Source organism: Poseidonocella sp. HB161398 (assembly GCF_005870025.1).
Taxonomy (GTDB): Bacteria; Pseudomonadota; Alphaproteobacteria; order Rhodobacterales; family Rhodobacteraceae; genus Mangrovicoccus.
Genome location: NZ_VATA01000038.1, coordinates 1 through 54,318 on the forward strand (window position 1 = coordinate 1; position 54,318 = coordinate 54,318).

The window sequence follows — 54,318 nt, forward strand, 5'->3', positions numbered from 1 at the left end:
CTTGTACTTCGTAGGGGCCCAACTGCTCATGCCTACCGGCTATCATGCTGGATTCATGCAGTGAATCCCTCGCACGATTTGTGCAACAAGGCCGCTCCGGGGGCGTCCGGACGGTTCGTCAGGCCCTGAATTTCGTCAACGAAATCAAAGGTGCTGTTGTGGGGGTTCGCCAGCGTAACCCCTTGATTTGCAACAACGCGCAGACTCCTGTACGGCTCACCACTGTATCCCAGACGCGATCGTCTCCGGACGAGACCACGGATTGCCGCGGCGCAGCGCCGCGGCCGGTCCGCGTCTGCCCGCCGCCGGAGCGCTCCGGCGGCCGCGTCTTCCCCGTCCTGATGCCCGCGCAGCCAGCTGCCGGGGCCGCGCCTCTAGCCGGGCGCGCCGAAGGCCCGGTTCCAGAGCTGCGACTGTGCCGCTTCGCGAGCCTGCCAGGCCGCGGCGGCCGCCTGCACCTCGTCTGCGCCGAATCCGCCGCCCGCCCCGGCGATCTCCGCCAGCCGCATCGCGTACCAGGCGGTCACGCCCCCCGGGGGCGGATCGCGGAAGCGGGGGAAATCGGGATCGGCGGCGCTGCCTTCGGCCTGCCAATGCGCGGGCAGGGCGGGGTCGAGCGCCAGCGCGCGGGCCAGCCCGGCCATGTCGATGCTGCCCTCGGCCACTGCCGCGCGCGCCTGGCAATAGGTCTTGAACCCGCCCGTCGCCATGAGCGGCATCTCCGCCACCTCCCGCGCAAGCCGGGCGAAGCCGAGGAAATAGGGGCCCTTGCCCGCGCTGTCCGAGGCCGCCGCCGCGCCGGGGAAATAGGTGCCGCCGCTGATGTCCAGAAGGTCGATCTTCGCCGCTCCCAGCGCTGCGATCACCCGGAGCGCCTCGGCCTCGGCGAAGCCGCCCTCCAGCTGGTCGCTGGAATTGAGCTTCACCGCCACCGGGAAGTCAGGCCCGACCGCCGCGCGCACGGCCCCGGCCACTTCGAGGAGGAGCCGCATGCGCTTCTCCGCCGTGCCGCCATAGCCGTCGCTGCGGCGGTTGAAGAGCGGCGAGAGGAACTGGCCCAGCAGGAAGCCGTGGGCGGCATGGATCTGCACCCCGCCGAAGCCGGTATCGCGCGCCATCCGCGCGGCGCGGGCCTGCTCGCCCGGCAGGGCGGCGATCTCCGCGGCCGGGATCTCGGCGCAGCGCAGCCCGGGCAGGTCGAGCGCGCTCGGCCCCCGCGGCAGGCCGGTCGCGCCATGGGACAGCGCCCCGGCATGGCCGAGCTGCAGCCAGAGCTGTCCGCCCTCCGCGGTGCCCGCCTCGGCCAGCGCGCGCAGCGGCGCGGGATCGGCCCCGGGGTGGAGCACCAGATTGCCCGGCGCCTCGGCCTGGCGGGGCCCCGACTGCACCTCGCCGATGATCGACACCGCTGCGCCGCCCGCGGCCCAGCGGCGGTAGAGCCGCATCTGCGCCGCGCTCGGCCGGCCGGTGCCGTCGCCCAGCCCGTCGGACATCGCCGATTTCGCGATCCGGTTCTTCAGCACCTGCCCGCAGGGCAGGGCGAGCGGCCGGAACAGCGGGTCGCTGCCGGTGCTGCCTGTCATGAGGGGTCCTTTCCTCTCCGGTCCCGGGTCACAGCCGGTCGAGCAGCGCCCGCGTCGGCCAGGCATCGGCGGGCAGGCCGAGCCGGATCTGCTCCTTCTGCACGGCCGAGCGGGTCATCGCGCCCAGAATGCCGTCGATGCCGCCGACATTATGGCCGCGGGCCGTCAGCTTCTGCTGCAGCGATTTCATCTCGGCGGCCGAAAGCTGCGGCGGCGGGTTGCCCGCGGCGAAAACCGGCGCGCCTTCCAGCCGGGTGGCGAAATAGGCGGCGGTGGTGACATAGACGAAGCTCTTGTTCCATTCGAAGAGCACGCGGTAATTCGGATAGGCGAGGAAGGCCGGGCCGCTGCGCCCCTCGGGCAGGAGCAGCGAGGCGGGCAGGTTGGCGAACTGCCCCTGGCGCGGCCTGACGCCCAGGCGCGCCCAGTCGCGGGTCGAAAGCTGGGTGTCGAGCCCGGATTTCGACCAGTCGAGCCCGGCGGGCACGGTGACCTCCTGCAGCCAGGGCTCGTTCGGCCGCCAGCCGATCGAACGCAGCATGCTGGCGCCGGAGAAGAGCGCGTCGGTGGCCGAGCCCTTCAGGTCGACATGGCCGTTGCCGTCGCCGTCGACGCCGTTCTCGATGATGTCGGCGGGCAGCATCTGCACCTGGCCGATCTCGCCCGCCCAGGCGCCGGTGGTGCGGCGCGGATCGAAATCGCCGCGCTCGTAGAGCGTCAGCGCGGCGAAGACCTGCGGCCGGAAGAGCTCGGGGCGGCGGCAGTCATGCGCCAGCGTCAGCAGCGAATTCAGCGTGTTGAAGTCGCCCTGGACCTGGCCGTAATCGGTCTCCAGCGCCCAGAAGGCCAGCAGCACCCCGCGCGAGACGCCGTATTTGCGCTCGATCGCGTCGAAGGTGGCGTCATAGCGCTGCGCGTTGCGCGCGCCGTTCTGGATGCGGTTGGCGCTGATCACCCGGCGGGCGAAATCGGTGAAGGGCATGCGGAAGATGCCCTGCGAGCGGTCGGCCTTCAGCACCCGCGGATCCTGGGCGGCATTGGCGAGGAAGCGGTCGGCATTGGCGGCGGAATGGCCGCGCTGCACCGCCTCCTGGCGGATGCCCTGCAGGAAGGAGGAGAAGCTGCCGCCGCATTGCGCCGCGGCGGTTCCGGCGCTGAGGACGAGGCAGAGGGGGATGAGGGCGTGGCGCATGGGACCTCCGTGTTCCGGTGCTGGCCCCGGTCTAGCACGGCCGTCCCGCCTGCGTCACCGCAGAGCTGGGCCGAGAAGCGCGATCAGCAGCGACAGGCCGAAGAGCAGCCCCCAGACCCGCCACAGCAGCCGCACCGAGGCCTCGATCTCCGCGGCGCCGATCTCGCGCCGGCCCGCGGGGTTCACGAAGGGATAGTCGCGCATCCGGCCGTCATAGCTGCGCGGTCCGGAAAGCGCGATGCCGAGCGCGCGGGAGGCGGCCGCCTCGGGCCAGCCTGCATTGGGCGAGCGGTGGCGCCCGGCCTCCGCCACGATGTCCCGTCCCGCGCCCCAGAGCGACCAGAGCGCGGTGATCGCCAGCGCCGTCAGCCGCGCCGGGACCAGGTTCAGCAGGTCGTCGAACCGCGCCGCCGCCCAGCCGAAGGCCTCGTGCCGGGGGGTGCGGTAGCCGATCATGCTGTCGGCCGTGTTCACGATTTTGTAAGCGAGAATGCCGGGCAGTCCGAGCAGCAGATACCAGAAGGCGGGGGCGACGATGCCGTCCGAAAGGTTCTCTGCCGCGCTCTCGATCGCGCCGCGGGCGATGGCCGGGGCGTCCATGGCGCTGGTGTCGCGGCCGACGATCATCGCCACCGCCCGGCGCCCCTCGGGCAGCCCTTGGCGCAAAGCCGCGGCGACCGCGGCGACATGCTCGCAGAGGCTCTTCTGCGCCAGCAGGACCGCGGCGCCGAGGGTCGACCAGAGCCAGCCGAGGGGCAGGGCCTCGATCGCCGCGCCGAGCGCCAGCGCCCCGGCGACCAGGAGGACGAGCGCGGCCACCCCCTTGATCCGGTGCGCTTTTCCCTGGTTCCAGCTGCGGTCGAGCCAGCCCACGGCGCGGCCCATCAGAACCGCGGGATGCGGCAGCCGCCGCCAGAGGAGGTCGGGCTCGCCGAGCCGGGCGTCGAGAAGCAGCGCTGCGGCGAGGCAGGCGGCCTGGGTCGTGATCATGCATCCGGCTCCGGCGCGGTTTCGGGTGCCCGGGTGATCCCCGCTGGGGCCCGGCCTGTCCAGCCGATTCGTCGCCGCGGGCCGCGCCGGCCAGCGCCGGACTTCCTGTGTCGGACGCTGCCGCGGCGGGGATGCTGCAATGCGGAAAAATCCATGCTGCAGCGCAGATGACGTTAAGGAAGACGGATGGACTTTAACAATTTGGTAAGTGTTGGAGGCGCATTTGAGGTTAAGCGCGGGGGCTCCTGCCGGGGCCGGGCGCGGCCGGTACCGATCATCTGGAGAAATCGATGCACGTCCTCATCGTCGAAAGCGACGCGGAGCTGGGACAGCTCTGGCAGCGCCATCTCGAGCGCTCGGGAAAGCAGGTGACGCTCGTTGGCAGCCAGGATGCCGCGCTGGCGGCGCTGAGCTGCCGCAGCTTCTCCATCCTGGTGCTCGACGCGGTCCTCGAGGAGGGCAGCGCCTTTGCCGTGGCGGATGTCGCGGGCTACCGCTGGCCGGGCATGAAGATCGTCTTCGTCACCCGGCAGAGCTTCTTCTCGGATGGCTCGATCTTCCGCCATGCCGCCAATGCCTGCGCGATGCTGCGCCATGACACCGCGCCGGACGATCTCGACGCGGTGCTCGACCATTACGGGGCGGCCTGACTAGGGCAGGGTCCGGCCCTTCTCAGCCATGCGCCTTCTGCGCGGCGTCGAAGGCGGCCTTCTGCTCCGGCGTCGCCTCCGCCTGGTGGCGCGCGCGCCACTCGTCATAGGGCATGCCGTAGAAGGCCTCGCGCCCCTGGGCCTTGTCCATCTCGATGCCGCGTTCGTTGGCGGCCTCCTGGTACCACTGGCTCAGGCAGTTCCGGCAGAACCCGGCCAGCGTCATCATGTCGATATTCTGCACGTCGGTGCGGCTGGCGAGATGGTCGCGCAGGCGGCGGAAGGCGGCGGCCTCGAGCTCGGTCTGCGTGGCGGGGTCGATCTCGGGAAGGCTCATGGTCCTGTCTCCTCTTCTGGTCGCGGGCAGTGTGGCGCGGCGGATGCGCGGGGTCCAGAGGCGGCGCTCAGGACATCGGCTGCCGGTCCTCGCCCGCGTCATGCAGCGCGCGGCGCAGGAGCGGCGCCAGCCGCGCGCCCCAGGCGGCCTGCTGCGCGGGCGTCGCGATCAGGTCGTTGCGGATCTCGATCAGCGTGTTCAGATGCCCCTGCGCCAGCGCATGGCGGTCGACGGCATCGCCCGGCAGATGGCCCGAATAGGGCTGGTTGTCGCCGATCCGCAGCGGCGCGCCCGAGATATCTTCGACCCAGGCGGCGAAATCCGGCGCGTTCAGCGCGGCGATCAGCCCCTCGCTCAGCCGCCGGTCCGCGGCCGAGAGCACGCCGATCTGCCAGGGCCGCATCGCCCGGCCGGCCAGCTGCGGCGTGAAGGAATGCACCGAGACCAGCACCGGGGCGGCCCGCGCCGCCATCAGCTCGGCCAGCGCGCCGTGATAGGGGCGGTGGAAGGCGTCGAGCCGCCGCGCCACCTCGGCGGCATCGGCATGGCGGTTCGCCGGGATGATCGAGCCGTCGTAGATCCGCATCAGCAGCGTCGGGTCGTCCTCGCCGCGGTTCGGGTCGATCACCAGCCGCGAGAATCGCGAGGCCACCACCGGCGCGCCGAGCGCCTCGCCGAGCGCCAGCGCCACGCCCTCGGCGCCGACGTCATAGGCGATGTGGCGCGCCATGTCGCAGGGCGGCAGGCCCAGGTCGCCGCCATTGACCGACCCCGGAACGATATTGGTGGCATGGTCGCAGCTGACCACCCAGTCGCCCGTCCGTTCCGCCCCGGTCACTTCGTAAGCCCTGCCCATTCCGCCGTCTCCTGCCTGCGCGACTCTGCACTGTTGCCGCTAACATCGTTTTGCGCCATTAGCGTCCATGTAGCGAATGGGAGGCTGCAAGTGAAACGCCAACGCAACACCAAGATCGTGGCCACGCTCGGCCCCTCGTCCTCGACCTACGAGCGCATCCGCGCCCTGCACGAGGCCGGCGCCGACGTGTTCCGCCTGAACATGAGCCATGGCAGCCACGAGGAAATCGCGGAACGCCACCGCATCATCCGCCAGGTCGAGGCCGACCTGAATTCCCCGATCACCATCCTCGCCGACCTGCAGGGGCCGAAGCTGCGCGTCGGCACCTTCGCCAACAAGTCGGAGATGCTCGAAGAGGGCGCGCCGTTCCGGCTCGATCTCGACGAGGCCGATGGCGATGCCACCCGCGTGCGGCTGCCGCATCCGGAGATCTTCGCGGCGCTGAAGCCGGGCTCGATGCTTCTGGTCAATGACGGCAAGATCCGCCTGAAGGTGGAGAAATGCGGTCCCGACTTCGCCGACTGCACCGTGGTGATCGGCGGCGAGATCTCGAACCGCAAGGGCGTCAACGTGCCCGACGTGGTGCTGCCGCTGGCGGCGCTCTCCGAGAAGGACCGCGCGGATCTGGACTTCGTCTGCGGGCTGGGCGTCGACTGGCTGGCGCTGAGCTTCGTGCAGCGCGCCGAGGACGTGGCAGAGGCGCGGCTGCGCGCCAAGGGCCGGGCGGCCATCATCGCCAAGATCGAGAAGCCGGCCGCTCTGAAGAGCTTCGACGACATCCTCGCCGCCTCGGACGGCATCATGGTCGCCCGCGGCGACCTGGGCGTGGAGCTGCCGGTGCATTCGGTGCCGCCGGTGCAGAAGCGGCTGATCCGCAACTGCCGCGCCGCCGCCAAGCCGGTGATCGTCGCGACGCAGATGCTCGAATCGATGATCGAGAGCCCGATGCCGACCCGCGCCGAGGTCTCGGACGTGGCGACGGCGATCTACGAGGGCGCCGACGCGGTGATGCTCTCGGCCGAATCCGCCGCCGGGAAATACCCGGTGGAGGCGGTCACCACGATGAACAACGTGGCGATCTCGGTCGAAAGCGACACGAACTACCACCAGATCCTCGACGCCTCGCGCCATATCGAGCGGCGCACCGTTGCCGACGGCATCGTGCTGGCGGCGCGGAACCTGGCCGAGACCGCGGACGTCAAGGCGATCTGCTGCTTCACCCATTCCGGCACCACCGCCGCGCTGGTCTCGCGCGAGCGGCCGCGCGTGCCGGTCGTGGCGCTGACGCCGCTGATCTCCACCGCGCGCCGTCTGTGCCTCTACTGGGGCGTGACCTGCGCCACCACGGGCGAGGTCGACCGTTTCAAGATGGCGGTGGTCAATGCGGCCCGCGCCGCGCGGCAGCTCGGCATCGCCGAGTCGAAGGACAGCATCATCGTCACCGCGGGCGTGCCCTTCAACCAGTCGGGCACCACGAACATCCTGCGCGTCGCCCCCTGCGAGGAGCGGCTGATCTTCTCGATCGAGCCCGGTTGACCCGATCGTGACTTGACCCGTCCCTCCGGGATGCCGACCTCAGGAGAACGCCGTCCAGACCGGGCGGCGTTCTTGCATGAGGAGGGTCGTCATGGCCGATCTGATCGTCGTGTCCTTTCCGGACGAAGCCACCGGCTTCGAGCTGCGGGCCGAGCTTATCAAGCTGCAGAAGGAGTACCTTCTGGAGATCGAGGATGCCGTCGTCGTCACGCGGACCGCGGATGGCGAGGTGAAGCTGCACCAGGAGGTGAACCTGACCGCCGCGGGCGCCGTGGGCGGCGCGTTCTGGGGGCTCCTGATCGGGGTGGTCTTCCTCAATCCGCTGCTTGGCGTCGCGGCCGGGGCAGGGGCCGGGGCGCTGTCGGGGGCGCTGACGGATCTGGGCGTCAACGACAAGTTCATGAAGGAGATGGGCGGCAGCCTCGCCCCGGGCGGCAGCCAGGTCTTCATCCTCCTGCGCAAGGTCACCGGCGACAAGGTGCTGGAGCGGCTCGAGGCGTTCCGCGCCAAGGGCAAGGTGCTGCAGACCTCGCTGACCAGGGATGACGAGGCCTCGCTGCGCGCGCTGCTCGAGGACAACGCCCTGCCGCTGGCCGGCGGTGCCGAAGAGGGCGCGCCAGTCTGACGGTCGCCAGTCTGGCGGGACCCGGGGCCGGGGGCGCGCGCCCCCGGCGCATCAGTACTGAAGGATCGTCTGGAAGCCGCCGAAGATCATCCGCCGCGCGTCGAAGGGCATGCCGGCGGCGAGGATCTCCGCCCAGTCGGGATCGCTCTCCATCTCGCGCCAGCAGGCATCGGCAGTCTTCTTGTCGGGCCAGGTGATCCAGGAGAAGACCACCGCCTCGCCCGGCTCCTTCTTCACTGCGGAGGAGAAGGAGGTCAGCTCGCCCTCGGGGATGTCGACGCCCCAGTTCTCTGCCATGCCAAGCGCCCCGGCCCGCCGGAAGAGCGGCCAGCAGCGCTCGGCGCTGGCGATGTAGTCTGCCTTCCGCGAGGCGGGCACTGCCGCCACCATTCCTGACACGAAGGTCATCGAATCGTCTCCTCCCGTTGCGTGCAGCGCCAGCATGGCAGCCCGGGATGCTTGCCGCGACCGGAACCTTGGCCTAGGGGATTGCCCGGCGGACGGGCGCGCCCGGCGCCGCGCAGGGCCGTCATGCCGGAGCGCGCGAGTTTGCCCTTGCCAAATCCCCCCACCGGCAGTAGAGACCGCGGCTCTACCCGTCCGGCCGGTGAACTGGCATGCCGAGTCGGGCGATCACCTCCAGACAGGAGCCTGAAAATGCCGAAGATGAAGACCAAGTCGGGCGCTAAGAAGCGCTTCAAGGTGACGGCCACTGGCCGCGTCAAGGTTGCCCAGGCGGGCAAGCGTCACGGGATGATCAAGCGGACGACCAAGTTCATCCGGAATGCACGGGGCACCACGACCCTGAGCAAGCCGGACGAGAAGATCGTCAAGTCCTACATGCCGTACGCCCGCTAAGGAGTTACAGAGATGCCCCGAGTCAAAGGCGGAGTCGTCACCCACCGTCGCCACAAGAAGATCCTCGACAAGGCGAAAGGCTATTACGGCCGTCGCAGCACGGCCTTCAAGACTGCCACCCAGGCCGTCGACAAGGCAAACCAGTACGCGACCCGCGACCGCAAGGCGCGCAAGCGGAACTTCCGTGCGCTGTGGATCCAGCGGATCAACGCCGCGGTCCGTGCCGAGGATGCAACCCTGACCTATTCCCGCTTCATCGACGGCCTGAACAAGGCCGGGATCGAAGTCGACCGGAAGGTCCTGGCCGATCTGGCCGTTCACGAGCCGGCAGCCTTCGGCGCCATCGTGACCAAGGCGAAAGCCGCGCTGGCCTGATCTGGCGGCAAGGTCCGAACAGCGGAGCCCCGGTGCGCAAGCGCCGGGGCTTCTGCATGTCCGGGGGTCAGCGACCGCCGCGGGCGAGGGCGTCGAGATAGCGCCGCATCGCGCGCGACGATCCCAGCCGCACCGCCGTCTTGCCCAGCGGCATCCCGGCCATCAGCCCCTCGATCCGCCTGCGCGCCGTGCGGCGCGTGCGCCAGATGTAGCGGAGGAATTCCGGGTCGATCCGCTCCGGGCAGCCCTCGGGCAGGTCCGGCCGCGTCCGCCCGTGATAGCGCAGCCGCCGCTTCACCACCCGCCAGAGCCGCAGCATCACCCCGGCATCGACCCAGATCACCGTGTCGGCCCGCGCCAGCCGCTCTTCCCAGGTGGCGGAATGGCCGCCCTCGAAGATCCAGGCCTCGCCGGCATGCACCTCGCGGCAGAGCCGGGTCTTCTCCGCGGCGCTGCGCTCCTGCCAGCCGGGCTGCCAGTGGATATGGTCGATATGGACGACGGGCAGGCCGGTGATCCGCCCCATCTCGCGGGCCAGCGTGGATTTGCCGGCGCCGGGCTGGCCGATGATCATCACCCGCCGCATGGCCGCCTCAGCGCACCAGCTTGACCGGGGCCTGGGCGATCTTCAGCCGGTGCTCGCGCCAGGCCAGTGCCAGGCCGGAGGTCACGACCAGGACGGCGCCGACGATCATCTGCCAGGTCGGGATCTCGGCGAAGGCGACATAGCCGACGATGATGGCGAGCACGATCGAGATGAACTCGAAGCTGGCGATCACCGCGGCGTCGGCATGGCGGTAGCTGGCCGTCAGCAGGATCTGCCCGATCCCGCCGAGCAGCCCCGCGCCGATCAGCGCCCAGAGCACCGGCCCCTGCGGCATCACCCAGCCGAAGGGCACGGTCAGCAGCGACAGCGCCGTCGTCGTGGCGGTGAAGTAGAAGACGATCGCGGCGATATGCTCGGTCTTGGTCAGGTGCCGCACGGTGATCTGCGCCATCGCGGCGAAGACCGTCGCGGTGAAGACCGAGAGCGCGCCGAGCGCCATGCCCAGATCCGCCCCGCCATCAAGCGCGGTCAGCCGCGGCTGCATCACCACCAGCACGCCCGCGAGCCCGATCAGGATCGTCACCACGCGGAAGGCGCGGATCGGCTCGCCGAGGAACATCGCGGCGAAGATCGTCACGAAGATCGGCGTGGCGTAGAAGATCGCCGTGACCTCGGGCAGGGGCAGGAAGGTCAGGCCGAGGAACATCAGCCCCATGGCCATGCCGCCGACCAGCCCGCGCCACAGATGGCCGAGCGGCCGCTCGGTCTTCAGCCCCTGCTTCAACTCGCCCTTCATCGCCAGCCAGACCAGCAGCGGCGGGAAGGCGAAGAGCGAGCGGAAGAAGACCGACTCGCCCGCGGGCACGGTTTCGGAGGCGTATTTGATGAAGGCGGACATCGCCGTCATAAGGATGACGGAGGCGATTTTCAGCAGGATGCCGGTGATCGGGGACATGGGGAACTCGCAGCAGATGGTCCATGCCTAGACCCCTCGCTCATATGTGAAAACCCGTCTTACCCTTGCGCATGGCGGCTATGCGCCAGCGGCATGCGTCAGCCGAGCCGCGGCGGCGCCTGCCAGCCGCGCAGCACCTCTTCGGGCGGCATCGGCCGCTTGCCCGGGCGCTGCGCCAGCGTCACGTCGATCGCGCCGGTGCCGCAGGCGATGCGCAGCCCCTCCAGCACCTCGCCCGGCGCGCCCGCGCCCTCGGCCAGCCTTGCGCCCAGGAGCTTGATCCGCTCGCCCTCCGCCTCGCACCAGGCGCCGGGGAAGGGCGAGAGCCCGCGGATCAGCCGGCAGACCTCCTCGGCCGGGCGGCTCCAGTCGATCCGCGCCTCGGCCTTGTCGATCTTCGCGGCATAGGTGACGCCGTCCTCCGGCTGCGGCTCGGGCACCAGCGCATCGAGCCGGCGGAGCGCTTCGGCGATCAGCCGCGCGCCGAGCGCCGACAGCCGGTCATGCAGCTCCGCCGTGGTCTCCTCGGCCCCGATCGGCAGGGCCTCGCGCAGCAGCACCGGTCCGGTATCCAGCCCGGCCTCCATCTGCATGATGCAGACCCCGCTTTCGGCATCGCCGGCCATGATCGCGCGGTGGATCGGCGCCGCCCCGCGCCAGCGCGGCAAGAGCGAGGCATGGATGTTCAGGCAGCCATGGCGCGGCGCGTCCAGCACCGGCTGCGGCAGGATCAGCCCGTAGGCGACGACCACCGCGACATCCGCCTCGAGAGCCGCGAAGGCGGCCTGCTCTTCGGGAGATTTCAGCCGCGCGGGATGGCGCACCGGCAGCCCCAGCGCCTCGGCGCGGGCATGGACCGGGGTGGGCCGGTCCTTCTTGCCGCGCCCGGCAGGACGGGGCGGCTGGGTGTAGACGCAGGCGATCTCGTGCCCCTCCGCGACCAGCGCCTCGAGCGCCGGCACCGAGAAATCCGGGGTTCCCATGAAGATGACGCGCATGCTGCTCTCCCGCTGGCGGTGGTCCTGGCGGGGATATAGCCGCCGCTCCGGCTGCGCGCCAGCAATAGGGCCGCAGGCGGCCGGCGCAGGGATTGGCAAGGGCGGGCCCGGCCCTCTCACAGGGCCTCCGGCCCGGCCGCGCGGCATTCTGCGGCTAGGACGACGGGAACGTGCCTCGAGACCGCAGCCCGGCGGGCAGGCCTGGCGGGGGCGGGCGGAGCCTCGGCCAGGACCCGGCGGCTTGCGGCTGGGGCCGCCTCTGTCCGGCGCAGCGGCCGGCAAGGGGGCGCCGCAATTGGGGACCGGCGCGTCTTCCCCTGGCCGCGAAATGCGTCGCCGCCACAGATCGCATGCCTCGCGCGGCGGCAGCCCCTGGCGCAGCTGCGCGGTCGTGCCCTGCGGGAACCGGTCAGGCGGACGGGCTATCGCGCATGGCGGCCCGTCCCGGAGATGCCGGACCCGGCTTGGCGACACGCGGCGCGCTCGCGGGGCCGCCTGCGGTCCGGCGGTCCGGCCGGAGCGCGCCCGGCAACGGACGCTGGCGCGGAGCGCCCGCAGCGCCGGACAGCCTATCTCCAGAACGGCAGCCGCGCCTCGCGCTCCGCCGCGTCCGGCGCGAGGCCGAGATCGGCGAGCTGCCAGGCGGACAGGCGGGAGAGCTGGCGGCGGGTGGCCGCGCGGCGGCGCCAGAGGCGCAGGAGCGGGGCAGGCGACGGGCGGAAAAGGGCGGCAAGGCGGGCGGACAGGATCATGGCGGGTCTCCGTTTCGATGCCCGCCTTCTGCCAGCTGCCGGAGCCGCGCGGTTTCGCTCCGGAGCGAAGCGTCCTGCCTTGCGCCGCCCGCGCCGCCGCCGCATCCTCGGCGCCATGAGACAGGGACCCGACATCACCCGCATTGCCGAGGCGATCGGCGACCCCGCCCGCGCCGCGATGATGCAGGCGCTGATGGGCGGGCAGGCGCTGACCGCGCGCGAGCTGGCCGAGGCCGCCGGCGTGGCGCCCTCGACCGCCTCGGCACATCTGGCCCGGCTCGACGGTGCCGGGCTGGTCTGGCCCCGCCGCCAGGGCCGCCACCGCTATTTCGCCATTGCCGGAGAGGAGGTCGCCGCCGCGCTCGAGGCGCTGGCCGGGCTTGCCGCCTCCTGCGGGCACCTGCGCAGCCGCCCCGGCCCGAAGGAGGCCGAGCTGCGCGCCGCGCGCAGCTGCTACGACCATCTCGCGGGCACGCTGGCGGTGTCGATCTGCGACGCGATGGCGGCCGCGGGCCATCTGCAGCTCGAGCGCGACGCCGTGGCGCTGACTGCATCGGGACGGGACCTCGCCGCCGCGCTCGGCATCGTCGCCGGAGCATTCCAGAGCAATGGCCGCCCCGAGATCCGCCTCTGCCTCGACTGGAGCGAACGGCGCTCGCATCTCGCGGGGGCCTTCGGCGCCGCGCTCTTCGCGCGCTTCCTGGACACTGGCTGGCTGCGCCGCCAGAGCGGCGGCCGGCACCTGGCCCTGACGCCTGCGGGCAGGGCGGGGATCGCCCGGGCCTTCGGCGCGCAGGTCTTCGATCCCGCGCGCGCGGCGCCCCGGGCCTGACCCGGGGCCTCCCCCTGTCTCAGCGCAGCTTCGCCGCCTTCTTCAAGAGCATGTCGCGCTTCACCTTGCCGAGCCGGTCGAAATACATCTTCCCCGCCAGATGGTCGACCTGGTGCTGCACCGAGGTCGCCCAGAGCCCGACGAAATCGCGCTCCTCGATCTCGCCCGCGGCATTGAGGAACCGCACCGTCACCGCCCGCGGCCGCGTCACCCGCGCCGAGACGCCGGGCAGGTTGGGGCTGGCCTCCTCGTGGTCGCGCGGCTCGATCGAGGCATGCAGGATCTCGGGATTGGCCATCAGCACCTCCTTGCCGCGCTCGTCGGAGGCATCGACCACCGCCAGGCGCCGCATAACGCCGATCTGGCAGGCGGCCAGTCCGACGCCCGGCATCGCGTCCATGGTCTCGACCATGTCGGCCCAGATCGCGCGCACCGCGTCATCCACTGCCGCGACATCCGCGCAGGGGGTCCGCAGCCGCTTGTCCGGCCACATCACGAAGGGACGGACGCTCACGCCTTGCCCCGCGCTTTCTCGCGCTTCAGCTTCTGCATCTTGCGGGTGATCATCTGGCGCTTCAGCGGCTTGAGGTAGTCGATGAAGAGCTTGCCATCCAGGTGGTCGATCTCGTGCTGCACGCAGGTCGCCCAGAGCCCGTCGAATTCCTGCTCCCGCGCCTTGCCGTCGCGGTCCATCCAGCGCACCGTGACCAGCTTCGGCCGCGTCACCTCGGCATACTGCTCGGGGATCGACAGGCAGCCTTCCTCGTAGACGCTGGTCTGGTCCGAGGCGGCGATGACCTCGGGGTTGAACATCACGGTGGGCTGCGGCTCGGCGCCCTCCTCCTTGACGCAATCCATGACGATCAGCCGCGACAGCACGCCGATCTGCGGCGCGGCGAGCCCGATCCCGGGCGCGTCGTACATCGTCAGCAGCATGTCGTCGGCAAGCGTGCGCAGCTCGTCGGTAATGTCCGGGACGGGGTCGCAGACCGTCTTCAGACGCGGGTCGGGATGGATGAGGATCGGACGGATGGCCATGGGGATCATCTAGGACAAGCCGCGGCGCGGCGCAATTGGCAGGACGCGCAAAAACGTGAACGCGCGGCCCGGTCTTTCCCCTGCGTCCGGCTGGCATCGCGGCGGCGCCTGTCCTAGCGTCCGTCCGTTCAGTAGGAGTGGCTTGCAATGACCTTTGACTTCGACCGCCTGATCGAGCGCCGCGGCACCAATAGCGGCAAATGGGACAACATGGAGACGCTCTACGGCGTGTCCCCCGATGACGGTCTGGCGATGTGGGTCGCGGACATGGATTTCGCCACCGCCCCCGTGGTCGCGGACGCGCTGCGCGCGATGGCCGATCACGGGGTCTTCGGCTATCTCGCCTCCGACCGGGACTACCGCGAGGCGGTCTGCTGGTGGATGCGCGAGCGCCATGGCTGGACGGTCGCGCCCGAGGCGATCTTCACGACGAACGGGCTCTGCAACGCGGTCGCGCTGGTGCTGGACGCCTATACCGCGCCGGGCGACGAGATCATGCTGATGGCGCCGGTCTACCACGCCTTCGCCAAGACCATCCGCAATGCCGGGCGCGCGGTCGCCGAGCGGCGGCTGGCTTTCCGCGACGGCCGCTACGAGATGGATCTCGACGCCTGGGAGGCGCAGATGACCGGCCGCGAGAAGGCCGTCATCCTCTGCTCGCCGCACAATCCCGGCGGCCGGGTCTGGAGCGCGGCCGAGCAGCAGGCGCTGGCCGCCTTCGCCGAGAAGCACGGCCTCCTGGTCATCTCCGACGAGATCCACCAGGACCTGACCTATCCCGGCGCCCTTCACGTGCCCTTCCTGAAGGCCGCGCCCGAAGCGGCGCCGCGCTCGATCGTGCTGAACGCGCCGTCGAAGACCTTCAACACCGCCGGGCTGCATTGCGGCCAGGTCATCATCCCGGATGCCGGTCTGCGGGCGACCTTCGCGGCGCGGATGCAGGCGCTGGCGCTGGCGCCGAGCTCGGCCAGCCTCGAGGCGACCCGCGCCGCCTACAGCCCCGAGGGCGCGGCCTGGGTCGATGCGCTGCAGGCCTATCTGGAGGGCAACCGCCAGATCTTCGACGCGGGCGTGAACGCGATCCCGGGCGTGCGCTCGATGCAGCTCGAGGCGACCTACCTGGCCTGGGTGGATTTCTCGGGCACTGGCATGGAGACCGCCGAGATCCTCGACCGGGTGCAGGGACGGGCGAAGATCGCGGGCAATCTCGGCACCAGCTTCGGCGGCGGCGGCGAGAGCTTCCTGCGCTTCAACCTGGGCACACAGCGGGTGCGGATCGAGGAGGCGGTGTCGCGCCTCCAGGACGCGTTCGCGGATCTGCAGTAGCCGCGGGGAAGGCGGGCAGGGCATGGCCCCGCCCGCAGCCGGGACCTATTGCGAGGCGGCGACGATATCGCCGTAGAGCTTGCGGTCGGCGGCCTGCAGCCCGCCGCCGATGACGATGTAGGAGGGCACGACATAGGCGTCGTTCTTCTCGTCGAAGAAATGCCCCGGCACCTCCATCTTGACGTTCTCGCGGGCGTAGAGGCTCTTGCCGCGGAACTCCATGTCGTTGATGTCCTTGTCGTAGAGCTCGCCCAGTTCCCAGCCGCTTTCCAGCAGCTTCGTCACTTCCTCGTTGCCCGCGACGCCCACCATCAGCATCGCGTCGATCTCGCCCTGCTGGGCCATGGTCGGCGCCAGCAGCGTCAGGTCATGGACCGGGGTGGCCTTGGACCAGTTCGACTTGTTGCCCATGTCGCCGGTCTCGATGCCGACGATGGTCCGCCAGAACAGCTCCGTGCCCGAGCCGATCGTGTCGACCAGGATCCTGTCGCCTTCGTCCAGATCGGAAAGCTCGTTCATCCGGCTGTCCGGCGGAAAGAGGATAAAGGCGTATTCGTTGCCGTAGGTGCCGACCGTCTTCAGCTCGCAGCCTTCCTGCTCGCGCGCGAAGATGGCGTCGATCTGCATCAGCCCGACCGCGGCGCGCCCGTCGCAGACCGCCAGCGAGATCGCGTCCGAGCCCTCGTAGTTGTCGACAGAGACCTGGTGGCCGCGCTGCTCCAGCCGCTGGGCGATCTCCTGGCCGCGCTTCTCGTAGCCGCGGCCCTGCTGGCCGACCGCCACATGCACGGTCATGTCGTCGCTGCCGGACTGGGCGAGGGCGGGGGCGGCGGCGGCCGACAGGGCCAGCAGCGCCGGGATCAGGATGGTGCGCATCGTATCCTCCTCGATGGATCGGGCCCCGCCCGCGGCGGTGCCGGGTAGCTTGCGAAAGACATAGGCAAAAGCCCTGCGCGTTGCGACCCCCGCAATGCGCGCAGGCAGGTATCCCGCACCTTCTTTACCATCTTGACGGCGCGGCCCGATGGGCGCAATTGCCCGGCCATGGCTACCGGACATCTTACCATCGATCTCGACGCAGTGGCACGCAACTGGCGGGCCCTCAACGCAATGACCGCGCAGGGCACGACGACTGCCGCGACCGTCAAGGCCAATGGCTACGGCCTGGGCGTGGAGCGGATCGCGACGGCTCTGGCCAGGGCGGGGGCGCGGCAGTTCTTCGTTGCCGCCGCCGAGGAGGGCGCGGCCGTCCGCGCCGCGCTCGGTCCCGATTTCTGGATCGGCGTCTTTTCCGGCCACATGGCCGGGGATGCGGAGCTGATCCGCGACGGCAACCTCGTGCCGATGCTCAACAGCGGCGAGCAGGCCGCGCGCCACATGCAGGCGCTGCCCGGCCATCCGTTCGGCGTGCAGCTCGACAGCGGCATGAACCGGCTCGGCATGGAGCCTGCCGAATGGCAGTCGCTGCGCGAGATGCTGCTGGCGGCGAAGCCCGAGCTGCTGATGTCGCACATGGCCTGCGCCGACGAGCCCGGCCATGCCGCCAACCTGTCGCAGAAGCGCGCCTTCGACGCGATGACCGCCGATGCCGGGGTGCCGCGCTCGCTGGCGGCGACCGGCGGGACGCTGCTGGGGCGGGACTACCACTACGAGCTGGTCCGCCCGGGCATCGGCCTCTACGGCGCGCGCCCCTTCGAGAATGCCGCGCCGGTGGTGACGCTGAGCCTGCCGGTGATCCAGGTGCGCACCGTCGAGAAGGACGAGGCCGTGGGCTACGGCTGGACCTGGGGCGCCGAGCGCCCGACGCGGATCGCCACCGTCTCGGCGGGCTATGCCGACGGCATCCTGCGGGTCCTGTCGAACCGTGCGATCCTCTGGGCGGGCGAGACCGCCTGCCCGCTGGTCGGGCGGGTGTCGATGGACCTGCTGACGGTGGATGTCTCGGCGCTGGAGCACGACCCCGAGTCGCTCGACCTGGTGAATGCGGCGCATGGCGTCGACGAGCTGGCCGACGAGGCCGGGACGATCGGCTACGAGCTTTTCACTTCGCTGAGCCGGCGGTACCGGCGCAGCTATACCGGCGGCTGAGCGCGGCCGCCCGCGGGGCCGGGCAGGGCGCCCGGACCCGCGTTTCGCCATGGCGGGACGGCGCTTTCGGGCGCTGCTGCGTCATTAACGCGCTCTTTGCCGGTTTTCTTCGGCAAACTCTTGTATCCAATTGCATTTATACCGGGGGAATTAACCTCCCGTTGGTTGACCGTGAATGTTGTCGGGCCTATTCACGATAACTAGCCAGTCAGGCGCACTGCTCAGGAGGAAGTGACCGTGGACGAGCTTTTGAGAGAGTACCTTCCTATCATCGTCTTCCTCGGGATCGCCATCGCGCTGGGGGTGATCCTGATTGCCGCTGCCGGCATCGCCGCGGTGCGCAATCCCGATCCCGAGAAAGTCAGTGCCTATGAATGCGGGTTCAACGCCTTCGACGACGCGCGGATGAAATTCGACGTGCGCTTCTACCTGGTCGCGATCCTGTTCATCATCTTCGATCTGGAAATCGCGTTCCTGTTCCCCTGGGCCGTCGCCTTCAAGGACATCTCGATGACCGCCTTCTGGTCGATGATGGTGTTCCTCGGGGTGCTGACCGCGGGATTTGCCTATGAATGGAAGAAAGGGGCGCTCGAATGGCAGTGAGCAAGGACAGCGCGCTGGTCACGGAGACCCAGTCGACCGGACCGCAGGGCGCGCGCGTGAAATCCGGCCAGTCGGCCTCGGCCGTGCCCTATGGCGACGTTGCCGCCGGGCCCGACCGCGAAGTCGCCACCCAGACCCTGAACCGCGAGCTGCAGGACAAGGGATTCCTGCTGACCTCGGTCGAGGACATCGTCAACTGGGCGCGCACCGGATCGCTGCACTGGATGACCTTCGGCCTCGCCTGCTGCGCCGTCGAGATGATGCACACCTCGATGCCGCGCTACGACCTGGAACGCTTCGGCACCGCGCCGCGGGCCTCCCCGCGCCAGTCCGACCTGATGATCGTCGCGGGCACGCTGACCAACAAGATGGCCCCGGCGCTGCGCAAGGTCTACGACCAGATGCCCGAACCGCGCTATGTCATCTCCATGGGCTCCTGCGCCAATGGCGGCGGCTACTACCATTACAGCTATTCCGTGGTGCGCGGCTGCGACCGGATCGTGCCGGTCGACATCTACGTGCCGGGCTGCCCGCCGACGGCCGAGGCGCTGCTCTACGGCATCATGCAGCTGCAGCGGAAGATCCGCCGCACCGGCACCATCGTCCGCTGAGGGAGGGACCATGAGCCAGGAACTCGAGGAACTCGCCGCCACGCTGGAGCTGAAGCGCCCCGACTGCGTGCTCTCGACCGAAATCGCCCTGGGCGAGCTGACGGTGAATGTCGCGCCCGCCCGCCTGCCGGGCTTTGCCGACTACATCCGCACCGAGCCGACCTGCCGCTTCTCGACGCTGATCGACATCACCGCGGTGGACTATCCCCAGCGGGAGAAGCGGTTCGACGTGGTCTACCACCTGCTGTCGATGTACCAGAACCAGCGGATCCGCCTGCGCGCCGCGGTGCGCGAGGACGAGATGGTGCCGTCGCTGACCGGCGTCTTCCCCGCCGCCAACTGGTTCGAGCGCGAGGTGTTCGACATGTTCGGCATCCTCTTCAAGGGCCATCCCGACCTGCGCCGCATCCTGACCGACTACGGCTTCCGCGGCCATCCGCTGCGCAAGGACTTCCCCACCACCGGCTATACCGAGGTCCGCTATGACGAGGTCGAGAAGCGCGTGGTCTACGAGCCGGTGAAGCTGGTGCAGGAATACCGGCAGTTCGACTTCATGTCCCCCTGGGAAGGCGCCGAGTACATCCTTCCCGGCGACGAGAAGACGGAGGCCTGATCGGTGAAGCCGGGACTCTCCATAGGCGACCGCGCCACGTTTTCCCGCGTGGTCCGTCCCGAGGAGGTGGTTCCGCTGCTCTTCCCCGATGCGCGGGTCATGGATCCGATGCCGCATGTCCTTGCCTCCGCCTACATGATCGGTCTCTTCGAATGGGCCTGCGTCGAGCAGATCGCGCCCTATTACGATGCGGGCGAGGGCTCGCTCGGGACCGGTTTCGAGATGACCCATGTGGCGCCGACACCGCCCGGCCTGACCATCACGGTCGAGACCGAGATCGAGAGCTTCGACGGCAAGTTCGTCTGGTTCAGGGTGCGCGGCCATGACGGCACGGACATGATCGGCGAGGGGCGCCACCAGCGCGCGGTGGTGCAGTGGGACAGATTCAAGTCGCGCGTTTCGAGAAAGCTGGAGATTTCATGAACATGCCTTCCCCCATGACCGCAGATCCATTGCGCTTTCCCGGGAACCGGACGGTTCTGTATTGCGTGGGCGCGCAGAAGGGGGGGACCACCTGGCTGGCGGACTACGTCGCGGACCATCCCGAATGCTACCTGCCGCCGATGAAGGAATGCCATTTCTTCGACACCCGCTACGGTTTCGACATGCAGGCGCGCAAGGTCGCGCTGAACAACATGAAGCGGCAGCTCAACGCGATGCTGGCCGCCGACAATTTCCAGTTCGGCCAGAAGCTTACCGAGCTGCAGGCAGCCACCCGGCGGGCGGAGCTCTTCGCGCCGGACGACCGCGGCCTCGCCGCCTACATCCAGCTGCTGACCGGCCGGTCGGGCGGGGCCTCGCGGCTGTGCGATTTCACGCCGTCCTACGCGACCTGCGACCGCACGGTCTTCGGCTTCATGAACAGCCTGGCCGAGGATGCGCGTTTCGTCTTCATCATGCGCGACCCGATCGACCGGCTCTGGTCGCAGGCGCGCATGGCCTCCAAGAACATCCTGGCGCGCCATGAGGGCGTGGATTTCGAGGCGGCGGCGCATAAGGCGCTGAAGCACTACCTGGGCAATTACGACGCCGCGACGCTGCCGCGGTCGAACTACATGCGCACCATCCGCGAGCTCGAGGCCGCGGTGCCCCGTGCGCAGATCCTGTACCTCTTCTACGAGGACCTCTTCACCGAGGCCTCCGTGCGGAAATTCTGCGATTTCGCCGGGATCGGCTACCGCGAGGCAGATTTCTCCTACCGTTCGAACGAGGGCAAGGGGCTGGGCATGCCGGAGTCGATCCGCCGCGTCCTGGCCGAGGGGCTGCAGGTTCAATACGAATTCGTCCGCCACGCCTTCGGCAGCGACGTGCCGGCGGCCTGGCAGGATCCGGCCGCGATCCTGGCCGGCGGGGAGGGCGGCACGGCCGCCGATCAGACGAGCGAATCCGCCGGTGAATCCGCGCGGAGCGAAGGGAGAAGCGCATGATGGATGGCGCGAATTTCGACGACGCCCTGACGGGCGAGCAGAAGATCCGCAACTTCAACATCAATTTCGGCCCGCAGCACCCGGCGGCGCATGGCGTGCTGCGCATGGTGCTGGAGCTCGACGGCGAGATCGTGGAGCGCTGCGATCCGCATATCGGCCTGCTGCACCGCGGCACCGAGAAGCTGATGGAGAGCCGCACCTACCTGCAGAACCTGCCCTATTTCGACCGGCTCGACTACGTGGCGCCGATGAACCAGGAGCATGCCTGGTGCCTGGCCATCGAGAAGCTGACCGGCACCGAGGTGCCGCGCCGCGCCTCGCTGATCCGGGTGCTCTTCTGCGAGATCGGCCGGGTGCTGAACCACCTGCTGAACGTGACCACGCAGGCCATGGACGTGGGCGCGCTGACGCCGCCGCTCTGGGGCTTCGAGGAGCGCGAGAAGCTGATGATCTTCTACGAGCGGGCCTGCGGCGCGCGCCTCCATGCGGCCTATTTCCGGCCCGGCGGCGTGCACCAGGACCTGCCGCCGAAACTGGTCGAGGATATCGACGCCTGGGCCGTCGACTTCCCGAAGGTGCTCGACGACATCGACGGGCTCCTGACCGAGAACCGCATCTTCAAGCAGCGCAACGCCTTCATCGGCGTCGTGTCCGAGCAGGAGATCCTCGACTGGAGCTTCTCTGGCGTGATGGTCCGCGGTTCGGGCCTTGCCTGGGACCTGCGCCGGGCGCAGCCCTATGAATGCTACGACGAGTTCGACTTCCAGATCCCCGTCGGCAAGAACGGCGACTGCTACGACCGCTATCTGTGCCGCATGGCCGAGATGCGCGAGAGCGTGAAGATCATCCGCCAGGCCTGCGCCAAGCTGCAGGAGCCGGGCAACCAGGGCGATGTGCTGTCGCGCGGCAAGATCACCCCGCCCAAGCGGGGCGAGATGAAGCGCTCGATGGAAGCGCTGATTCACCATTTCAAGCTCTATACCGAGGGCTTCCACGTCCCGGCGGGCGAGGTCTACTGCGCGGTCGAGGCGCCGAAGGGCGAGTTCGGCGTGTTCCTGAAATCCGACGGCACCAACAAGCCCTACCGCGCCAAGATCCGCGCGCCGGGCTACCTGCACCTGCAGGCGATGGACCATGTCGCCCGCGGCCACCAGCTGGCCGATGTCTCGGCGCTGATCGGGACGATGGATGTCGTGTTCGGCGAGGTTGACCGGTAACATGGGACTTGATGCGAAGGCAGGCCGACCCGCGGTGAAACTCCGCGCAGGTCTGCCTGCCGGCACCGGGCGGGGCCGTGCGCTGCGGCCTCTGGCGGTGCTTCTCGGCCTGGTGCTGGCCGTGCCCGCGGCCCGCGCCGAGGACGGGCTGCCGGTCTTCGACGGTCTCGACGGCTATGCGGTGATCGCCCCCTACGAGGGCGGGCTGCTGGTCCAGGACCGCCGCGGCACCGCCTTTCTCTGCGGCACCGACATCGCCAATATCGTGCTTCTGAAGGACTGCCGCCCGGTGCTGACCGGCGCCCAGGTGGAGGCCTATTCCGACGCCCGCGCCGAGGCCGAGCGCCAGGGCGCGCTGCAGGAGGAGCGCAACCGCGTGCTGGCGCTTCCCGAGGCGCAGTTCGAGCAGGCCGGGCGCAAGGTCCTGTCCTCGCGCGGCTGCCAGGTGGAGCTCGGCCGCTCCGCGGCGATGCGCTCCGAGGTGCTGCCGGCCTTTGCCGCCGCGCTCGGCATCCCGGCCGAGCTGCAGCCGGGGCTGCTGCGGATGACCGACGACCTCTTCACCCAGACGCTGGAGCGGCTGCTGCGCCAGCGGCAGATCACCTTCGACCGCGCCACGCGCGTCGCCCGGCTGGTGGAGTGCGAGCAATGAGCGCCGCGCGCCTGCTTGCCGTCACGGCGGCGAAAAGCCGCTTGAATCCGGCCGCGATTCCGGGCGACAGGAGGAGCCATCGCGCGCCGCGGCCTCTGCGGAGGGAGCCCGGCTCCGGCGGCGCGGCGGACCTGGCCCCGGCCTGGCCACGGGAGGACATGATGGACAGCGAAATCCGCGCGGGCCGCCCCGCGACGAGCGAACCGCCACTGGCGTGGACGGGTGCGCCCGTTCGCGGCCCTGTAGCAGAAGGGACAGCCTGAATGTTGCGCCGCCTCCACCCCGAACAGCCCGAGAGCTTTGCCTTCACGCCCGCGAACCAGGTCTGGGCCGAGGCGCAGATGACCAAGTATCCCGAAGGCCGCCAGGCCTCGGCGGTGATCGCGATCCTGTGGCGCGCGCAGGAGCAGGAGGGCTGGCTGACCCGCCCGGCGATCGAATATGTCGCCGACATGCTGGGCATGCCCTACATGCGGGCGCTGGAGGTCGCGACCTTCTACTTCATGTTCCAGCTGCAGCCGGTCGGCTCGGTCGCCCATGTCCAGGTCTGCGGCACGCTCAGCTGCATGATCTGCGGCGCCGAGGATCTGATCGGCATCTGCAAGGAGAAGATCGCGGCACAGCCCTTCCAGCTTTCGGCCGACGGCAAGTTCTCCTGGGAGGAGGTCGAGTGCCTCGGCTCCTGCACCAATGCGCCGATGGTCCAGATCGGCAAGGACTACTACGAGGACCTGACCTCCGCGCGCTTCATCGAGATCCTCGACGAGCTGGCGGCGGGCAAGGTGCCGCTGCCGGGGCCGCAGAACGGCCGCTACGGCGCGGAGCCGCTGGGCGGGCTGACGACGCTGACCGCGCATGAGAAGGACCGCGCGCCCTACAACGCCTCCGTCGCGGCGGCCGTGGCGCTCGAGGACACGATCAAGCGGATCGACGGCACCGAGGCGCCCTTGCGCGCGCCATGGCTGGGCGAGGGCGAGGCGGCCGTGCTGGAGCGCAGCGCCAGGGCCGCGCCCGCGAAGGCGCATCCCGCTCCGGAGGCGTCCGCCGAAAAGGCCCCGTCTGATGACGCCGACCGCTCCGGCGGCCGTCCGGTGGACGAAACCGGCGCAACCCGGCAGGAGGCGCCCGCGGACAAGGCCGGCGTGCCGGAGGGCGAGGTCGAGATGGTCAGGCCCGAGCTCTTCGATGCCGCGCCGGAAAACGCCGACGACCTGCGCCAGATCACCGGGATCGGGCCGAAGCTGGAGGAGGCGCTGCACGAGCTCGGCGTCTACACCTTCGCGCAGATGGCTTCCTGGGGGCCGGCGGAGATCGCCTGGGTCGACGAGAATCTCGACAGCCCCAAGGGACGCATCGCCCGCGACAACTGGGTCGAGCAGGCCCGGGACCTGGCGGAGAAGGACTGACCCATGGCCAGGCACCAGCCCAGCGAAACCGACCTCCGCCTGGCCCGCAAGGGCCGGACGGTCGGGATCGTGCTGGCGGCGACGATGGTGCTGTGGCTCGGGGCGCAATTCGCCGGCGGCCGGCTGGGCCTGCCGCTGCGCTACGTGTTCCTCTTCGACTTTGCGGCGATCGCGGCCTTTGTCTGGGCGCTGGTCGTCACCTACCAAATCTGGCAGGCGCGCAATGCGGCGCGGCCCCCCAATGGAGGATAGTCCATGCTGAAGGACGAAGATCGGATCTTCACCAACATCTACGGCATGCACGACCGGACGCTGGCCGGCGCCAAGAAGCGCGGCCATTGGGACGGCACGGCTGCGATCCTGGAGAAGGGGCGCGACTGGATCGTCGAGGAGATGAAGAAATCCGGCCTGCGCGGCCGCGGCGGGGCGGGCTTCCCCACCGGTCTGAAATGGTCCTTCATGCCGAAGGAGAGCGACGGGCGGCCGCATTACCTGGTGGTCAATGCCGACGAATCCGAGCCCGGCACCTGCAAGGACCGCGAGATCATGCGCCACGACCCGCACACGCTGGTCGAGGGCTGCCTGATCGCCAGTTTCGCCATGGGCGCGCATGTCGCCTATATCTACATCCGCGGCGAGTACATCCGCGAGCGCGAGGCGCTGCAGCGCGCCATCGACGAGGCCTATGACGACGGGCTGCTGGGCAGGAACGCCTGCGGCTCTGGCTGGGATTTCGACCTCTATCTCGCCCATGGCGCCGGCGCCTATATCTGCGGCGAGGAGACCGCGCTGCTCGAAAGCCTCGAGGGCAAGAAGGGCATGCCGCGGATGAAGCCGCCCTTCCCGGCAGGGGCGGGGGTCTATGGCTGCCCGACCACGGTGAACAATGTCGAGTCGATCGCCGTGGCGCCGACCATCCTGCGCCGTGGCGCGGACTGGTTCGCGGGCTTCGGCCGGCCGAACAATGCCGGGACCAAGCTCTTCGCCATCTCCGGCCATGTGAACCGGCCCTGCGTCGTCGAGGAGGAGATGTCGATTTCCTTCGAGGAGCTGATCGAGAAGCATTGCGGCGGCATCCGCGGCGGCTGGGACAACCTCAAGGCGGTGATCCCCGGCGGCGCCTCCGTGCCCTGCGTGCGCGGCGAGAACATGCGCAGCGCGGTGATGGACTACGACTACCTGCGCGGCGAGCTGGGCTCGGGGCTGGGCACCGCGGCGGTGATGGTCATGGACCAGTCGGTCGACATGGTGAAGGCGATCTGGCGGCTGTCGAAATTCTACAAGCACGAGAGCTGCGGCCAGTGCACCCCCTGCCGCGAAGGCACCGGCTGGATGATGCGGGTGATGGAACGGCTGGTGAAGGGCGAGGCCGAGATCGAGGAGATCGACATGCTGTTCTCGGTGACCAAGCAGGTCGAGGGACACACGATCTGCGCGCTCGGCGATGCGGCGGCCTGGCCGATCCAGGGCCTGATCCGCAATTTCCGCGACGAGATCGAGGACCGCATCCGCGCGCAGAAGTCCGGCAAGCTCAGCGCGGTGGCCGCGGAATGACCCTGCATCGCGCGACTGTCCCGGAAACCGGCGGCGAGGGGGTGGCATCTTGAGCCCTGCGCCCTACCATTTCGCCAGGCGCGGCCTGCGCCTTGCCCCGCTCGCGGGGCTGGCCGGGATCGCGGGCTGCGTGGCGGCGACGCCGCTGGTCGCGCCCTTGATGCAGAAGGTCCTGGTCGAGACCGCCACGGCGCAGTTCGTCGGCGATACCTGTCCCGGGCTCGGCTTCCGCAGCGAGACGGCCAAGACCTATATCGCCAATGCCTACAAGCTTCTGGTCGCGCAGGGGCAGCAGCCCGAGGCGATCGAGGCGCAGACCCGCGAATTCGAGTCGCAGCAGCTCGAGGCGCAGGTGGCCGCGCGGCTGGAGGCCGGGGGCGTCAATCCCGCCGATCCGGACCCCGAGAATGTCTGCGCCTTCGGGGAAAGCGAACAGGGCAATGACAGCCTGCTGGGGAGGCTTCTGAAATGACCGCACAGCATCTGGCACAGCTCAATATCGGCCGCCTTCTGGCGCCCACCGACGATCCGCGCGTGGCGGAGTTCATGGCCGCGCTCGATCTGGTCAACGGCATCGGCAAGCGCAGCCCCGGCTTCGTCTGGATGATGGAGGGCTCGGGCGAGCCCGGCACCGGCAATACCGAGGCCAAGATCGGCGGCGATCCGCAATTCGTCTCGAACCTCACCGTCTGGGAGGATGCCGGGAGCCTCGAGCATTTCGTCTACAACACCGTGCACAAGCGCTTCTACGACCGCCGCGCGAGCTGGTTCGAGCTGATGGGACGGCCGCATTTCGTGATGTGGCACGTGCCTGCGGGCCACCGGCCGACGCTCGAGGAGGCGCTCGCGCGCCTCGCGCATCTCGAAGAGCACGGGAATACGGACCACGCCTTCGGCTGGTCCCATCTCAAACAGGCGCGGCTTTGGAAGACCAAGGCCTGCACCCCAATCGCAGCGGAGTAACGCCATGTCTGACCTGCGCACCATCATCATCGACGGCAAGGAGGTCGAGGTCGACCCGGCCCTGACGCTGATCCAGGCCTGCGAGCAGGCGGGGGTGGAGATCCCGCGCTTCTGCTACCACGAGCGCCTGTCGATCGCCGGGAACTGCCGGATGTGCCTGGTCGAGGTGGTCGGCGGCCCGCCCAAGCCCGCCGCCTCCTGCGCGATGCAGGTCCGCGACCTGCGCCCCGGGCGCAATGGCGAGCCCCCCGAGGTCAAGACCAACTCGCCGATGGTCAAGAAGGCCCGCGAGGGCGTGATGGAATTCCTGCTGATCAACCATCCGCTCGACTGCCCGATCTGCGACCAGGGCGGCGAATGCGACCTGCAGGACCAGGCGATGGCCTATGGCGTCGATTTCTCCCGCTTCCGCGAGCCCAAGCGCTCGGCGACCGACCTCAATCTCGGCCCGCTGGTCGAGACCCACATGACGCGCTGCATCTCCTGCACGCGCTGCGTCCGCTTCACCACCGAGGTCGCCGGCATCTCCCAGATGGGCCAGACCGGCCGCGGCGAGGATGCCGAGATCACCTCCTACCTGAACGAGACGCTCGACAGCGAGCTGCAGGGCAACATCATCGATCTCTGCCCGGTGGGCGCGCTGGTCTCGAAGCCCTATGCCTTCACCGCGCGGCCCTGGGAACTGACCAAGACCGAGTCGATCGACGTGATGGACGCGCTCGGCTCGAACATCCGGGTCGACACCAAGGGCCGCGAGGTCATGCGCTTCCTGCCGAGGAACCATGACGGCGTGAACGAGGAGTGGCTGGGCGACAAGTCGCGCTTCGTCTGGGACGGGCTGCGCCGCCAGCGGCTCGACCGGCCCTATATCCGCAAGGACGGCAAGCTCCGGCCCGCGAGCTGGGAGGAGGCGCTGGCTGCCACTGCCGCCGCGATGAAGGGGAAGAAGGTCGCCGGGCTGGTCGGCGATCTGGCCCCGGTCGAGGCCGCCTTCGCGCTGAAGGGCCTGATCGAGGGGCTGGGCGGCTCGGTCGAATGCCGCACCGACGGCGCGCATCTGCCCGCGGGCAACCGCTCGGGCTATGCCGGGACGGCGCGGATCGAGGATATCGACACCGCCGAGCGCATCCTTCTGGTCGGCTGCAACCCGCGGCTCGAGGCGCCGGTGCTGAATGCCCGCATCCGCAAGGCCTGGCTGGCCGGGGCGGAGGTGGCGCGGATCGGCGCGCCGGCCGACCTGACCTATGACGTGATCCAGATGGGCACGGGCCGGCAGATGCTGCTCGATGCCGTTGCCGCCGCGAACGAGGACATCGTCGAGCACGAGAGCCTGATCGTTCTGGGGCAGGGCGCGCTGCGCGAGGCCGATGGCGCGGCGGTGCTGGGGCAGGTGATGAAGCTCGCCGAGAAGACCGGGTCGAAGCTGCTGATCCTGCACACCGCCGCCTCGCGGGTCGGCGCGATGGATGCCGAGGCGGTCACCGAGGGCGGGATGGCAAAGGCGCTTGATGGCGCGGAGGTGGTCTACAGCCTCGGCGCCGACGAGGTCGAGATCGCCGAGGGGCCCTTCGTGATCTACCAGGGCAGCCATGGCGACCGCGGCGCGCACCGTGCCGACGTGATCCTGCCGGGCGCCGCCTGGACCGAGGAATCGGGGCTTTTCGTCAATACCGAAGGGCGGCCGCAGGTCGCCAGCCGCGCGGGCTTCCCGCCGGGCGAGGCCAAGGAGAACTGGGCGATCCTGCGCGCGCTCTCGGCGCTTGCGGGCGAGAAGCTGCCCTATGACAGCCTCGCGGCGCTGCGCCGCGCGCTGGTCAAGGCGGTGCCGCATCTGGCGCGGGTCGACGAGGTTCCGGAAAATGCCTGGGATCCGGTCGAGGCGGCGGAGCCGAAGGCCTCGGCCGATTTCGTCGATGCGGTGAAGGACTACTACCTCACCAACCCGATCGCGCGGGCCTCGGTGCTGATGGCGGAGCTCTCCGCCCAGGCCAAGGCGCGGCGCGCGCCGGCGATGGCGGCGGAGTGATGGTTTCGATGGCGAAAAATCCGCGACATTCGCGCACAAGAGCTTGCATCGGTTCTGGATTTGGCAACCAAAACACGCTTTACAGCGACATGTCGGAGCAACCCGCCACGACCCTCCGGGCCGCAGGCGCGCTGACCGGGGAGGACACTGCACATGGCTGATTTCTTCGCAACGCCGGCCGGGATCGCGGTCGTCGTCATTGCCCAGTGCATTGCCGTGCTGGCCTTCGTGATGATCTCGCTGTTGTTCCTCGTCTATGGCGACCGCAAGATCTGGGCGGCGGTGCAGATGCGCCGCGGGCCGAACGTGGTCGGCCCCTTCGGCATCATGCAGTCGCTGGCCGACGCGCTGAAATACGTGGTCAAGGAAATCGTCATCCCGGCAGGCGCCGACAAGCCAGTCTTCCTGCTGGCGCCGATGACCTCCTTCGTGCTGGCCATGATCGCCTGGGCGGTGATCCCCTTCGCCGACGGCTGGGTGCTCGCGGATATCAACGTCGCCATCCTCTACATCTTCGCCGTCTCCTCGCTCGAGGTCTACGGCGTGATCATGGGCGGCTGGGCGTCGAACTCGAAATATCCGTTCCTCGGCAGCCTGCGCTCGGCGGCGCAGATGATCTCCTACGAGGTGTCGATCGGCCTGATCATCATCGGCGTCATCATCTCGGCGGGGTCGATGAACTTCTCCGACATCGTGCGCGCGCAGGACGGCCATTTCGGCTTCTTCAGCTGGTTCTGGCTGCCGCATCTGCCGATGGTCTTCCTGTTCTTCATCTCGGCCCTGGCCGAGACCAACCGCCCGCCCTTCGATCTGCCCGAGGCCGAGTCGGAGCTGGTGGCGGGCTACCAGGTGGAATATTCCTCGACGCCCTTCCTGCTCTTCATGGCGGGCGAGTACATCGCGATCTTCCTGATGTGCGCATTGATGTCGCTGCTGTTCTTCGGCGGCTGGCTGTCGCCGATCCCGGGCCTGCCCGACGGGGCGCTGTGGATGGTGGCGAAGATGGCGTTCTTCTTCTTCATGTTCGCGATGGTGAAGGCGATCACCCCGCGCTACCGCTACGACCAGCTGATGCGGCTGGGCTGGAAGGTCTTCCTGCCGATGTCGCTGATCTGGGTGGTGCTGGTGGCGTTCCTGGCGAAATTCGAAGCGTTCGGCGGCGCCTATGCCCGCTGGGCGGTGGGAGGCTGAGATGGCTGCAATCGACTGGAACCGCGCGGTAAAGTACTTCTTCCTCCAGGATGCCTGGGCGGGGATGAAGCTGGGGCTGCGCTACTTCTTCGCGCCCAAGGCCACGCTGAACTACCCGCACGAGAAGGGGCCGCTCTCGCCGCGCTTCCGCGGGGAGCACGCGTTGAGGCGCTATCCCAGCGGCGAGGAGCGCTGCATCGCCTGCAAGCTGTGCGAGGCGATCTGCCCGGCGCAGGCGATCACCATCGACGCCGAACCGCGCGAGGACGGCTCGCGGCGCACCACGCGCTACGACATCGACATGACGAAATGCATCTATTGCGGCTTCTGCCAGGAGGCCTGCCCGGTGGATGCGATCGTCGAGGGACCGAATTTCGAATTCTCCACCGAGACCCGCGAAGAGCTCTACTACGACAAGGCCAAGCTCCTGTCGAACGGCGAACGCTGGGAGGCCGAGATCGCCCGCAACCTGGAACTCGACGCACCCTACCGGTGACCTGAGGGAGGCCCGAACATCATGGCAACCATCGCCTTCTACGCCTTCGCGCTCGGCGTCATCCTCGGCGGGCTCTTCACCGTGCTGTCGCGGAATCCGGTGCATTCGGTGCTGTGGCTGATCCTCGCCTTCCTCAGCTCGGCGGGGTTCTTCGTGCTCCTGGGCGCGGAATTCGTCGCGATGCTGATGGTGATCGTCTATGTCGGCGCGGTCGCGGTGCTCTTCCTCTTCGTGGTGATGATGCTCGATGTCGACTTCGCCGAGCTGCGCGCGGAAATGGGCAAGGGCATCCCGCTGGCGCTGCTGATCGGCGTGATCATCCTGATGGAGCTCGGCATGGGGATCGGCGTCTGGCAGTTCTCCGACCGCGCGCAGATCCTGCGCTCGGCGCCGGTGCCGGACATCGCGGACGTGCCGAACACGGTGGCGATCGGGCAACTGCTTTACGACCGCTACCTGATCCTCTTCCAGCTCGCCGGGCTGATCCTGCTGGTGGCGATGATCGGGGCGATCCTGCTGACGCTGCGGCACCGTCCGGGCATCAAGCGCCAGGACGTGCTGGCGCAGATGTACCGCGATCCGGCCAAGGCGATGGAGCTGAAGGACGTGAAGCCCGGGCAGGGGCTCTAGACCTGCCGCATGGCGCCGTCCCGCCCCGGGCTTGACCCGGGGCCTCGCCCGGGACCGGCGCGACGCAGACAAGAAGGAGGCCCCGGGTCGAGCCCGGGGCGGGCCTGAACCGAGCATAACGACGGGCAGACGGCCCGGAGGGACATGGATGATGGGACTTGAAAGCTATCTGGCCGTGGCGGCGACGCTCTTCGTGATCGGCATCTTCGGGCTGTTTCTGAACCGCAGGAACGTCATCATCATCCTGATGTCGATCGAGCTGATCCTCTTGGCGGTGAATATCAACTTCGTCGCCTTCTCGAGCTTCCTCGGCGACCTGCAGGGCCAGATCTTCACGCTCTTCGTCCTGACCGTCGCCGCCGCGGAGGCCGCAGTGGGCCTCGCCATCCTGGTCTGCTTCTTCCGCAACCGCGGCACGATCGCGGTGGAAGACGTCAACAACATGAAAGGCTGACCGCAGTGGAAAGCATCATCCTCTTCGCCCCGCTGGCCGGCAGCCTGATCGCCGGCTTCCTGTGGCGGGCGATCGGCGAACGTGCCGCCAAGTGGATTTCCACGGGCCTGCTGTTTGTCTCCTGCTTCTTCTCCTGGATCGTCTTCTTCGGCTTCGACGGCACGGCCTATACCGTCCATATCGGCGAATGGATCCAGAGCGGCTCGCTCAGCGCCGACTGGTCGATCCTCGTGGACCGGCTGACCGCGATCATGCTGGTCGTCGTCACCACGGTCTCGGCGCTCGTCCATCTCTACAGCTTCGGCTACATGGCCCATGACGCGAACTTCCGCGAGGGCGAGAGCTACCAGCCGCGCTTCTTCTCCTACCTGTCGCTCTTCACCTTCGCGATGCTGATGCTGGTGACGGCCGACAACATCGTCCAGCTGTTCTTCGGCTGGGAGGGCGTTGGCCTGGCTTCCTACCTGCTGATCGGCTTCTACTACCGCAAGCCCTCGGCCGGATCGGCGGCGATGAAGGCCTTCATCGTCAACCGGATCGGCGATTTCGGCTTCCTCCTCGGCATCTTCGCGCTCTTCTTCGTCGCCGACAGCGTCAGCTTCGACGTGATCTTCGACAAGGCGCCGGAGATGGCCGCGATGGAGGTTCCCTTCCTCTGGGGCAGCTACAGCGCCGCCAACCTCGTCGCCTTCCTGCTCTTCGTCGGCGCGATGGGGAAATCGGCGCAGCTCTTCCTGCACACCTGGCTTCCGGACGCGATGGAGGGGCCGACGCCGGTCTCGGCGCTGATCCACGCCGCCACCATGGTGACCGCCGGCGTCTTCCTGATCTGCCGGATGTCGCCGCTGATGGAATACGCGCCCGAGACCATGGCCTTCGTCACCTTCATCGGCGCCTCGACGGCCTTCTTCGCGGCGACGATCGGGCTGGTACAGACCGACATCAAGCGGGTGATCGCCTATTCGACCTGCTCGCAGCTGGGCTACATGTTCGTCGCCGCGGGCGTGGGCATGTATCCGGCGGCGATGTTCCACCTCTTCACCCATGCCTTCTTCAAGGCGATGCTGTTCCTTTCCGCAGGCTCGGTGATCACCGCGATGCATCACGAGCAGGACATGACGAATTACGGCGGGCTGCGGAAGAAGCTGCCGCTGACCTTCTGGGCGATGATGATCGGCACGCTGGCGATCACCGGGGTGGGGATCCCGCTGACCCATATCGGCTTTGCCGGCTTCCTGTCGAAGGACGCCATCATCGAGAGCGCCTGGGCCGGGTCGAACTCCATCGCCTCCTACGCCTTCTGGATGCTGGTCTTCGCCGCGGCCATGACCAGCTTCTATTCCTGGCGGCTGATGTTTCTGACCTTCTTCGGCAAGCCGCGCGGCGACATGGCCACGCATTCGCATGCCAAGGAGAGCCCGCTGGTGATGACCATCCCGCTGGGCGTTCTGGCGCTCGGCGCGGTCTTCGCCGGGATGATCTGGTACGGCTCCTTCTTCGGCGACCATGACAAGGTCTCGGCCTTCTTCGGCATGCCGGAGCATCACGCCGAAGCGGCGGCAGAGGCGGAGGCAGAACCCGCCCATGCCGGCGAGATCGGCGCGGTCTTCTTCGGGCCGCAGAACACGGTGCTCGAGGACGCGCATGCGGCGCCCGCCTGGGTCAAGCTTTCGCCCTTCGTGGCGATGCTGATCGGGCTGGGCCTGGCCTGGCAGATGTACATCCGCCGTCCGGACCTGCCGGGCAAGCTGGCCGAGAACCAGGCGCCGCTCTACCAGTTCCTGCTGAACAAGTGGTATTTCGACGAGCTCTACGAGCATGCGCTGGTGCGGCCGACGCTGAAATTCGGCCGCTTCCTGTGGAAGCGCGGCGACCGGACGGTGATCGACGGCTCGATCCGCGGCCTGGCCACGGCCTTCATCCCCTTCCTCGTCCGGCTCGCGGGACGCGCGCAGTCGGGCTACCTCTTCCACTACGCCTTCGCCATGATCCTCGGCATCGCCGTGCTGATGACCTGGCTGGTCCTCACCGGAGGGGCCCAATAATGGATAACCTGCTCTCCATCGTCACCTTCATGCCGACGCTGGCAGCGGTCATCCTGGCGGTGTTCCTGCGCGGCAATGACGAAGCGGCGCAGCGCAATGCCAAATGGGTCGCGCTGATCGCGACCTCGGTGACCTTCCTGCTGTCGCTGTTCCTGCTGACCGGCTTCGATCCGGCGGATACCGGCTTCCAGTTCGTCGAGGAGCGCGACTGGGTGCTCGGCATGAAGTACCGGATGGGCGTGGACGGGCTGTCGGTGCTCTTCGTGCTGCTGACCACCTTCCTGATGCCGCTGGTCATTCTCAGCTGCTGGACGGTGACCGACCGGGTGAAGGAGTACATGATCTGCTTCCTGGTGCTGCAGACGCTGATGACCGGCGTCTTCTGCGCGCTGGACATGTTCCTCTTCTACCTCTTCTTCGAGGGCTCGCTGATCCCGATGTTCCTGATCATCGGCATCTGGGGCGGCCCGAACCGGATCTACGCCTCCTTCAAGTTCTTCCTCTACACCTTCTTCGGCTCGGTCTTCATGCTGGTCGGCATGGTGGCGATGTATCTCGACGCCGGCACGACCTGCATCGCGGCCTGCGATCCGGGGCAGACGGGGCTGCTGGAATACACCTTCTCCACCGAGACGATCGAGATCGCGGGGATGCAGATCATCGGCGGGATGCAGACGCTGCTGTGGCTCGCCTTCTTCATCAGCTTCGCGGTGAAGATGCCGATGTGGCCGGTCCATACCTGGCTTCCGGACGCGCATGTGCAGGCGCCGACCGCGGGCTCGATCGTGCTGGCGGCGGTTCTCCTGAAGATGGGCGGCTACGGCTTCCTGCGCTTCTCGCTGCCGATGTTCCCGATCGGGACCCAGCTGATGGAGCCGCTGGTCTTCTGGCTCTCGGCCATCGCCATCGTCTACACCTCGCTCTGCGCGCTGGCGCAGACCGACATGAAGAAGGTGATCGCCTATTCCTCGGTGGCGCATATGGGCTATTCGACGATGGGCATCTTCGCGATGAACCAGCAGGGGATCGACGGCGGCATCTTCCAGATGCTCAGCCACGGCTTCATCTCCGGCGCGCTCTTCCTCTGCGTCGGCGTCGTCTACGACCGCATCCACACGCGCGAGATCTCGGCCTATGGCGGGCTCGTCAACCGGATGCCGGTCTATGCGCTGGTCTTCATGTTCTTCACCATGGCCAATATCGGCCTGCCGGGCACCTCGGGCTTCGTCGGCGAGTTCCTGACCATCCTCGGCATCTACGAGGACAGCACCTGGATCGCCTTCATCGCGGCCACCGGGGTGGTCCTGTCGGCCAGCTACGGCCTCTGGCTCTACAAGCGGATGATGCTGGGCGACCTGATCAAGGAAAGCCTGCGGACCATCTCCGACATGAACCTGCGCGAAAAGGCGGTCTTCGCGCCGCTGGTCGCGCTGACCCTGATCCTGGGCTTCTTCCCCGGGCTCATCACCGAGATCATCGGCCCATCCGTCAGCGCGCTGGTGGCCCATAACATGGCGGCGATGGCGGATTTCGAGGCCGCCTCGCAACTCGCCGCAACCGCTAGCCACTGAGGACCGACCGAGATGACGGCATCCGATTTCTCCACCGTCCTGCCGGAATTCGTTCTGGCCTTCTTCGCGCTCCTGGCGCTCGTGGTGGTGGTCTATACCGGCAAGGACCGCTTCGCGCCGGTCCTGACCTGGGTCACGGCGGCGGTGTTCACGCTGACCGCCTTCTGGATCGGGGTGAACGGGGGAGGCAGCACGGCGGGCTTCGGCGGCATGGTCGTCGATGACGGCTTCGGGCGCTTCGCCAAGGTGACGATCCTGCTCTCGGCGGCGGCGGTGCTCGTCATGTCCGAGGCCTACATGGAGCGGCGCGACCTGCTGCGCTTCGAATACCCGGTGCTGATCGTGCTGGCGGTGGTCGGCATGATGATGATGGTCTCGGCCGGCAACCTGATGACGCTCTACATGGGGCTCGAGCTGCAGTCGCTGTCGCTCTACATCATCGCCGCGCTGCGCCGCGACAGCGTCACCTCGACCGAGGCGGGGCTGAAGTACTTCGTGCTCGGCGCTCTCTCCTCGGGGATGCTGCTCTATGGCGCGTCGCTGACCTACGGCTTCGCCGGGACGACCGATTTCGCCGGGATCGTCATGGCGGCCAGCGATGGTCCCGCGCCGCTGGGGCTGGTCTTCGGCCTCGTGTTCCTCTGCGCGGGGCTCGCCTTCAAGGTCTCGGCCGTGCCCTTCCACATGTGGACGCCGGACGTCTACGAGGGCTCGCCGACACCGGTGACGGCCTTCTTCTCGACCGCGCCCAAGGTGGCGGCGATGGCGCTCTTCGCCCGCGTGCTCTACGGCGCCTTCGGCAATTCGGTCGGTGACTGGCAGCAGATCCTCGGGCTCCTCTCGGTCGCCTCGATGTTCCTCGGCTCGGTCTCGGCGATCGGCCAGACCAATATCAAGCGGCTGATGGCCTATTCCTCGGTCACCCACATGGGCTTCGCGCTGATGGGCATGGCGGCGGGCACGGCCGAGGGCGTGCAGTCGATGCTGCTCTACATGGCGATCTACGTGACGATGAATGTCGGCACCTTCGCCTTCATCATGTCGATGGAGCGCGACGGCCGCCCGGTCACCGATATCGAGTCGCTCTCGCGGCTCTCCTCGCGCGATCCGGTGCGGGCGCTGGCGATGATGATCCTGCTCTTCTCGATGGCAGGCGTGCCGCCGATGCTGGGCTTCTTCGCCAAATGGGGCGTGCTGCTGGCGGCGGTCGATGGCGGGCTGGTCTGGCTGGCGCTGGCCGGGGTGATCTCCTCGGTGATTGCGGCCTACTACTACCTGCGGATCGTCTACCTCATGTATTTCGGCCCCGAATCCGAACCCCTCGACGCCGACCGCGCGCCGGTGCTGCGCACCTTCGTCATAGCCTCGGCGCTGGTCATGGTGCTCGGCATCTTCAACTTCTTCGGCATCGACACGATCGCGGCTGCTGCCGCCACCGCGCTTGTCCCGTAGCGGCGGGGGCTGGCCCCCGGGCTACGGGCTCCGCAGCCTCGCCGAAACCGACAGCACCAATGCCGAGGCGGCCCGCATGGCCGCCTCTTGCCATGCACCGGTCTGGATCACCGCGGCGGTGCAGACCGCGGGCCGCGGCCGCCGGGGCCGCGCCTGGGCCAGCCCCGAGGGCGCGCTGGCCGCGACGCTGCTGATCCGCCCCGCCGAGCCCGCCGAGACGGCCGCCTTGCGCAGCTTCGTCGCCTCGGTGGCGCTGGCCGAGGCCTTCGAGGCGCTCGGTGCGCCCACGGGCGCGGTCTCGCTGAAATGGCCCAATGACGTGCTGCTCTACGGCTGCAAGGCGGCCGGCATCCTGCTGGAGAGCGCGGGGCAGGCCGGGCGGCTCGACTACCTGGCGATCGGCATCGGCGTGAACCTCGCCGCCGCGCCCGAACAGAGGGCGGTGGAGGAGGGCGCCTTGCCGCCGATCTCGCTGGCCGAGGTGCTGGGCCGGGCGGTGGCGCGCGACGACATGCTGCTGGAGCTGGCGCGCGCCTATGCCGCCCGCGAGGCCGATTTCGCGGCGCAGGGCTTCGCGCCGATCCGCGACCGCTGGCTGTCCCGCGCCGCGCGGCTGGGCGAGCCGATCCGCGCCCGCACCGCGCGCGAGACCCGCGAGGGCACCTTCGAGACGGTTGACGCGGCGGGCCATCTGCTGCTGCAGTGCCGCGACGGGCTTCACCGCATCTCCGCCGCCGACGTATTCTTCTGATCCGAACCGGACGGGACCGACCCCATGCTACTTGCCATTGACTGCGGTAACACCAACACCGTTTTCGCCATCTGGGACGGGCGGCAGCTGCTCGGCCGCTGGCGCATCTCCACCAATCACAGCCGCACCGCCGACGAGTACCATGTCTGGCTCTCCACCCTGATCGAGCATGAACGCCTCGACGCGCCGATCAACGCGGTCATCATCTCCTCGACCGTGCCGCGGGTGGTGTTCAACCTGCGGGTCCTGGCGAACCGCTATTTCAACTGCCGCCCCATGGTCGTGGGCAAGCCCGGCTGCGAGCTGCCGGTCGAGCCGCGGGTCGATCCCGGCACCCAGGTCGGGCCGGACCGGCTGGTCAACACGGTGGCGGGGTTCGACCTCTTCGGCGGGGATCTGGTGATCGTCGATTTCGGCACCGCGACGACCTTCGACGTGGTGGGCGAGGACGGGGCCTATATCGGCGGGGTGATCGCGCCCGGCGTCAATCTCAGCCTCGAGGCGCTGCACCAGGCGGCGGCGGCGCTGCCGCATGTCGACGTGACCAAGCCCGAGAAGGTGATCGGCACCAATACCGTCGCCTGCATGCAGTCCGGGGTCTTCTGGGGCTATGTCGGGCTGGTCTCGGGGATCGTGACGCAGATCAAGGCGGAACGCGGCCGTCCCATGAAAGTCATCGGCACCGGGGGGCTGGCCCCTTTGTTTCAGCAGGGCGATGCGCTATTCGACGTCTTCGAGGAAGACCTGACGATGCACGGGCTCACCGTCATCTATAATTACAACAAGGATCGCGTCGGCGATCCAGATGAAATGGCGGTACCGGAATGAGTACGGATGAAGTGATCTACCTGCCCCTCGGCGGCGCGGGCGAGATCGGAATGAACTGCTATGTCTACGGCTACGGGCCGAAGGACAGGGAACGGCTGATCGTCATCGATCTGGGCGTCGCCTTTCCGGACATGGACTCGACGCCCGGGGTGGACCTGATCTTCCCGGACATCGCCTGGCTGGAAGAGCGGCGCGACCGGATCGAGGCGGTCTTCGTCACCCACGCGCATGAGGACCATGTCGGCGGGGTGGGGCGGCTGTGGTCGCGGCTGAAATGCCCGGTCTATGCACGGCCCTTCACCGCCGCCATTGCCCGGCGCAAGATGGAAGAGGCCGACGCGCCCGAAACCGAGGTGACGACGGTCGAGCCCTGGCCGCACATGGTCAAGGCGGGGCCCTTCGAGGTCGCCTACCTGCCGATGAGCCATTCGATCCCGGAAAGCTCGGCGCTGGTCATCGACACGCCGAAGGGCCGGATCGTGCACACGGGCGATTTCAAGCTGGACCGCGATCCGGGCGTCGGCGAACCCTATGATCCCGATCTCTGGGCCGAGGTCGCGGCGCCGGGCGTGCTGGCGCTGGCCTGCGACTCGACCAACGTGTTCAACCCGAACCCCGGGCGGTCCGAGGTTCTGGTGGGGCCCGAGATCCGCAAGATGGTCGGCTCCTGCAGCGGCATGGTCGTGGCGACGACCTTCGCCTCGAACATCGCGCGGCTGAAGACCCTGGCGGAGGCCGGGCGCGATGCCGGGCGCTCCGTGGTGCTGCTGGGCCGGGCCATGCGCCGCATGGTCACCGAAGCGATCGAGACCGGCGTGCTGAAGGACTTCCCCTCGACCGTCGCTGTCGAGGATGCCGCGCAGATCCCGCGCGAGAACCTGTTGCTGCTGGTCACCGGCAGCCAGGGCGAGCGGCGCGCCGCCTCGGCGCAGCTGGCGCGCGGCAAGTATCTCGGGCTCGAGCTGAAGGCGGGCGATACGTTCCTCTTCTCCTCGAAGATCATCCCCGGCAATGAGCGCGGCGTCTTCCGGATCATCAACCAGCTCAGCGAGAAGGGCGTCGACGTGGTCGACGACAATTCCGGGCTCTACCACGTCTCGGGCCATGCCAACCGCCCGGACCTGGCCGAGATCCACAAGATCGTCCGCCCGCAGATCGTCGTGCCGATGCATGGCGAGCACCGCCACCTGCGCGAGCATGTGAAGCTTGCCGCGGAGAACGGCTTCAAGGGCATCCTGGCGCCGAACGGCACGATGGTGCAGCTCACCGGCAACGAGCCCAAGGTGGTCGGCTATGTCGAGACCGGCCGGACCTATCTCGACGGCTCCTCGCTGATCGGGGCGATGGACGGGGTTGTGCGCGACCGGATCCGCATGGCGCTGAACGGCCATGTGCTGGTGACGCTGATCATCGACGAGAACGACGATCCGCTGGGCGAGCCCTGGTGCGAGATCATGGGCCTGCCCGCCAATGGCCGCTCGCGCGCGCCGCTGGAGGAGATCCTCGAGGACGACCTGGCCCAGGTGATCGGCCGCGCCGATGACGACGTGCTGATCGACGACGACAAGCTGACCGAGGTGATGCGGCGCACCGTGCGCAACAGCAGCCAGAACGAGGTCGGCAAGAAGCCCGAAGTCACGGTCGTCATCAGCCGGCTGTCGGAATGAGCGGCGCGCCCCGGATCGGCGCCATCCTCGAGACGGTGCTCTATGTCGCCGATCTCGACCGCGGGATGGCGTTCTTCCGGGACGTGATGGGGCTGCCGGTTCTGTCGGACCAGGAGCGGCTGAAGGCCTTCGATGTCGGCGGCCAGGGCGTGCTCCTGCTGTTCGAGGCGGGCGCGACGACCGAGACGGTGCGCTTCCCCGGAGGCACGATCCCGCCGCATGACGGGCAGGGGCCGGTGCACATGGCCTTCGCCATCGCCGCGGAGGCGCTGGAGCCCTGGCGGCAGCATCTCGAGGCGAACGGCGTCGAGATCGAGGGAGAGGCCGCCTGGCCGCGCGGCGGGCACAGCCTCTATTTCCGCGATCCGGACGGGCACTGCCTGGAACTGGCGACCCCGGGGCTCTGGCCCGGCTACTGATCCTCAGCATGGCAGACTTTCGAGAGGGGCCTCCGGGCCCCTTTTTCCGTTGCTGCGCGCGGTCGCCATCCGGGCGCTGCACGTCCCGGGCGTGCGGAGTTCTGACCGCGCAGCGCGTCACGGCCTGCGATCCGGCAGGTCATCGGGTGGCGCCGGTTCTGCCTGAGGCTCCTGCGGGGCGGCTGTTCCGGAGGGATAGCGGGGCATGACGGCAGGGCCGGGCGCTGAGTGCTGTCCGGCGTGCCGATTGCCATTGGGCGCTGCACGGCGTGCGCCTGGACCAGGGGGGCTCGGTTCCGGCAACGCGGAGGCGCGCAGCCTGGAACGGGCCGATGCAAGAGCTTCGGCTGGGAAGGGGATCCGCTGCCCAGTAGGGGGGATTCGCGCCCAAATGGGGGTCTGACTCAATTTTGATGCAGGCCGCGCATGCGGGGTGCCTATTTTTCTGACGTAAGTTCAGCTATCTTTCTGACTTAAGTTCAGGAGGATAAGCGAGATGCAACGATTGAGCATGAAAACGCTGCTTCCAGCTGGTCTTGCCGCCGGGAAAGTCTCCGCCGGGGTGGGGCTCATCGAAATCTCCGCACGCTCCGCCGCCGTTTCGGCGTCCTGCCCGTGCTGTGGAAGACGGTCCCGACATGTTCACAGCCACTACGTCCGCCGGCTCGCCGATCTGCCCGCGCACGGGCTGGAAGTCGGTGTTCTCGTCACGGTCCGGCGCCTCCGGTGTCGCGCGCCGCGATGCCCCCAGGCGATCTTCCCGGAGCGCCTCCGCCCGGAGGCCGCCCGGTCCTGGGGGCGTCGGACCACGCGGATGCAGGGACGGGTCCGGCATCTCGCCCTGGCATTTGGCGGCCGCCCCGCCCAGGCGCTCGGACGGCGGCTCCTGCTCCGCGTCAGCAGGAACAAGTTCCTGCGCAGCCTCCCGGCCGATGGCACCCGGGACATGCCGGAGCCACGGGTGATCGGCATCGATGACCGGGCCTGGCGGAAGGGGCAGCGCTACGGAACGCTGATCTGCGACCTCGAACGGCACCGGGTCATTGACCTTCTGCCCGATCGCGAACCGGCAACCGTGGAAGCCTGGCTGAGGAACCACCCGCAGATCGGGATCGTCGCGCGGGACCGCAATAGTGGCTACGCGGGCGCGGTCGCGCGGGCCCTGCCGGATGCGGTCCCTCCTCTCGCGGCTTGCGCGCAAACCGCTGCCGGACAACGGGTTGCGGATCGCTGGCATCTGCCGGACTGCGCAGGGAGTTCGCCATGATGCCGCCATTGGTCCGAGGCCATGGCGGACGGCCGCAGTGCGGCCGCGAAAGTCCCGCAGCAGGCGAGCGAAGCCTTCCTGCTGGCTGTGAAGAGGAGCATGCCCGCGATCCGCAAGGCGGTCGGCGCCCTGACGCTGGACCCCAAGATGCTGACGGCGGGGGAAAAATTGCAATGCGAGGGCTTCCTGCGGCGCCGGCAGGCCAACCGGGTGCTGCGGGGCTTTCGCCGCGCCACTGGCGCGACGGTCCCCTGCGCACTCCGGCAACTCGCCGGTAGCGGCATGGCCTGACCGGCAGATCATGCGCCAGACCGGCCGCAGCCGGAAGCTCGTCCGGCAGGTCCTTCGCGGCGAGCGCGAGGACGTCTTCGGCATCCGCGAGAGCAGCCTGGCGCCGAGGCTGCCCAGGCTGGAACGGGAATGGTCAGGTGGCTGTGCGGCCCGGCGCCGAGCTCTGGCGCCGCCTGCGTTCCGATGGCTTCAGGGGCAGCCTCCGGGTTCTGCGACTTCGATCGATCCCGCGGATCGATCGACCTGCTTCGCAGACCGTCTTGAACTCGGCGACTGGGCCCCCCGCCAGCGCCGCGCAGAGCAGGCGGTTCCGGCGGGTACAGGAAAAGCGCCGCCCGCCCGCAAGATCGCGCGGCTGCCGACACTGGGCCGGGACCATCTGAACCGGGAAGACGCGCTCATGGTCGCCCGCATCGAGGCGGCTCTGCCGGCCTTGGCAACCGCCCGAATTCTGGCCGGCAGATTCACGGAGATGGTGCGGTACGGGATGGAAGCCGCGCTGGCGCCCTGGCTCGAAGAGGCCGAGGACAGCATGCCGGACGCCCTTGCCCGCGGTCTCCGGAAAGATTGCGATGCGGTCGCCGCAGCCCTGACCGGACCATGGTCGAACGGCCAGACAGAGGGACAGATCAACCGCCTTAAGATGCTGAAGCGGCAGATGTACGGCCGGGCGGGTGTCGCAACGCTGAAGGCGGGGATCACCGCGATGCCATAGGCAAAGGCCTGCATCAAAATTGAGTCAGACCCCAAATGGAGCCCTCGGCGCGGACCGCAGGCTTGCGCAGGCGCAAGACGCCGAAGGCGGGATAGCGGGCTGCGTGGTCGGGGAAATCTTCGTGCCGACGATCCGGACCGGCGCAGTTTCGAGCGGGGATGCCGGGGCGGCGGCCCGGAGCCTGGCGGCCCGGGACATGAAAAAAGGGGCCCGATGGCCCCTTTCCTGTGTCTGCTTTCTGCCGCGCGTCAGGCGCTGGCGGACTGGCGGCGCTCTTCGAAGCTCTGCGCCATGAAGCTCGGCATATGATCGCCCATGCCCAGCACCGGCTCGTCCTTGCGGTCGCGGCCGCGGCGGGGGCCGCGCTCGCTGCGCTCGGGCCGTTCGCTGCGTTCCGGACGCTCGCTGCGCTCAGGACGTTCGGCGCGTTCCGGACGCTCGGCGCGTTCAGCGCGCTCGGGACGTTCGGCCCGGTCGCTGCGCGACTTGCGCTCGCCGCGCGAGACGGTGCGCTTGGGCTGCTGCTCTTCGGCGGTCTCGACCTCCTCTGCCGCCTTGCGCTTGCGCGGGGCAGGGGAATAGGGGCTCTCGACGCGGGGAACCTCGGTCTTCAGCAGGGACTCGACCGCGGCCAGCTGCTTCTCGTCGGAGGGAACGCAGATCGTCAGCGCGGTGCCCTTGCGCCCGGCGCGGCCGGTCCGGCCGATGCGGTGGACATAGTCCTCGGGGTGGTTCGGCACGTCGAAGTTGAACACGTGGCTGACATTCGGGATGTCGAGGCCGCGCGCGGCAACGTCGGAGGCGCAGAGGATGCGCAGCTTGCCGTCACGGAAGCCCTGCAGGACCTCCATCCGCTTCGACTGCTCCAGGTCGCCATGGATCGGCGCCGCGTTGTAGCCGTATTTGGACAGCGACTTGGCGACGATGTCGACATCGGTCTTGCGGTTGCAGAACACGATGGCGTTGGTGCAGGCCTCGCCCTCGCTGTCGATCAGCGCGCGCAGGACGGCGCGCTTCTCGCTGGCCTGGCGGTCCTTGCGGGACGGGGTGTACTTGACCACGCCCTGGGTGATCGTCTCGGAGGCCGTCGACTGGCGCGCCACCTCGATCTTCGCGGGCGAGGAGAGGAAGGTGTTGGTGATCCGCTCGATCTCCGGCGCCATGGTGGCGGAGAAGAACAGCGTCTGCCGGGTGAAGGGCGTCAGCGAGAAGATCCGCTCGATATCCGGGATGAAGCCCATGTCGAGCATCCGGTCGGCCTCGTCGACCACCATGATCTGCACGCCGGTCAAGAGAAGCTTGCCGCGCTCGAAATGGTCGAGCAGGCGGCCCGGCGTCGCGATCAGCACGTCGACGCCGCGGTCGATCAGCGCGTCCTGCTCCTTGAAGCTCACGCCGCCGATCAGCAGCGCCTTGGTCAGCTTCATGTGCTTGGTATAGGTGTCGAAATTCTCCGCCACCTGTGCGGCCAGCTCGCGCGTCGGCGCCAGGACCAGCGACCGCGGCATCCGCGCCCGGGCACGGCCCTTGGCGAGAAGCGTGATCATCGGCAGCGTGAAGCTGGCCGTCTTGCCGGTGCCGGTCTGGGCGATTCCGAGCACGTCCTTGCCTTCCAGGGCGGGCGGGATGGCGCCTGCCTGGATCGGTGTCGGGGACTCATAGCCCGCTTCGTCAATGGCCTTGAGGACCTTGGGGTCCAGTTTTAGATCCGAAAACTTCGTCATTCACGTCCCATGGGCGGCATCGGGCCGCCGAACTGTTGGTCAGGACGCGAAATTCTGGGCGTCCCAGCATCAAGTGGTGCAACAAGGCACCCGGCAGCCGTCTAGCGGAAAGCAGTGTCGCCGTCAACTTTTTGGGGGAAAGGTCCCGGGATATGTGTCATTTTCCAGCGTTGCCGGGGGAAAAGGGGGCTGCTAGAAGCCTCGGATATTTTCCTGCCGGGGGAGCAGGCCGCGGTTTTCGAACCCGCTGAGAGGAAGAATGGGCGGACAATCCAAATTGATGCGCGAGCTGCGGCGGCTGCAGGGACAGGTGTCCGCGCCGCTGCGCAAGGCGAAGGCGCGGGCCCTGGCGGCATGGTGGCAGCGCGCCCGCGAAGACCGGCTCGACGTGCGGGAGGGCGCGCTGCCCTGGACCGGCCGGGCGGCGCTTTTCCTTCTCTACCAGCCGGGCGGCGTGGCCGCCTCCACCTACGAGACGCTCGCCGCGCTGCAGGCGGCGGGCTATGCGCCCCTGGTCGTCTGCAATGGCGGCGTGCCCGCGGAAGATGCCGGGCGGCTGGCCGGGATGGCCTGGCGGGTGATCCAGCGGCCCAATATCGGCTATGATTTCGGCGGCTACCGCGACGGGCTCTGGTACCTGGGCAAGACCGCGCCCGAGCCCGGGGCGCTGCTGATCCTGAATGACACGGTCTGGCTGCCCGCTACCGGTCAGCGCGACACGCTGGCGGATCTGGCGGGCCTCGGGGCGGATTACGCGGTCCTGTCGAATTTCATGTACCGCCCGCGCAGCCGCCGCAGCGACGCGCTGGTGCGGCAGGTCTACGGCTCGTCCTTCGGCATGCTGCTGAGCCCCGCGGTGCTGCGCCATCCGGGATTCGCCGCCTTCTGGGACGGGCTGCCGCTCTATGCCGAGAAGGCCAAGGTGGTGGAGCTGGGCGAGGTCGGCTTCAGCCGCGCCATGGCGGCGGCGGGCTTCGCGCCGCGGGCGCTGATGGACTGGCAGGAGACCCGCGACCGCGTCGCGGCGCTCGACCGGGCCGGGCTGGCGCAGTTCCTGCGCGACCTTCCGGTCCTGAATACCCGCATCCGCGACAGCCATGCCGCGCTGGTCGCCCGTTTCGGCGACAGGACCGAGCCGCTGGAGCCGCTGCGCGACGCGGCGCTGGAGCTGCTCTACGACCTGAACCCCTGGGATTCGCTGGCGGTGAACGGGCTGGCATCGGGCCAGGTCGACTTCGTCAAGAAGGCCAATATCAAGCATCCGCCGAACGCGGTGAAGTTCCTTGCGATGTGCGATTCGCGCGGCGTGGCGCTCCGGCCCTGCGTGCGCAGCGAGATCGAAGCCCTGGCAGCACGGAAAGCGTAGGCGCATGCGGTGGCAGGACAAGCTGAAGCGGGAGACGCGCCGGATCGTCGTGCAGGTCACCAACCTGCGCATCCATGCGGCGGACATGCTGCGCGGGGCCGTCGGCGGCCTGATGGCGCCGCTGAGCACGCAGGTCCGCGCAGGGCAGATCGTGCCGGGGCGCTCGGTCGCTATCTTCGTGATCTACCCGGTTCCCGCCCTGGCGGAGAGCGCGCTCCTGACGCTGCGCCATCTCGCGGAGGAGGGCTTCGCCCCCCTGGTGGTGGCGAATGCGCCGCTTTCAGAGGACGAGGTCGCGCGGCTGCTGCCCCATTGCTGGCAGCTCGTGATCCGGCGCAACCTAGGCTATGATTTCGGCGGCTACCACGAGGGGGTGGCGCGGATCCGCAAGAGCGGTCTCGCGCCCGAAGAGGTGCTCTTCATCAATGACAGCATCTGGTTCCCGGCGCGGCAGGGCACTGACCTGCTGGCGCGGATGCGGGCGGTGGAGGCCGATCATGTCGGCGTGACCGACGGGTTCTATGCCGGGAAGAAGCCGCCGAAATACCGCCGCAAGCGGCATGTCACCTCCTATCTCTTCCTGGTCCGCGGCCGGCTCTTCAACGCGCCTGCCTTCCAGCGGTTCTGGTCGCGCTACATCCTCTGCTCGCGCAAGCAGACGGTGATCTTCCGCGGCGAGATCGGGCTGTCGCTGGCCATCGCCAAGGCCGGCTTCCAGAGCGAGGTGCTGCTGTCGAAGGCCGATGCCGCCGCGTATATCAAGGGGCTGGGCCCGGCAGAGCAGCGTGTCCTGCTGGAGCATCTGATCGTCGGCGCCCCGAAGATAGTGCCCGCTTGGCGCGGATTCTGCGAACGCCACCGCAGCCGCCCGGAGGAGGTGACGGACGCGGAAATCGAGGGGATGCTGCTCGAGGTGCTGGACCGGACCAGCTCCAGCGACTGCCTGATCCTGCCCTTCCTGACCGTGCTGGACCTGCCGATCCTGAAGAAGAGCGTGCTCCGGCAGGACCGGGCGCGGGCGCGCGAATGCATCGCGGACATGGATGCGGCGGGGGTGGTGCTCGACCCGCAGGTGCGGACCGAGCTGGTTGCGCTCGCCAACGAGCCGGAACCCGAGAGGGAGACGTAGAGGGAGACGGCCTGGCGGCCGGCTCTCAGACCATCATTTCCTTGGTGGCCGACAGGGTCAGCTCGGGATAGTCGCGCTCGATCCGGTCGATGTCCCATTGCAGCCGCGTCAGGTAGACCATGTCGCCGTCATTGTCGGCGGCCATGTGGCCCTTGTTGGTGTCGACGAACTTGTCGAGCTTGTCCTTCGGCCCCGTGACCCAGCGGGCCGAGGTGAATTGCGACGGCTCGAAGCGCACCGGCAGGCCGTATTCCAGCTCGATCCGGCTCGCCAGAACCTCGAATTGCAGCGCGCCGACGACGCCGACGATGAAGCCCGAGCCGATCATCGGCTTGAAGACCTTGGCCGCGCCTTCCTCGGCGAACTGCATCAGCGCCTTTTCCAGGTGCTTGGTCTTCATCGGATCGCCCGAGCGCACGCCCTGCAGCAGCTCCGGCGCGAAGCTCGGGATGCCGGTGACGCGCAGCGCCTCGCCCTCGGTCAGCGTGTCGCCGATCCGCAGCTGCCCGTGGTTCGGGATGCCGATGATGTCGCCCGCCCAGGCCTCTTCGGCCAGCTCGCGGTCGGAGGCGAGGAACAGCACCGGGTTCGACACCGCCATCGGCTTCTTGGTGCGCACATGGGTCAGCTTCATGCCGCGGGTGAAATGGCCCGAGGCCAGCCGCAGGAAGGCGACGCGGTCGCGGTGCTTGGGGTCCATGTTGGCCTGGACCTTGAAGACGAAGCCCGCGACCTTCTTCTCCTCGGGGGCGATCTGGCGCGGCTCGGCCGATTGCGGCTGCGGCTCGGGGCCGTAGTCGCCGATCCCGTCCATCAGCTCCTTCACCCCGAAGGAATTGATCGCGGAGCCGAACCAGATCGGCGTCATCGTGCCGTCCATCACCGCCTGCGGGTCGAGCGCGGGCAGCAGCTCGCGCGCCATCTCGATCCCCTCGCGCAGCTGCGCCAGCAGCTCCGCCGGGACGTGTTCGGCAAGCTTGGGATCGTCGAGCCCCTCGATCTTGACGCTTTCGGCGACCTTGTTGCGGTCGGCGCGGTCCATCAGCTCCAGCCGGTCGCGCAGAAGGTCGTAGCAGCCGAGGAAGTCGCGCCCCATGCCGATCGGCCAGCTCGCCGGCGTCACGTCGATCGCCAGGTTCTCCTGGATCTCGTCGATGATCTCGAAGACGTCGCGGCTCTCGCGGTCCATCTTGTTGCAGAAGGTCAGGATCGGCAGGTCGCGCAGGCGGCAGACCTCGAAAAGCTTCTGCGTCTGGCTCTCCACGCCCTTGGCGCCGTCGATCACCATCACCGCCGCATCCACCGCGGTCAGCGTGCGGTAGGTGTCCTCGGAGAAGTCCGAGTGGCCGGGCGTGTCGACCAGGTTGAAGCGGTACTGTCCGTAGTCGAAGGACATGGCCGAGGCCGAGACCGAGATCCCGCGGTCCTGCTCCATCTTCATGAAGTCCGAGCGCGTCCGGCGCGCCTCGCCCTTGGCGCGGACCTGTCCGGCCATCTGGATGGCGCCGCCGTAGAGAAGGAACTTCTCTGTCAGCGTCGTCTTGCCCGCATCCGGGTGCGAGATGATGGCAAAGGTGCGGCGCCGCGCGATCTCGGGCGGCAGCGAGGGGGAGTTATGGGATCGGTCCAGCATGGGCGGCATATAGCCGGGGCCGGGCAGGCGCGCAATTCTTCACGCAAGTTCGGAACGATTCTCAGGAAAGGGTTTTTTCCGCGGGAAAATGGTCCTAGGGGGAGCGCCCGCACCACGGAGACCTGCCATGCCGCCGCACGAACCCTATCCCGCCGCGCTCCTGCGCCAGGCCATGCTGTCGATCGCCGTCGCCATTGCGGTGCTGTCCTTGAAGCTGGTGGCCTGGCGGATGACGGGGTCGGTCGCGCTGTATTCGGATGCGCTCGAATCGATCGTGAACGTGGTGACGGCGATCACCGCGCTGCTGGCGATGACCTATGCGCGGCGCCCGGCGGACGACAACCACCCCTATGGCCACCAGAAGGTGGAGTATCTCTCGGCGGTGCTCGAGGGCGCGCTCATCATGGTCGCGGCGGCGATGATCCTGATGGATGCCTCGCGGGCGCTGATGAACCCGGTCCCGGCCGATCTGGGCCCGGCGGCGATCGCGATCAGCCTGGCGGCGACGGCGCTGAACTGGGGCTGGGCGCGGCACCTGATCCGCCGCGGGCGCCAGGCGCGCTCGCCCGCGCTCGAGGCGGACGGCCATCACCTGATGTCGGACGTGGTCACGACCGGCGGCGTGCTGCTCGGGCTGGGGCTGGCCTGGGCCACGGGCTGGCACGTGCTCGACCCGCTCCTGGCGCTGGCCGTGGGTCTGCATATCGTCTGGCAGGGCTGGGCGGTGATCCGCGGCTCGCTGGCGGGGCTGCTCGACGAGGCGGTCGAGGAAGGGGAGCAGGCGGCGATCGTCGCGGCGATCTCGGGCGCGGCCCATGGCGCGCTGGAGATGCACGACCTGGTGACCCGCCGCTCGGGCCCGGTGACCTTCATCGAGTTCCACCTGATCATGCCGGGCGACATGACCGTGCGCGACAGCCACGTGATCTGCGACCGGGTGGAGAAGGCGCTGCGCCTGCATGACCGCGGCGCGCGGATCACCATCCATGTCGAGCCCGAGGAGATGGCCAAGCCCGAGGGCCACGCGCTCGGCTGAGCCATTGTCCTGCGCCCGCGCCGCCGCTAGGGTCGCCGCGAAACAGGAAAGGACGGCTCATGGACCTTGGACTCACAGGGAAAAAGGCGCTGGTCTGCGCTTCGTCGAAAGGCCTTGGCAAGGGCTGCGCGGCGGCGCTGGCCGCCGAGGGCGTGGAGCTGGTGCTGAACGCGCGCGGCGCCGAGGCGCTGGAGGCGACGGCGGCGGAGCTGCGCGCGCTCGGCGTCGCGGTGACGGCGGTCGCGGCCGACATCACCACCGAGGCGGGCCAGGCGAAGGTGCTCGAGGCGGCCGGGCCGGTCGACATTCTCGTCACCAATGCGGGCGGCCCGCCCCCGGGGCTCTGGAAGGACTGGGGCCGCGAGGATTTCATCAAGGCGCTCGACGCGAACATGCTGGCGCCGATCGCGCTGATGACCGCGCTGCTGCCGGGGATGTGCGATCGCGGCTGGGGGCGGGTGGTCAATATCACCAGCCAGTCGGTCAAGGCGCCGATCCCGCAGCTCGGCCTGTCGAATTCGGCGCGCACCGGCCTGACCGGCTATGTCGCGGGCACCTCGCGCCAGGTGGCGGAATTCGGCGTGACGATCAACAACCTCCTTCCGGGCATCCACGCCACGGACCGCGCGGTCAGCCTTGATGGCGGCGTGGTCGCGAAGGAGGGGATCACGATGGAAGAGGCCCGCGCCCGGCGCGAGGCGACGATCCCGGCGCGCCGCTACGGCACGGCGGAGGAATTCGGCAAGGCCTGCGCCTTCCTCTGCTCGGTCCATGCGGGCTTCATCGTCGGGCAGAACATCCTGCTCGACGGCGGCGGCACGAATTTCACCATCTGATCTCCGGCAGGGCGGCGCCGCGCGCGCCGCTCTGCACTTGCCCCTGTCGACGCGCGCGCCATCACGGCCGGCCCCGGTCCGTTCGTGCGGCGTCTGGCAGCGCAGCCTCCGGCCATGTCCCATTCCCACCGGGGCGTCCGCGTCGTCCTCGGCAATGTCCGTCGGACGGCGCTTGGCGAGGGGTCCGATCCGGGTGATTGGTCCCTGCCTGCGATCGTCGTTTCCGCGGGGCGGGTCCGGCGGTGACCGGATCGCCCTGCCTGACGTCAGCTCCGCGCTTTCGGTCCCGGCCCCCTCCGAGCGGAGGCGACTTGTGCCGCGGCCACCGGTCAGGTCCCGCCGCCAAGGACACGGTCCGCATCATCCCTGGCAATCTCTGTAGACGCGCGCCGGGCAGGGACTCTTTTCCGGGTGCGGGGGGGAATTCCGCGCGGCGGTTCTGGTGGCGGTGCGATCATTCAGCCAGCCCAGAGGTCCCTTTTCCGAACCCGGCCCGGTCTTGCGGAGGTCTGGCGGAGAGACATCCGGCACGGTCGTGGTGCCAAGAACCCAGTCCGTGCTGTCCTCGGCAATGTACGGAACCGTGCTCTGCGAGGGCAACGGTCGAGATGATCGGCCGCCCGCCTGCCACAGCGATCTCCGCGCGGCGGGTCTGGCCTTGGCCGGGTCACTGTGCCAGCCCGGCGGTCTGCGCTGTCTGTCCCGGTCCGATCCGGTCGTCATCTGGACTAGCAGCTTGCGGCGAAGTCCCGGCGCCAAAGGCTCCGCCCGCGCTGGTCCTGGCAATGTCTACGGAACTGCGCTCTGCGAGGGTAACGGTCCAGATGATCGGCTGCCCGCCTGCCACAGCGATCTCCGCGCGGCGGGTCTGGCTTTGACCGCGGGATTCATTCAGGCCGGCGGCTTGCGCTGTCTGTCCCGGTCCGATCCGGTCGTCATCTGGACTAGCAGCTTGCGGCGAAGTCCCGGGGCCAAGGGTTCCGCCCGCGCTGGTCCCGGCAGGGACTACCGGAAAGCGCTTCGCTATGGCGGTCCGGATGATCGGCGCCGGGCTGCCGCGGCGGGTCCGGCGATGGCCGGATCACTCGGCGGCGGTGGCCTCGGGCGGCGGGGCGGAGTTGCGGCGGCTGGAGCGGTTCAGAAGCGCCGTCGTCCGCTCGATGATGTTGTCGTTGAGAGAGTCGATATGCTTCATCCGCCGCTCCACGTCCTCGTGGAAGGCGTCGAGCTTGTTGATGATGTCGTGAAAGCCTCCATCGTCATCGGACAGCCAGCCGGTCTCGATCCGGCAGGTGACACGGGTCACGTCGAGCCCGCTGATGAAGCGGCGCATCCGGCGGCTGTCGTCGATGAAGCGCTCGGACTGCTCCAGGATCCGCCCGACCGTGTTGCGGGCCATGTCGCCGCAGCGCTGCATATGCGCGCTGAGCAGGGCCATCTCGCGCTTGTGGTCGATCGGCGCGCCGCTATCGGCCTCGCCCTCGAAGGTGCGGGTCATTTCCCGCTGCAGCCGCGCGCTGCCCATCATGAAAAGGCCGAGGCTGATCTCGTCGAGGACCCGCTGGCCGAAATCGGTGAAGCGCGAGGCGAAGGCCAGGGCCTCCCGCGCGAGGTTGCTGTAATTGGCGGAAATCACGCTGACCGGGCCGCCCGAGGCCTCGCAGCGCGAGGCCTGCAGCCGCAGATTGACCGGGATCTGCTCGATCCGGCGGAAATCGGCATAGAGCGCGTTGGCTTCCTTGAAGATGTCGCCGACGGCGCGGGACATGGCGTCGAAGGCCTCCAGCCGGTCGTCGACCGGCTTGCCCTGGATGCGGTCGCGCGACATCAGCTCGGCGGTCAGGCCGGCGGCCATGAAGGCGACATAGTCGGGATAGCCCAGCTCCTTGACGCCGGAGAGCAGCTCCTGCCCGCTGAGTTCCGGGGTGAAATCACCGGGCGCGTCGAGTTCGCGGGCGCGCAGGCGGCGGTAGAATTCCTGCACGGTCTCGAACATCTTGCTGGACGGCTTCAGCCGGACCGAGAGATAGCCGCCGGTGATCGGCATGACCACGGCGAAGACCCAGTAGTAGCCGCCCGCCTTGGTGCGGTTCTTGACATAGGCGCCGACCGGTTCGCCGCGTTTCAGCCGGTCCCAGAGCAGCCAGAACACCGCCTTGGGCATGTCGGGATGGCGGACGATCTTGTGCGGCGCGCCCAGGAGCTCGTCATAGGTGAAGCCGCTGATCCGCTCGAAGACGGCATTGCCCGAGGCGATCACCCCGCGCCCGTCAGTGCGCGAGAAGAAGAGCTCCGAGATATGGAACTCCGTGCCGCGGCCGGGCACCGGCCCGCTCCGCTTAGCCTTGTCGTCTGCCATAAGGGCGTCTCCGCGCAATCAAGAACGTGGCACAGTCGTGGCACGGTTCTGGTTTCGAATCCCTTACGGCTTCCGGGGCGCCGTCAGAGGCGCAGGTCGGTCGCGGGGCCCAGATCCTCGGCGGCGGCGGCGCTGATCGCGGCGAAGAGCTCGCGGATATGGTCGAAGCCCTGCTCGATCATCTCGATGCGGTCGATCTCGACCCCGCGCGGCGTCGGGTCGGGATGCAGCACGCGCTCGTCGTAGAATGCGGCCAGGCAGCTTGCCATCAGGTCGTTATAGGCCGGCAGGCCCGGCGCGTCATGGTCCCGCGCGGGGGCGGGACGGGATACCAGGGGGTCGGCTTCGGCCGCAGGGCCGGGCTCCGGCCGCGCGGGCGCCAGGGCGGCCGCGGCGGACAGGGGGGCAAAGGTGATCACCGGAAAAGTCTCCGCTCATTTTCCTCTAATTTGAGGAAACTGCCCCTCAATTGTGGCGGAATTGGGGCAGAGCGGCGGGATTGGTAGGAATTGATTAATACTTGCGGCGCTGGATGACATGTCCGGCGCGCGGAGCCGCCGGGCCGGGCCCGGCGGAACGCGGTCAGGGCCGGGGGGCCTCAGTCCTCGCAGTCATAGCCGAAGATCGCCTTGCCGGCGGCCACGCCCTCGACCGCCACGGCGCAGCCGTCGCCGAGTGCCAGCCGACCGCCCTCGGCCAGGGTTTGCAGCCCGTCGACGCCGCTGACCGAGAATCGCACGCTGCGCCCGTCGCGGCCCACCGAGGAGAGGAAGACCCGCGCCTTGCCGTCGCCCAGCGACACCGCGCTGCCCGGGCCGATCGCCTCGGCCACGTCCAGCTCGTCGCCGCAGGCGGCGCTAATGCTGGCATGGCCGCGGTCGACCCCGTCGAGCCGCACGCCGCAGAGCTGGTCCCCGGCGGAGAGGAGCGCGGTGCGTCCGGCCCCGAGCTGCTTCATCTCGCCGTTGATCGACAGCCGCGCGCGCGGCGGCCAGTCCTCCACGCGGGAGACGAAGACGCGGATCGCGCCGTCCTTCAGCACGGCGGTATGGCCCGGCGGCAGGCCCTCGGCCTCCGGCAGGTCGTCGCCGCAGGCGCCGCTGAGCTGCGCCGTCCCGGCGGAGACGCCGTCCAGCGTCACCATGCAGTACTCGTTCCCGGCCATGGTCAGCATCGTTTCCCCGACCGGCAGCGAGACCAGCTCGCCCTGGACGGAGAGCCGCGCGGCCTGGTCGTCCTCGGAGACGCGCGAGACGAAGACGCGCAGCGCGCCGTCGGCGAGCATCGCGGTGCTGCCGGGCGTGTTCCCGGGACCGGCCTGCGGGGGCGGGGCGGCGGCGCTGTCCTGCGGCGCGGGGGCCTCGGGCCGGGCGGGGGGCGCGGCGGGGCCGGTTCGGTTCGCCAGCGCGCCGCGGAGCTGGTCGAGCTGGCCCTGCAGCGCGGAGACCTGCGACGCCGCCGCCTTGCTGACAGCGTCGCCCAGCGTGCTGGCCACGCCGTCGATCTGCGAGCGCAGCGTCTCCAGATCCGAGGCGGAGCGGTCCATCAGGCTCTGCGCCGTGGTCTCGAGCCCGGAGAACTTCTCCTGCAGCGCCGCGACCGAACTGCCCAGATCGCCCATCTGCGGCTCCACCGCGCTGCTGAGCGCGGCGAAGCGCTCGTCGACCGAGGCCTGCAGCGCGTCGAGCCGCTCGGCCATCGGGTCGGGGGCCGCGCGGTCCTCGGCCAGCTTCTCGCTGACGATCTCGGCGATCTCCTCGCGGTCGGGGCCCGAAGGGGCGATCATCGAGCCGACCAGAATGCCGACCACGCCGGCCACGGCTGCTGCTATGGGTGCTTTGCTATCCA

The 54,318-nt window shown here is 68.8% G+C and carries 57 protein-coding genes (1 of these 57 only partly in view); 39 read left to right on the forward strand and 18 right to left on the reverse strand.

Translation table 11 applies throughout. The features are described 5' to 3' along the window. Window positions 1–374: 374 nt before the first annotated feature. The 3 genes from FGX59_RS23880 to cbiB are packed head-to-tail and all read right to left on the reverse strand — an operon-like array spanning window position 375 to window position 3,765. Window positions 375–1,583 carry an oxidoreductase gene (locus FGX59_RS23880; protein ID WP_138469645.1) on the reverse strand — a complete coding sequence of 403 codons (1,209 nt, stop codon included), beginning with the start codon at window positions 1,581–1,583 and terminating at the stop codon, window positions 375–377. Between the two features lie 28 nt (window positions 1,584–1,611). Then, the gene (locus tag FGX59_RS23885; protein WP_138469646.1) at window positions 1,612–2,775 is read right to left on the reverse strand and encodes a lytic murein transglycosylase; all 1,164 of its coding nucleotides are present in this window, start codon (window positions 2,773–2,775) and stop codon (window positions 1,612–1,614) included. Window positions 2,776–2,829: 54 nt separating this feature from the next. Beyond that, on the reverse strand, window positions 2,830–3,765 hold the full coding sequence (gene cbiB / locus FGX59_RS23890; RefSeq protein ID WP_138469647.1) for an adenosylcobinamide-phosphate synthase CbiB: 936 nt from the start codon (window positions 3,763–3,765) through the stop codon (window positions 2,830–2,832). 290 nt (window positions 3,766–4,055) lie between these two features. Here cbiB and FGX59_RS23895 point away from each other — a divergent pair, with 290 nt between their 5' ends. Next, entirely contained in the window at window positions 4,056–4,415 is a 360-nt protein-coding gene (locus FGX59_RS23895; RefSeq protein ID WP_138469648.1) for a response regulator, read from the forward strand. 22 nt (window positions 4,416–4,437) lie between these two features. On the opposite strand, the gene FGX59_RS23900 is transcribed toward FGX59_RS23895, so the two are convergent. After that, entirely contained in the window at window positions 4,438–4,752 is a 315-nt protein-coding gene (locus FGX59_RS23900) for a DUF1244 domain-containing protein (protein WP_138469649.1), read from the reverse strand. Window positions 4,753–4,819: 67 nt separating this feature from the next. Beyond that, window positions 4,820–5,608, reverse strand: a complete 789-nt coding sequence (locus tag FGX59_RS23905) for an N-formylglutamate amidohydrolase (RefSeq protein WP_138469650.1) — start codon at window positions 5,606–5,608, stop codon at window positions 4,820–4,822. 90 nt (window positions 5,609–5,698) lie between these two features. Between FGX59_RS23905 and pyk the strand changes: the two genes are divergently transcribed. Then, the gene (gene pyk / locus FGX59_RS23910; RefSeq protein ID WP_138469651.1) at window positions 5,699–7,144 is read left to right on the forward strand and encodes a pyruvate kinase; all 1,446 of its coding nucleotides are present in this window, start codon (window positions 5,699–5,701) and stop codon (window positions 7,142–7,144) included. Window positions 7,145–7,235: 91 nt separating this feature from the next. Then, entirely contained in the window at window positions 7,236–7,769 is a 534-nt protein-coding gene (locus FGX59_RS23915) for a DUF1269 domain-containing protein (RefSeq protein ID WP_138469652.1), read from the forward strand. A 51-nt stretch (window positions 7,770–7,820) separates the two neighbouring features. Here FGX59_RS23915 and FGX59_RS23920 read toward each other — a convergent pair whose 3' ends face one another. Then, complete coding sequence (locus FGX59_RS23920; RefSeq protein ID WP_138469653.1) at window positions 7,821–8,177, reverse strand: DUF1428 domain-containing protein; 357 nt, start codon at window positions 8,175–8,177, stop codon at window positions 7,821–7,823. Between the two features lie 249 nt (window positions 8,178–8,426). On the opposite strand from FGX59_RS23920, the gene rpmI reads away from it, so the two are divergent. Both rpmI and rplT read left to right on the forward strand, forming a co-directional pair. Then, on the forward strand, window positions 8,427–8,627 hold the full coding sequence (gene rpmI / locus FGX59_RS23925) for a 50S ribosomal protein L35 (RefSeq protein WP_138469654.1): 201 nt from the start codon (window positions 8,427–8,429) through the stop codon (window positions 8,625–8,627). 12 nt (window positions 8,628–8,639) lie between these two features. Then, a complete protein-coding gene (gene rplT / locus FGX59_RS23930) occupies window positions 8,640–9,002 on the forward strand; it encodes a 50S ribosomal protein L20 (RefSeq protein WP_138469655.1) in 363 nt (120 codons plus the stop codon). 67 nt (window positions 9,003–9,069) lie between these two features. Here rplT and FGX59_RS23935 read toward each other — a convergent pair whose 3' ends face one another. The 4 genes from FGX59_RS23935 to FGX59_RS23950 form a co-directional block, all read right to left on the reverse strand. After that, window positions 9,070–9,588 carry an AAA family ATPase gene (locus FGX59_RS23935; RefSeq protein WP_138469656.1) on the reverse strand — a complete coding sequence of 173 codons (519 nt, stop codon included), beginning with the start codon at window positions 9,586–9,588 and terminating at the stop codon, window positions 9,070–9,072. A 7-nt stretch (window positions 9,589–9,595) separates the two neighbouring features. Further along, window positions 9,596–10,504, reverse strand: a complete 909-nt coding sequence (locus FGX59_RS23940; protein WP_138469657.1) for a DMT family transporter — start codon at window positions 10,502–10,504, stop codon at window positions 9,596–9,598. A gap of 98 nt (window positions 10,505–10,602) precedes the next feature. Then, the gene (gene fmt / locus FGX59_RS23945; RefSeq protein WP_138469658.1) at window positions 10,603–11,502 is read right to left on the reverse strand and encodes a methionyl-tRNA formyltransferase; all 900 of its coding nucleotides are present in this window, start codon (window positions 11,500–11,502) and stop codon (window positions 10,603–10,605) included. 569 nt (window positions 11,503–12,071) lie between these two features. Beyond that, window positions 12,072–12,254 (reverse strand): DUF1127 domain-containing protein, encoded by a 183-nt coding sequence (locus FGX59_RS23950; protein WP_138469659.1) that lies wholly within the window; start codon window positions 12,252–12,254, stop codon window positions 12,072–12,074. A 115-nt stretch (window positions 12,255–12,369) separates the two neighbouring features. Between FGX59_RS23950 and FGX59_RS23955 the strand changes: the two genes are divergently transcribed. Then, the gene (locus FGX59_RS23955; protein ID WP_138469660.1) at window positions 12,370–13,086 is read left to right on the forward strand and encodes a helix-turn-helix transcriptional regulator; all 717 of its coding nucleotides are present in this window, start codon (window positions 12,370–12,372) and stop codon (window positions 13,084–13,086) included. A gap of 19 nt (window positions 13,087–13,105) precedes the next feature. Here the strand turns inward: FGX59_RS23955 and def (FGX59_RS23960) are convergent, their stop codons facing one another. Continuing rightward, window positions 13,106–13,579 (reverse strand): peptide deformylase, encoded by a 474-nt coding sequence (def, locus tag FGX59_RS23960; protein WP_370296237.1) that lies wholly within the window; start codon window positions 13,577–13,579, stop codon window positions 13,106–13,108. Window positions 13,580–13,596: 17 nt separating this feature from the next. Further along, window positions 13,597–14,124, reverse strand: coding sequence for a peptide deformylase (gene def, locus FGX59_RS23965; protein ID WP_138469662.1), 528 nt, complete (start codon window positions 14,122–14,124; stop codon window positions 13,597–13,599). Between the two features lie 147 nt (window positions 14,125–14,271). Between def (FGX59_RS23965) and FGX59_RS23970 the strand changes: the two genes are divergently transcribed. Then, window positions 14,272–15,450, forward strand: a complete 1,179-nt coding sequence (locus FGX59_RS23970; RefSeq protein WP_138469663.1) for a MalY/PatB family protein — start codon at window positions 14,272–14,274, stop codon at window positions 15,448–15,450. A gap of 45 nt (window positions 15,451–15,495) precedes the next feature. Here FGX59_RS23970 and FGX59_RS23975 read toward each other — a convergent pair whose 3' ends face one another. Next, window positions 15,496–16,326: a hypothetical protein gene (locus tag FGX59_RS23975; RefSeq protein ID WP_138469664.1), complete on the reverse strand. Its 831-nt coding sequence runs from the start codon at window positions 16,324–16,326 to the stop codon at window positions 15,496–15,498. A 168-nt stretch (window positions 16,327–16,494) separates the two neighbouring features. Between FGX59_RS23975 and alr the strand changes: the two genes are divergently transcribed. From alr to FGX59_RS39790, 28 genes are all read left to right on the forward strand, one after another. Next, complete coding sequence (gene alr / locus FGX59_RS23980) at window positions 16,495–17,538, forward strand: alanine racemase (RefSeq protein ID WP_138469665.1); 1,044 nt, start codon at window positions 16,495–16,497, stop codon at window positions 17,536–17,538. 237 nt (window positions 17,539–17,775) lie between these two features. Further along, window positions 17,776–18,141, forward strand: coding sequence for an NADH-quinone oxidoreductase subunit A (locus tag FGX59_RS23985; RefSeq protein ID WP_138469666.1), 366 nt, complete (start codon window positions 17,776–17,778; stop codon window positions 18,139–18,141). Further along, window positions 18,132–18,752 (forward strand): NADH-quinone oxidoreductase subunit B family protein, encoded by a 621-nt coding sequence (locus FGX59_RS23990; protein WP_240722673.1) that lies wholly within the window; start codon window positions 18,132–18,134, stop codon window positions 18,750–18,752. Before FGX59_RS23985 ends, FGX59_RS23990 begins: the two co-directional genes overlap by 10 nt. Window positions 18,753–18,762: 10 nt before the next feature. Continuing rightward, window positions 18,763–19,365 (forward strand): NADH-quinone oxidoreductase subunit C, encoded by a 603-nt coding sequence (locus FGX59_RS23995; RefSeq protein WP_138469667.1) that lies wholly within the window; start codon window positions 18,763–18,765, stop codon window positions 19,363–19,365. A gap of 3 nt (window positions 19,366–19,368) precedes the next feature. Next, entirely contained in the window at window positions 19,369–19,788 is a 420-nt protein-coding gene (locus FGX59_RS24000; protein ID WP_138469668.1) for a thioesterase family protein, read from the forward strand. Between the two features lie 14 nt (window positions 19,789–19,802). After that, window positions 19,803–20,792 (forward strand): sulfotransferase, encoded by a 990-nt coding sequence (locus FGX59_RS24005; protein WP_171060803.1) that lies wholly within the window; start codon window positions 19,803–19,805, stop codon window positions 20,790–20,792. Beyond that, on the forward strand, window positions 20,792–22,009 hold the full coding sequence (locus FGX59_RS24010) for an NADH-quinone oxidoreductase subunit D (RefSeq protein WP_138469710.1): 1,218 nt from the start codon (window positions 20,792–20,794) through the stop codon (window positions 22,007–22,009). Before FGX59_RS24005 ends, FGX59_RS24010 begins: the two co-directional genes overlap by 1 nt. Before the next feature lie 34 nt (window positions 22,010–22,043). Further along, entirely contained in the window at window positions 22,044–22,661 is a 618-nt protein-coding gene (locus tag FGX59_RS24015) for a hypothetical protein (protein WP_138469670.1), read from the forward strand. Between the two features lie 263 nt (window positions 22,662–22,924). Next, window positions 22,925–24,067, forward strand: a complete 1,143-nt coding sequence (locus FGX59_RS24020; RefSeq protein ID WP_138469671.1) for an NADH-quinone oxidoreductase subunit E — start codon at window positions 22,925–22,927, stop codon at window positions 24,065–24,067. 3 nt (window positions 24,068–24,070) lie between these two features. Continuing rightward, window positions 24,071–24,319 (forward strand): DUF5337 domain-containing protein, encoded by a 249-nt coding sequence (locus tag FGX59_RS24025; RefSeq protein ID WP_138469672.1) that lies wholly within the window; start codon window positions 24,071–24,073, stop codon window positions 24,317–24,319. Between the two features lie 3 nt (window positions 24,320–24,322). Next, window positions 24,323–25,621, forward strand: a complete 1,299-nt coding sequence (gene nuoF / locus FGX59_RS24030; protein WP_138469673.1) for an NADH-quinone oxidoreductase subunit NuoF — start codon at window positions 24,323–24,325, stop codon at window positions 25,619–25,621. Between the two features lie 49 nt (window positions 25,622–25,670). Then, entirely contained in the window at window positions 25,671–26,093 is a 423-nt protein-coding gene (locus FGX59_RS24035; protein WP_138469674.1) for a DUF5333 family protein, read from the forward strand. Next, window positions 26,090–26,584, forward strand: coding sequence for a DUF3291 domain-containing protein (locus tag FGX59_RS24040; RefSeq protein WP_138469675.1), 495 nt, complete (start codon window positions 26,090–26,092; stop codon window positions 26,582–26,584). Before FGX59_RS24035 ends, FGX59_RS24040 begins: the two co-directional genes overlap by 4 nt. Before the next feature lie 4 nt (window positions 26,585–26,588). Further along, window positions 26,589–28,610: an NADH-quinone oxidoreductase subunit NuoG gene (gene nuoG / locus FGX59_RS24045; RefSeq protein WP_138469676.1), complete on the forward strand. Its 2,022-nt coding sequence runs from the start codon at window positions 26,589–26,591 to the stop codon at window positions 28,608–28,610. A 153-nt stretch (window positions 28,611–28,763) separates the two neighbouring features. Then, complete coding sequence (nuoH, locus tag FGX59_RS24050) at window positions 28,764–29,801, forward strand: NADH-quinone oxidoreductase subunit NuoH (RefSeq protein WP_138469677.1); 1,038 nt, start codon at window positions 28,764–28,766, stop codon at window positions 29,799–29,801. Window position 29,802: 1 nt separating this feature from the next. Next, window positions 29,803–30,297 carry an NADH-quinone oxidoreductase subunit NuoI gene (nuoI, locus tag FGX59_RS24055; protein ID WP_138469678.1) on the forward strand — a complete coding sequence of 165 codons (495 nt, stop codon included), beginning with the start codon at window positions 29,803–29,805 and terminating at the stop codon, window positions 30,295–30,297. 21 nt (window positions 30,298–30,318) lie between these two features. Further along, a complete protein-coding gene (locus FGX59_RS24060) occupies window positions 30,319–30,927 on the forward strand; it encodes an NADH-quinone oxidoreductase subunit J (RefSeq protein WP_138469679.1) in 609 nt (202 codons plus the stop codon). A 148-nt stretch (window positions 30,928–31,075) separates the two neighbouring features. Then, window positions 31,076–31,381 (forward strand): NADH-quinone oxidoreductase subunit NuoK, encoded by a 306-nt coding sequence (nuoK, locus tag FGX59_RS24065; protein WP_138469680.1) that lies wholly within the window; start codon window positions 31,076–31,078, stop codon window positions 31,379–31,381. A gap of 5 nt (window positions 31,382–31,386) precedes the next feature. Next, window positions 31,387–33,426, forward strand: coding sequence for an NADH-quinone oxidoreductase subunit L (gene nuoL, locus FGX59_RS24070; protein WP_138469681.1), 2,040 nt, complete (start codon window positions 31,387–31,389; stop codon window positions 33,424–33,426). Further along, entirely contained in the window at window positions 33,426–34,997 is a 1,572-nt protein-coding gene (locus FGX59_RS24075; protein ID WP_138469682.1) for an NADH-quinone oxidoreductase subunit M, read from the forward strand. Before nuoL ends, FGX59_RS24075 begins: the two co-directional genes overlap by 1 nt. Before the next feature lie 12 nt (window positions 34,998–35,009). After that, entirely contained in the window at window positions 35,010–36,449 is a 1,440-nt protein-coding gene (gene nuoN, locus FGX59_RS24080; protein WP_138469683.1) for an NADH-quinone oxidoreductase subunit NuoN, read from the forward strand. Continuing rightward, window positions 36,439–37,200: a biotin--[acetyl-CoA-carboxylase] ligase gene (locus FGX59_RS24085; protein WP_240722675.1), complete on the forward strand. Its 762-nt coding sequence runs from the start codon at window positions 36,439–36,441 to the stop codon at window positions 37,198–37,200. Before nuoN ends, FGX59_RS24085 begins: the two co-directional genes overlap by 11 nt. A 24-nt stretch (window positions 37,201–37,224) precedes the next feature. Next, window positions 37,225–38,028, forward strand: a complete 804-nt coding sequence (locus tag FGX59_RS24090; RefSeq protein ID WP_138469684.1) for a type III pantothenate kinase — start codon at window positions 37,225–37,227, stop codon at window positions 38,026–38,028. Next, window positions 38,025–39,695: a ribonuclease J gene (locus tag FGX59_RS24095; protein ID WP_138469685.1), complete on the forward strand. Its 1,671-nt coding sequence runs from the start codon at window positions 38,025–38,027 to the stop codon at window positions 39,693–39,695. The genes FGX59_RS24090 and FGX59_RS24095 overlap by 4 nt, the downstream gene beginning before the upstream one ends. Next, a complete protein-coding gene (locus tag FGX59_RS24100; RefSeq protein WP_138469686.1) occupies window positions 39,692–40,114 on the forward strand; it encodes a VOC family protein in 423 nt (140 codons plus the stop codon). Before FGX59_RS24095 ends, FGX59_RS24100 begins: the two co-directional genes overlap by 4 nt. 511 nt (window positions 40,115–40,625) lie before the next feature. Beyond that, a complete protein-coding gene (locus tag FGX59_RS39780; protein ID WP_370296239.1) occupies window positions 40,626–41,381 on the forward strand; it encodes an ISL3 family transposase in 756 nt (251 codons plus the stop codon). A 21-nt stretch (window positions 41,382–41,402) separates the two neighbouring features. Next, window positions 41,403–41,672, forward strand: coding sequence for a hypothetical protein (locus FGX59_RS39785; RefSeq protein ID WP_370296229.1), 270 nt, complete (start codon window positions 41,403–41,405; stop codon window positions 41,670–41,672). 10 nt (window positions 41,673–41,682) lie between these two features. Beyond that, window positions 41,683–42,387 (forward strand): hypothetical protein, encoded by a 705-nt coding sequence (locus tag FGX59_RS39790; protein WP_370296231.1) that lies wholly within the window; start codon window positions 41,683–41,685, stop codon window positions 42,385–42,387. 248 nt (window positions 42,388–42,635) lie between these two features. Here FGX59_RS39790 and FGX59_RS24110 read toward each other — a convergent pair whose 3' ends face one another. Next, the gene (locus tag FGX59_RS24110; RefSeq protein WP_138469687.1) at window positions 42,636–44,111 is read right to left on the reverse strand and encodes a DEAD/DEAH box helicase; all 1,476 of its coding nucleotides are present in this window, start codon (window positions 44,109–44,111) and stop codon (window positions 42,636–42,638) included. Between the two features lie 259 nt (window positions 44,112–44,370). Between FGX59_RS24110 and FGX59_RS24115 the strand changes: the two genes are divergently transcribed. Next, on the forward strand, window positions 44,371–45,477 hold the full coding sequence (locus FGX59_RS24115) for a rhamnan synthesis F family protein (protein WP_138469688.1): 1,107 nt from the start codon (window positions 44,371–44,373) through the stop codon (window positions 45,475–45,477). A gap of 4 nt (window positions 45,478–45,481) precedes the next feature. Beyond that, complete coding sequence (locus tag FGX59_RS24120) at window positions 45,482–46,606, forward strand: rhamnan synthesis F family protein (RefSeq protein ID WP_138469689.1); 1,125 nt, start codon at window positions 45,482–45,484, stop codon at window positions 46,604–46,606. A gap of 25 nt (window positions 46,607–46,631) precedes the next feature. On the opposite strand, the gene FGX59_RS24125 is transcribed toward FGX59_RS24120, so the two are convergent. Then, window positions 46,632–48,239, reverse strand: coding sequence for a peptide chain release factor 3 (locus FGX59_RS24125; protein WP_138469690.1), 1,608 nt, complete (start codon window positions 48,237–48,239; stop codon window positions 46,632–46,634). A 127-nt stretch (window positions 48,240–48,366) separates the two neighbouring features. Here FGX59_RS24125 and FGX59_RS24130 point away from each other — a divergent pair, with 127 nt between their 5' ends. Together FGX59_RS24130 and FGX59_RS24135 are read left to right on the forward strand one after the other, a co-directional pair. Next, window positions 48,367–49,275, forward strand: coding sequence for a cation diffusion facilitator family transporter (locus tag FGX59_RS24130; RefSeq protein WP_138469691.1), 909 nt, complete (start codon window positions 48,367–48,369; stop codon window positions 49,273–49,275). A 59-nt stretch (window positions 49,276–49,334) separates the two neighbouring features. Then, window positions 49,335–50,111, forward strand: coding sequence for an SDR family oxidoreductase (locus FGX59_RS24135; protein ID WP_138469692.1), 777 nt, complete (start codon window positions 49,335–49,337; stop codon window positions 50,109–50,111). Between the two features lie 1,081 nt (window positions 50,112–51,192). On the opposite strand, the gene FGX59_RS24140 is transcribed toward FGX59_RS24135, so the two are convergent. The 3 genes from FGX59_RS24140 to FGX59_RS37740 all read right to left on the reverse strand — a co-directional run. Then, complete coding sequence (locus FGX59_RS24140; RefSeq protein WP_138469693.1) at window positions 51,193–52,470, reverse strand: PAS domain-containing protein; 1,278 nt, start codon at window positions 52,468–52,470, stop codon at window positions 51,193–51,195. An 83-nt stretch (window positions 52,471–52,553) separates the two neighbouring features. Continuing rightward, window positions 52,554–52,889, reverse strand: a complete 336-nt coding sequence (locus FGX59_RS24145; RefSeq protein WP_138469694.1) for a hypothetical protein — start codon at window positions 52,887–52,889, stop codon at window positions 52,554–52,556. A gap of 179 nt (window positions 52,890–53,068) precedes the next feature. Then, window positions 53,069–54,318 carry the 3' portion of a hypothetical protein gene (locus FGX59_RS37740; RefSeq protein ID WP_171060804.1) on the reverse strand. The gene runs 1 nt beyond the window's last position, so 1,250 of the gene's 1,251 nt are visible here — the last part of the coding sequence; only part of the start codon is in view: it crosses the right edge, with 2 bases visible at window positions 54,317–54,318; its stop codon occupies window positions 53,069–53,071.

What these genes read in the sequence shown, in the direction of transcription:
- FGX59_RS23880 (WP_138469645.1), bottom strand. Translation starts at nt 1,583, where the DNA reads ATGACAGGCAGCACCGGCAGCGACCCGCTGTTCCGGCCGCTCGCCCTG.
- FGX59_RS23885 (WP_138469646.1), bottom strand. Translation starts at nt 2,775, where the DNA reads ATGCGCCACGCCCTCATCCCCCTCTGCCTCGTCCTCAGCGCCGGAACC.
- cbiB (WP_138469647.1), bottom strand. Translation starts at nt 3,765, where the DNA reads ATGATCACGACCCAGGCCGCCTGCCTCGCCGCAGCGCTGCTTCTCGAC.
- FGX59_RS23895 (WP_138469648.1), top strand. Translation starts at nt 4,056, where the DNA reads ATGCACGTCCTCATCGTCGAAAGCGACGCGGAGCTGGGACAGCTCTGG.
- FGX59_RS23900 (WP_138469649.1), bottom strand. Translation starts at nt 4,752, where the DNA reads ATGAGCCTTCCCGAGATCGACCCCGCCACGCAGACCGAGCTCGAGGCC.
- FGX59_RS23905 (WP_138469650.1), bottom strand. Translation starts at nt 5,608, where the DNA reads ATGGGCAGGGCTTACGAAGTGACCGGGGCGGAACGGACGGGCGACTGG.
- FGX59_RS23915 (WP_138469652.1), top strand. Translation starts at nt 7,236, where the DNA reads ATGGCCGATCTGATCGTCGTGTCCTTTCCGGACGAAGCCACCGGCTTC.
- FGX59_RS23920 (WP_138469653.1), bottom strand. Translation starts at nt 8,177, where the DNA reads ATGACCTTCGTGTCAGGAATGGTGGCGGCAGTGCCCGCCTCGCGGAAG.
- rpmI (WP_138469654.1), top strand. Translation starts at nt 8,427, where the DNA reads ATGCCGAAGATGAAGACCAAGTCGGGCGCTAAGAAGCGCTTCAAGGTG.
- rplT (WP_138469655.1), top strand. Translation starts at nt 8,640, where the DNA reads ATGCCCCGAGTCAAAGGCGGAGTCGTCACCCACCGTCGCCACAAGAAG.
- FGX59_RS23935 (WP_138469656.1), bottom strand. Translation starts at nt 9,588, where the DNA reads ATGCGGCGGGTGATGATCATCGGCCAGCCCGGCGCCGGCAAATCCACG.
- FGX59_RS23940 (WP_138469657.1), bottom strand. Translation starts at nt 10,504, where the DNA reads ATGTCCCCGATCACCGGCATCCTGCTGAAAATCGCCTCCGTCATCCTT.
- fmt (WP_138469658.1), bottom strand. Translation starts at nt 11,502, where the DNA reads ATGCGCGTCATCTTCATGGGAACCCCGGATTTCTCGGTGCCGGCGCTC.
- FGX59_RS23950 (WP_138469659.1), bottom strand. Translation starts at nt 12,254, where the DNA reads ATGATCCTGTCCGCCCGCCTTGCCGCCCTTTTCCGCCCGTCGCCTGCC.
- FGX59_RS23955 (WP_138469660.1), top strand. Translation starts at nt 12,370, where the DNA reads ATGAGACAGGGACCCGACATCACCCGCATTGCCGAGGCGATCGGCGAC.
- def (WP_370296237.1), bottom strand. Translation starts at nt 13,579, where the DNA reads ATGTGGCCGGACAAGCGGCTGCGGACCCCCTGCGCGGATGTCGCGGCA.
- def (WP_138469662.1), bottom strand. Translation starts at nt 14,124, where the DNA reads ATGGCCATCCGTCCGATCCTCATCCATCCCGACCCGCGTCTGAAGACG.
- FGX59_RS23970 (WP_138469663.1), top strand. Translation starts at nt 14,272, where the DNA reads ATGACCTTTGACTTCGACCGCCTGATCGAGCGCCGCGGCACCAATAGC.
- FGX59_RS23975 (WP_138469664.1), bottom strand. Translation starts at nt 16,326, where the DNA reads ATGCGCACCATCCTGATCCCGGCGCTGCTGGCCCTGTCGGCCGCCGCC.
- alr (WP_138469665.1), top strand. Translation starts at nt 16,495, where the DNA reads ATGGCTACCGGACATCTTACCATCGATCTCGACGCAGTGGCACGCAAC.
- FGX59_RS23990 (WP_240722673.1), top strand. Translation starts at nt 18,132, where the DNA reads ATGGCAGTGAGCAAGGACAGCGCGCTGGTCACGGAGACCCAGTCGACC.
- FGX59_RS23995 (WP_138469667.1), top strand. Translation starts at nt 18,763, where the DNA reads ATGAGCCAGGAACTCGAGGAACTCGCCGCCACGCTGGAGCTGAAGCGC.
- FGX59_RS24005 (WP_171060803.1), top strand. Translation starts at nt 19,803, where the DNA reads ATGACCGCAGATCCATTGCGCTTTCCCGGGAACCGGACGGTTCTGTAT.
- FGX59_RS24010 (WP_138469710.1), top strand. Translation starts at nt 20,792, where the DNA reads ATGGATGGCGCGAATTTCGACGACGCCCTGACGGGCGAGCAGAAGATC.
- FGX59_RS24020 (WP_138469671.1), top strand. Translation starts at nt 22,925, where the DNA reads ATGTTGCGCCGCCTCCACCCCGAACAGCCCGAGAGCTTTGCCTTCACG.
- FGX59_RS24025 (WP_138469672.1), top strand. Translation starts at nt 24,071, where the DNA reads ATGGCCAGGCACCAGCCCAGCGAAACCGACCTCCGCCTGGCCCGCAAG.
- nuoF (WP_138469673.1), top strand. Translation starts at nt 24,323, where the DNA reads ATGCTGAAGGACGAAGATCGGATCTTCACCAACATCTACGGCATGCAC.
- FGX59_RS24040 (WP_138469675.1), top strand. Translation starts at nt 26,090, where the DNA reads ATGACCGCACAGCATCTGGCACAGCTCAATATCGGCCGCCTTCTGGCG.
- nuoG (WP_138469676.1), top strand. Translation starts at nt 26,589, where the DNA reads ATGTCTGACCTGCGCACCATCATCATCGACGGCAAGGAGGTCGAGGTC.
- nuoH (WP_138469677.1), top strand. Translation starts at nt 28,764, where the DNA reads ATGGCTGATTTCTTCGCAACGCCGGCCGGGATCGCGGTCGTCGTCATT.
- nuoI (WP_138469678.1), top strand. Translation starts at nt 29,803, where the DNA reads ATGGCTGCAATCGACTGGAACCGCGCGGTAAAGTACTTCTTCCTCCAG.
- FGX59_RS24060 (WP_138469679.1), top strand. Translation starts at nt 30,319, where the DNA reads ATGGCAACCATCGCCTTCTACGCCTTCGCGCTCGGCGTCATCCTCGGC.
- nuoK (WP_138469680.1), top strand. Translation starts at nt 31,076, where the DNA reads ATGATGGGACTTGAAAGCTATCTGGCCGTGGCGGCGACGCTCTTCGTG.
- FGX59_RS24075 (WP_138469682.1), top strand. Translation starts at nt 33,426, where the DNA reads ATGGATAACCTGCTCTCCATCGTCACCTTCATGCCGACGCTGGCAGCG.
- nuoN (WP_138469683.1), top strand. Translation starts at nt 35,010, where the DNA reads ATGACGGCATCCGATTTCTCCACCGTCCTGCCGGAATTCGTTCTGGCC.
- FGX59_RS24090 (WP_138469684.1), top strand. Translation starts at nt 37,225, where the DNA reads ATGCTACTTGCCATTGACTGCGGTAACACCAACACCGTTTTCGCCATC.
- FGX59_RS24095 (WP_138469685.1), top strand. Translation starts at nt 38,025, where the DNA reads ATGAGTACGGATGAAGTGATCTACCTGCCCCTCGGCGGCGCGGGCGAG.
- FGX59_RS24100 (WP_138469686.1), top strand. Translation starts at nt 39,692, where the DNA reads ATGAGCGGCGCGCCCCGGATCGGCGCCATCCTCGAGACGGTGCTCTAT.
- FGX59_RS39780 (WP_370296239.1), top strand. Translation starts at nt 40,626, where the DNA reads ATGAAAACGCTGCTTCCAGCTGGTCTTGCCGCCGGGAAAGTCTCCGCC.
- FGX59_RS39785 (WP_370296229.1), top strand. Translation starts at nt 41,403, where the DNA reads ATGGCGGACGGCCGCAGTGCGGCCGCGAAAGTCCCGCAGCAGGCGAGC.
- FGX59_RS39790 (WP_370296231.1), top strand. Translation starts at nt 41,683, where the DNA reads ATGCGCCAGACCGGCCGCAGCCGGAAGCTCGTCCGGCAGGTCCTTCGC.
- FGX59_RS24110 (WP_138469687.1), bottom strand. Translation starts at nt 44,111, where the DNA reads ATGACGAAGTTTTCGGATCTAAAACTGGACCCCAAGGTCCTCAAGGCC.
- FGX59_RS24115 (WP_138469688.1), top strand. Translation starts at nt 44,371, where the DNA reads ATGGGCGGACAATCCAAATTGATGCGCGAGCTGCGGCGGCTGCAGGGA.
- FGX59_RS24120 (WP_138469689.1), top strand. Translation starts at nt 45,482, where the DNA reads ATGCGGTGGCAGGACAAGCTGAAGCGGGAGACGCGCCGGATCGTCGTG.
- FGX59_RS24125 (WP_138469690.1), bottom strand. Translation starts at nt 48,239, where the DNA reads ATGCTGGACCGATCCCATAACTCCCCCTCGCTGCCGCCCGAGATCGCG.
- FGX59_RS24130 (WP_138469691.1), top strand. Translation starts at nt 48,367, where the DNA reads ATGCCGCCGCACGAACCCTATCCCGCCGCGCTCCTGCGCCAGGCCATG.
- FGX59_RS24135 (WP_138469692.1), top strand. Translation starts at nt 49,335, where the DNA reads ATGGACCTTGGACTCACAGGGAAAAAGGCGCTGGTCTGCGCTTCGTCG.
- FGX59_RS24140 (WP_138469693.1), bottom strand. Translation starts at nt 52,470, where the DNA reads ATGGCAGACGACAAGGCTAAGCGGAGCGGGCCGGTGCCCGGCCGCGGC.